Source organism: Colwellia sp. BRX10-9 (assembly GCF_014077405.1).
GTDB lineage: Bacteria > Pseudomonadota > Gammaproteobacteria > Enterobacterales > Alteromonadaceae > Colwellia_A.
In genome coordinates this window covers 1-57,671 of the sequence record NZ_JACGVV010000003.1, presented here as the reverse complement: position 1 = coordinate 57,671, position 57,671 = coordinate 1, and the positions used below count along the sequence as shown (strand labels likewise).

Here is a 57,671-nt window from a genome sequence, read left to right as displayed (position 1 = left end):
AAAAGCGCTAACCCGTTTTGGGGCACTGCCAACACTCATTGAATGGGACAGCGATTTGCCCGAGTGGTCAGTACTGGTTGCTGAAGCTAAAAAAGCGCGTGATATTGCCCATGCGGTATTAGTGAGAAAGAGCACATGAGTGAACAACCTGAAACTGAGCTAAGCATTAATGAACCAGGTAGAAATGAACCCAATAAAAGTCTCCAGCAAACATTGCTAGACGTTATTTGGCATGAAGGTTCAACCGTTTTAGAACAATGTGGTTTTGACGCTAAAGGTATTACTGTTTATCGACGAAACCTACTGGCTAACGCTCAACGAGCATTGACGATTAGTTTTCCAACAGTATTTGAATTGTTAGATAGTGATATTGGCGAAGACCTAGTTTATCAATTTTTAAGGAGATCGCCACCAGACCAAGGCGACTGGGCTCTATGGGGAGAAAATTTTTCTCACTTTTTAGAAACAACAAAAATAGCTATGATTTATCCTTATATTTCTGATTGTTCTGCTCTAGATTGGCACATTCATTGTGCATTAAATGGTCGTGATCAGACCTTGGTACAAACGTCATTGCAAGTGCTTGGTGAAAGTGAACCTAAGGATATTTTTATTGAATTTAATCAGAATGTGCGCGTGTTGAAAACAGCATTTCCATTAGAAGATATTTTTTATGCACACCATCATGAAGATGAACTTCAACGAAAAATGGCAATGAATAATGCAAAGCAAGCACTATTAGTAAAACCTTTAGAACAATTTGTGATGGTTTACCGTCCTGAATATCAGCCAAAAGTAACAACATTAACTATAAATGAAGGTCTTTTTATCAATGACTTACTGGCTGGTAAATCATTAGAACAAGCCCTTAATGCAGTAAATCATGACAACGAATTTTCATTTGAACAATGGCTGATTAGTGCTATTGAACGTAACTTAATTTATTATTTTAAAGAGAAATAACCATGGATACTTTACAAAATCTATTATTACAAACCAGCCTTTTTTATCGTAATGTTGCCAGTAAAATTAGTATGTTAGAACCCGTCGCATTGTTAGCTGCGCGTTTTTATGTTGCTTGGGCCTTTTTCGCCTCTGGACTAACGAAGCTCAGAGATTGGGAGAGTACACTGATGTTATTTGAATATGAATATCAAGTACCTGTACTACCGTTTGAATTAGCCGCTTATTTAGGTACGGGTGCAGAAATTATTTTACCCTTGTTATTAATGGCTGGATTAGCGAGTCGATTTTCTGCTTTAGGTTTGTTTTTTGTTAATATTGTTGCTGTGATAAGTTTAGAAGATATTGCGCCAGTCGCCTATGCTGAACATGTATTATGGGGAGTATTACTCGCATTGGTTGTTATCTTTAATGGTGGACGCTTTGCATTAGACCGACTTGTTGAAAAACAGTTATTCAATGGCAAAGTTTCAACAGTCTCATAGGTAATTTATTTAGCTATAATCATCAATGATAAGTAATACAGGGAAATATTTGTAATGACTATACCTATTCCTCATCGCCCGAGCGGTTTCCTTCTTGGTGATGCAGCGGCACTCATTACTCTTGATGCTTTTATTGATATTCAATGCCCACATTCTCGCACTATCTGGCCAACGTTACTGGCAGTGTCTAAACATTATAAAGATAAGCCTGTCAGTCTTAGAGTGCATTTAATCACCCTTAGCAATCACCGACAGGCTTGGGATATGAGTTTAGGGCTATTTGCGTTAGCACAGGGTGACGCCAGTAAATTTTATGATTTCACAACATTTATATTTGAACGACAAGCACAATTTTATAATGATAAGTTTTTACATAAGTCTCACTATGATTTAATTCAATTGATAGCCGATTTTTCTGAAGAGCATGCCAGTGTAGACCGCGAAAAATTTATTAACAGCATGAATAATAACGATACTTACATCCAGGCTCGTACTCCTATTCGTTATGCTGCCACCAAGGCTGTATGGGCAACACCAACATTATTTATAAATAATGCTGGTAAAGTACCGTTAGATCACCAATCAAGGTTAACCGACTGGCAAGCGGTTATCGACCCACTGTTGCTTACTTAACGTCATCTACGTATAGCACGTAAGTTAACGCCGTTAATTAACACACCGGAGAGAACCGATGAGAAAAAAAGTAGAATTTCCTAGCCAAGGTCAATATCTAGCAGGTTTGTTAGAAACGCCTGATCAAAAAACTCGAGCCTATGTACTTTTTGCCCACTGTTTTACTTGTGGTAAAGATATAGCGGCAGCATCACGTATTAGTCGATTTTTGGTGCAACATGGTTTTGCCGTTTTTCGTTTTGACTTCACTGGCTTAGGAAATAGTGACGGTGATTTTGCCAATACTAATTTTTCATCCAATACTGAAGATTTACTGTCAGCCGCTCACTTCCTTGAACAAAATTATCAAGCTCCTCAACTTTTAATAGGTCATAGTCTTGGTGGCGCGGCTGTTTTAGCTATGGCTTCACAACTTCCAAAAGTTAAAGCCGTAGTAACGATTGGTGCCCCATATGAGGCAAGCCATGTTATACATAACTTTGATGCACACCTTGATAAAATTGAACAAAGCGGTTCGGCGAAAGTGAGTTTAGGTTCTCGTGAATTTACAATTAAGAAGCAATTTTTGGATGATTTACGTAATCAAACGACAGAACATATACAACACTTGAATAAAGCTTTATTGGTCTTACACTCTCCGATTGACTTAACCGTAGATATCGCAGATGCAGAGAAAATCTACAAAGCGGCAAAACACCCTAAAAGTTTTGTTAGCCTAGATACCGCTGATCACCTTTTATCCAAATCAATTGATAGTGAATATGTTGCTCAAACAATTTCAGGGTGGGCGAGTCGTTATCTTCCCGCGCCTGAAATCTCGACTGTTAACATTACAAAGGGACATGTTTTGGTTGCTGAGCTTGATCACAAATTTCAGCAGGAAGTTTTTAGTGATAGCCATCACTGGTATGCGGATGAACCGACTCAGTCAGGCGGGAAGAATTCAGGTCCAGATCCTTATGAACATTTACTTGCTGCTCTAGGTACTTGCACGGCAATGACCATCCGTATGTATGCCGACCACAAAAAAATTCCGCTTCAGCACGTTGAAGTTTCTTTATCCCACGAGCGTAATTATTTAAATGATGCAGACAAAGCGTCAGAGCATGATGAAAAGATAGAATCATTACTTCGCAAAGTTCAGTTGTTTGGGCCGTTAAGTGATAATGAAAAAAAACGATTAATGGAAATAGCTGACCGTTGTCCTGTGCATCGAACATTGCACAATAATCCGCAAATATTAACGGTATTGATTGATGGTTAGGCTAATGTATCTAAGTTTATGTATCTAAGTTTATCTACCTAAGATTAATGCCATTAAATGGTCACACCGATGACTCATAACTTGTTACCCAGTAATTAGTCATGAGTCAGGCACCAAAAGCTAAAGGTGTTATCTTGTGTCTCTTCAGGCTGACTTATTTGATTGGTGTTATATTTACCAATAAAAAAATCATAAGGTATATAGCAATAGCCTTTGTCGCCAAATTCTTCACCCCATGAATTTCTAACAATAAAGTGCTGCGCGGCATCATTATATCCAACCGCTAGTAAGGCATGACCACCGAGCCTAATTTCATTTTGGGAAGGCATAGTAAAAATACCACTCGCCGGTGTTAAATAAAAACTTCTCGGTACCATCATGCCAAAAATAACAGGAAAGCCTTTCGACAAAGACATTTTTAGGTCTAGCAAACCGTTATCTAGGGTTAATTTGCAATAACGGTTGATTATATGTTTTTTTGCTTGTGTGAGTGCCTGCATCGAGGGGCTTTGTGAAATAGCAGCATGTAATTCGGTTTCATTGTCTTTTAGTGCTTTTGCTATCGCTGCTGTAATTTCTGCAACGCTGCCTGTCCTAATAATATTTTTAATGCTTTTGGGTAATGTTGTTTCAGGATAAGGCCAAGAGACTTCTGAACAAATGCCGTTTTTAAACAAAGATTTAATTCCGTTACGAATAAAAACAGGGGCATTTAAATCAACTTTACCTTCTATTACGCGCTCATTGTAGTAAATGAACATTTGTGAAGCATCGATATTACTGATGTTCTCATTAATAAAAGGCTGATTATCTTTGACTAAATAAAGTTCAGCCGCTACTGCAATAGCACAGGCTGAACATGAATTAAGTAAGCCTTGGTTAATTATCTCAGAGGTAAGACTCTTGCGTAAATCTACCATAGGGAGAATATCTTCAGCCATTTGCTCTTTTAATTTAATTGGGCAAGTTATATGGCTGTACTGGGGCGATTTGTCACCGTGATGCAGACAAAATTGGTGATCACGATGATCATGGATATCAGGTTGTATGGTTCTTTTATGCAAGGCTTCCATGTCTTTTTTAACTTTATAAACAATAACAATGACTAAAGATACAATATTTGTTTTGTTAGGTCGATAAAAGTGTACAAACTTTGTCTCTTTATACAAAAGAGATTAAAGGAAGCGAAAAATAATTTTAGTTGTTAATATATCGTTTAATTAAATTTAATAAGACTTGTCTCTTTCATGCTTTCAACTATCTACTTGATCAATATGCCGTATTCTTCAATTACTCGGCCTTCTCTAGCACTGGGGCTTATTGAAAATTATATTAATAAATATGGTCACCAAGTAGAAACAATATATGGCAATGTTGAATTCTCGACCAAAATTGGCCTTGAACTTTATGATCAAATAGACAACTCTTTTTTTGAACATCTCATTGGCGAATGGACATTTTCTCGTGGTGCTTTTCCGGACAAAAAACGTGATGACGACGGTTTCTTTGGGCTATTCACTGATTTGACCGACATCATAAAACAGCAACTTTTATCCACTAGAAATAAAGCGGAACAATATATTGCTGAATTAGCTGATCGCATCCTAGCAGACTCACCCAAAGTCGTAGCCTGTACTTCTACCTTCCAACAAAATTGTGCCTCTTTGGCGTTACTACGCATGATCAAAGAAAAAAATAGCAATGTAGTAACAATGATGGGAGGGGCAAATTGTGAAAGTATTATGGGGCAAACCATCAGTGAGTCTTTTCCGTGGGTTGATTACGTTTTTTCAGGTGAGTGTGACGACGTTATCGGTAAGTTCATTGATAAGCTGATGCGTAATGAATTTATTGGCACGCATAACTTACCGCATGGTTTTATTTGCCAAAAAAATAATGACTTATTGCTCTCACAAAACAAGGTGTCAACCAAGCCACCACGTGGTTATATTGAAGATATGGCTCAGGTAGGTATCCCCATTTACGACAGCTATTTTAGTACGTTAAATCATTTAGATTTAACGGCAAGTATTCATCCGGGGTTGTTAGCTGAAACCTCGAGAGGATGCTGGTGGGGAGCCAAAAAGCATTGCACCTTTTGTGGCTTAAACGGTGTTAGCATGACGCATCGCTCAAAGTCTTCGTCAGCAGTATTAGCTGAATTTGAGGAGCTTCATCAAAAATACAACATTAATAAATTAGAAATTGTTGATAATATTTTACCGATGGAATACATGAAAACAGTGCTACCTGCATTAAGTAAGGAACAAAAATATAATATTTTTTATGAAACAAAGTCTAACCTGAAAAAAGAGCATGTCGCTCAACTAGCTGATGCTGGGGTAAAATGGATACAACCTGGCTTTGAAAGTTTGCACGACGATTTTTTAAAGCTCGTTGCTAAAGGTGCTACAGGTATTCAAAATGTTTCTGCACTTAAATGGAGCTTAAATTTTGGTGTGAGGGTTTCATGGAATTTGTTATGTGGAGCGCCAAATGAAAAAGACCATTGGTATGATGAAATGGCAAAAATACTGCCGCTTATTATGCACTTACAACCACCTTATCATGAACTGATTAAAATACGCTATCCGCGCTTTAGCCCTTATTTTAAAGACCCTAAAAAGTACGGCCTAACGCTTGAACCATTACAAAGTTATCAATATATTTATCCTTTAACAGAGAATGAACTTGCTAATATCGCCTATTTTTTTGATGAGAAATCAACAAAAAATCAAGCTGTTTTTAGTTTAACTGTTGGTAATGTTCACAATGTAGCGGGTCATAAGTTACTACAAGAGCAAGTTACGCTATGGTCACAGCAGTGGAGTGGTAGCTCAGTACCCTTACTTTATATGAGCGACCAAGGCGAAAATATTGTTGTTATTGACACCCGTAAAGTGGCTACTAACGTTACCCATCAATTATCAGGTTTAACAGCATGTATTTACAGATTATGTGAAGAGCCAGTGTCAAAAAGTCGTTTGATCAGTAAGTTAGCCGAGTTAGCACTCCCTAATGATGACATCAACGTGAATAAAGCATTAGCAATACTGATAAAAAATAAATTGTTGCTATCATTAAGTCACTGTTATTTAGCACTTGCATTAAAAGGGAAAACGCCAAAATTACCCGATGTAAAAGATTATCCTTCAGGATATTTGAATTTAGATAAAGCAGCAAAGGCGGTTGCCATCGTGTGAGTGGATATAAAAAACAGTTACCAAATTATGTGAAAAATAATCAAATAAATACTTTTCTTACCACAAAGAATAATAACGAACCTTGATATTAAGTACTCGTTTTTTGTTGAACGGGTGCTACCCGACAAACATCTTCCATCACTAAAGCGACATAGCGATAAGTCTGAAAAGCACTTAGTTCCATCAATTTATATTGCTCTTGCGTTAATGGTAAAGCGTTTATCGTATCGATAATATCTTGCTTATGATGTGAATCAACTTTGGCATGATGCATTAAACTGTTAAAGCCTGCTGCCGGTAGACCTGAAGTTTCAATTAATGTTTCAACATATTCTACGGTAGGGTGGTTCACCTCTAAACAGGCCAAGTATCCCATAAAGGCAATCGGGTCAGCATGGCGGATCCAGTAATATTGTGAACCAATTAAGGCGGCTAAATTGGTTGAAGGTATTTTATTGATAACAGACTCTCTGGGCACCCCAAGTACTTCTAAGTCTTCTAAGCACCACTCGTCGTGATTAAGCTCTTCAGGAATATGTTGTTCCATGTAAGCAATAAGGGGTTTTGATATAGGGTCTTCAGGTCGTAATTTAGCGCAACGAATAACTTCTTTCATCAACTCTGTAGATGTCGTTGATATTTTATAATTTACGATGGCTTGTTCTATACAAACATCAGGGTAACAAGCAAGTTGAGTAAAAGTACTATTTACAGCCCCTGCTCGCATTTTCATTAACAAAAGGTTTGTATTTAAACGTTGATAATGAGTTAACGTATTCTTTTTTTCCATTAAACAATAACGCCAACAGGCTTATCATTGCCTTTGTTCGCACTTTTATGAATAGACTCTAATTGTGCAACTTCTTCTTTTGATAAACTATCGATGGCTTTTAGATGTTCATCACTTAGCTCTGCTTTGTTCACTACTCCAGCGTCATGTAGATGATCTGCGTTACTTTTATTATTAGACATATTTTTATCCTTAGATTAGAGGTATTATTTACCTTACTTTATACCAGTACATTGAAATAAAGCTGCAATAGCATAGTAATTAATTGAATTTCTTGTCAAGTGATAATTTTAATTATAACTTGTTGATGTCAAACTTTATATTTAAGCTACATACCAGCTTCCTTGAATCATTATTTATAAAAAGAAGAAACAAATGCGCTGCTTAATTCAATTACTTTCCCTCATCATATTATGTGCTACGTCGCTACACAGCTATGCAGAAAACTCGAAGTATAGTTTTGATCACTTCTCTCGCGACCAAGGGTTATCACAAGCATCAGTGCAAGCTCTTTATCACGATAAACAAGGCTTTATTTGGGCTGGTACTACTGATGGTCTTAATCGCTTTGATGGTTATCAATTTAAAGTGTACCGCAGCAATAGCGATAAACTTGATAGTTTATCTAATAATAATGTTTTATCGATTACCCAAGACAGCAATGAAAATTTATGGTTTGGAACGGTAAACGGTTTAAATAGGTTTAATAAAAGTACCGAGTTATTTACTACGTTTCTACATGACAACAAACAAAATAATAGTTTGAGTAACAATATTGTTCAAACATTAACTGCCGATAAGTTTGGTAGCGTATGGGTAGGCACCAAAAATGGATTAAATAAATTTAATGGCGAAAGTTTTGTTCTATTCTCCCACCAGAGTGAAGAAAATAATGCTTTACGTAACAATATTCAAGCTATTCTCGAAGATAGCAACAATGATTTATGGTTGGGTACTCAAGGTGGACTTAGTTTTTTTGATGTGAAAGCTAAGACGCTGAACGCTGTGAAAGTAGAGTTGAAAGAGCAAAGTATCACCAGCCTTTTCGAATATGACGATAATACATTATGGTTGGGCACTGAAAATGGTTTGTATTTATACCACAAGAAAAGTGGTTTGCTTAGTGATCACAACACATTAATTAATGAACTTGCTAGTAGCCATATTACCTCATTTTTATTACAGAATAATAAAGACTTATGGATAACGACTAGGAATAAGGGGCTTTATCGCTATAACCTCATCAGCAAAAGTATTGAGCACCTGCAATCAGACAAGAAAAACCCTGATAGCTTAATCGACAATGATATCAGAGCCATTATTAATGATAATGCAAATAACCTATGGATAGGTACATATATCAATGGTATTGATAAATATGACGTATCTAGAGAACAATTTAACCATACAGTACAAGATGTTACAAAAAATAATAACTTACAAGGTGGTGCTTTTTTTCACTTTTTGGAACACTCTACCGATAAATTATTAATTTCAACCTATCAATCAGGGTTAAATGAATATGACAAAACGACAGGCGAATATCATCAATATTTACATGATCCGACCAATAATAATAGCATAGGATCGAATACGGTTACTTGGTTAATCAATGATGAAAAACAAGGTGTTTGGGTGGGTACCGTTGGTGGCGGTTTAAATCTTTTTGATGTTAAAACAAAAGTTTTTACGCGCTTTATGCATAATCCTGATGATCCAAACAGTATTAGCCATAATAAAATACTACCTATTTTTCAAGAGAATGAGCATACTTTATGGATAGGTACTTGGGGGGGCGGTCTCAATAAATTTGATACGCGCACTAAAAAGTTTACTCGCTTTATGCACGATCCTAACAATATAAATTCTTTGTCAGGAAATAATATATGGGCGATACATAAAGACGATAAAGGCTTTCTTTGGCTCGGCACCATGTTTAGTGGCTTGAATAAGTTTGATCCTAAAACGAATACTTTTACGCACTTTAAGCACGACCCCAAAAATGACAATAGCCTTAGTAATCAATTTGTTGATGCAATTCATCAAACGAGTGACGGTATTTTATGGTTGGGGACTTCAAATGGTTTAAATAAATTTGACCCATTAACAGAAAAGTTCACCCATTATAAAGAAAAACATGGTCTTGCCAGTTCTACTATTTATGGCATCTTAGAAGATGAACAAGGTCACTTATGGTTGAGTACGACTAATGGCTTGTCACACTTTAATCCAGAAACAGAAAATTTTAAAAACTATGATGTTACCGATGGACTTCAATCAAAGGAGTTTGCCACACTTTCATATTATAAAAGCAAATCGGGTGAGTTGTTTTTTGGTGGTGTTAATGGTTATAACCATTTTTATCCACAAGATATTAAAGACGACACCAGATTACCCAACATTGTCCTAACCAATTTTTTGGTACATAACGAAACGGTTAAAGTGGGCTCATATGAAGAAAGTGGCAATAAAACTGAACAGCCATTTATGCTTGATGCCGTCATCAATGAATTAACACAACTAACGTTAACTCACCTTGAAAAACTGATCACTTTTGAATTTTCAGCTCTCCACTTTTCTGAGCCAATGAGTAATAAATATGCTTACACACTTGAAGGCTTTGATGAAAAATGGGTTTATACCGATGCAAAAAATCGCCGAGCCACTTACACCAATTTACCCGCAGGCGATTATGTCTTTCGGGTAAAAGCCAGTAATGGTGACGGCTACTGGAACGAACAAGGGAAGTCATTAAACGTTACGGTATTACCAGCGCCATGGCTTTCTTGGTGGGCGTTTACTTTTTATTTTATTGTCGGTATTGGCGCGCTAATCTCTTATATATATCGTTTGAATTACCAACGTTTAAAAGAGCAAGCCATTAATTTACGTTTAACCCGTGTTGATAAATTAAAAGATGAATTTTTAGCTAATACTTCCCATGAATTACGTACTCCTTTAAACGGTATTATTGGTTTAGCCGAGTCATTAATTGACGGTGTTGCTGGGCAGTTGCCGGAAAAAGCGAATCATGACCTATCCATGGTGGTGGCGAGTGGTCGACGGTTATCAAACTTAGTGAATGATATCTTAGATTTTTCAAAATTAAAAAATCATGGTTTACAAATACAGACCTCTGCAATTGATATTAACAGTATGGTTGATGTGGTCTTTACTTTATCTCGAGCCACATTAAAAACAAAAGACATTGAACTAATTAATAATATTGCTAAAGATTTCCCTGCGGTCAAAGCTGATGAGGACCGTTTGCAGCAAATTCTTTTTAATTTAGTTGGCAATGCCATTAAGTTTACCCCATCAGGTACAGTGACTATTTCTGCGCAATTAGTGGGCAATAGCCGTACTGATGAACAGCAATTTGTTTGTATTGATATCAGTGATACTGGGATTGGGATTGCAACAGAAAATTTGGCGACTATTTTTAAATCATTTGAACAAGTTACGGGTAACGAGACGCGTGCCGCAAGTGGCACAGGTTTAGGCTTAGCGGTTTCTAAACAGCTTGTTGAGTTACATGGCGGTACTATAACGGTAAGCTCGACACAGAATAAAGGCAGCATATTTAGCTTCACGCTTCCGATTTACGATATAAGTGATAGTGAATTAAGTGAACTTATCGCCGTGGGGGATGTAAACCATGAGCAAACTAAGCAACAGTTATCACGATTACAGGCCCTAGATGACACTATTGACTACTTTCCTGTTGATATTTTATCACCGAAAAATAGTACGACCAATAAGGAGAATAATGATTTTCGAGTATTAATCGTTGATGACGATCCGATTAACCGTCAAGTCTTAAATAACTATTTATTGCCACTGGATTATCAGCTTTTTCAAGCCCACGGTGGTGAGCAAGCTTTAGCGCTTATTGAACAAGCGAGTGAAGGCTTGTTGGCGGGGGAACGTCCGTTTGATTTAATTTTACTTGATATTATGATGCCAAAAATTTCAGGTTATGAAGTCTGTCGAAAACTTCGAGAAAAATATTCAGTTAATGAGTTACCGGTGATCTTTTTAACGGCTAAAAATCAAGTCGTTGACTTAGTTGAAAGTTTTTCTGCTGGCGGTAATGATTATTTAACTAAACCTATCTCAAAATACGAACTATTATCGCGTGTTGAAACGCATTTAACCTTGCTAGATATTAACCGCAGTTTAGAGACGAAAGTCGCTGAGCGTACCGTTGAACTCGAATATGCGATGCAAGCAAAAGGTGAGTTTTTGGCTAAAATGAGTCATGAAATTCGCACACCGATGAATGCTATTATCGGTTTAGGTTATTTAACGCTGAAAACGGATTTAAATCCCCATCAAAAAGACTTAATTAGCAAAACCCAAGACGCTTCTCAAGCGCTTTTAGGGCTAATTAACGATATTCTAGATTTCTCCAAAATTGAAGCCGGTAAAATGTCAGTAGAGTCGGTAACAATGAATATGGGTGGCTTAATTAAGAAAACCAATAATATTTGTGCGTTGCGTGCTCATGCTAAAGATTTAGAGCTTATTGTTAAAGTACATAGTGATGTGCCAAAGCATATCAAGTCTGATCCGGTTCGCCTGCAGCAAATTTTAGTTAACTTAGTGAGTAATGCTATTAAGTTTACCGAACAAGGACATATCCTTATTGAAGTCGGTCTGGCTAAACAGTCATTAATGGCTGATGATAGTAATCAGCTTACGCTTGAATTTAGTGTGAGTGATACGGGTATCGGTCTCGAACAATCAACAATGAATAACCTCTTTCAGTCGTTCACCCAAGCAGACAGTTCAATTACCCGAAAATTTGGTGGCACAGGTTTAGGCTTATCCATTTGTAAAGAGTTAAGTGGTTTGATGGGTGGTGAGATTTGGGTTGAGAGTACGTTAGGAAAAGGCAGTAAATTTAGCTTTAATATTGTCTGTGAAAAAAGCGATTTACCGGGCAATGAGCTGATAAATATTGACGCTATTAAAGGACTTAATATTTTAGTGGTGGATGATAATGAGCTTTGCTTGAATGTTATTACTGAGTTGTTACAAGAGTTTCATTGTGAAATTACCGCCGTAGCCAGCGCAGAAACAGCATTAGCATTGTTAGCAACGGCAAAAAGTAATCATAAATCTTATGACTTGGTTATTACTGATTGGCGTATGCCCAAAATGGACGGTATTGCTTTTGCTAAAGCGATACAAGATGATAAAAATCAATATAACGTTCGAGCGGTGTTAATGGTGACGGCATTTGATAAAAGTGATGCCATGCCGTTAGCACATTCATCGGGTATTGATGGCTTCTTAGAGAAACCTGTTAATGCCAGCTTGCTATTAGAGGCGATGATGGATGTATTGAAAATTTCCCCTGATGAAGACTTTTACAGCATAAAAAATGCAAGTTTAATGGATTTTTCAACAACCGACATATTATTAGTTGAAGATAATGAGTTAAACCAACAGGTTGTTTTAGGGTTTTTAGAAGATACCCAAGCGAATGTTGATGTTGCAGAAAATGGCCTTGTCGCTTTAGAGAAATTAGCCAATAAAAGTTATGACTTAGTTTTGATGGACATTCAAATGCCTGAAATGGATGGGGTAACGGCCACACAAGAAATTAGAAAACAAGCCCAATTTAAAAAGCTGCCTATTATTGCCATGACAGCTCACGCGATGCCAGATGAGCTCAATAAATGTTTGGCAGCCGGTATGAATGAATATTTTACTAAACCGATTGACCCTAACGCGTTATTTAGTTTAATGGCAAAATACTTAAGTGATAAAATTAATGCCGTGGTAAACAAATCTGTCGATATTAAAGAGCAAAATATTGATATTACTGAGTTGATTTCGGATAACCCCGAAAAAACATTAATGGATCGCATTGCACAACTGAGTTGCTTAAACAGTAAGAAAGCCTTGCAGGCGATGGGTGGCAGACAGCATATTTATCAAAAACTCGTTATCGACTTTCATAAAAGTACCCTAAAAATTCCTCAAAAAATAGAGCAAGCTTACCAAGATAAAGACGTTGAAAGTTTATATCGCATGGTTCATTCTTTGAAATCTAATGCCGCTTACATTGGTGCCTTCTGTTTAGCTGAGTTATCAGCAGAGCTAGAAGGAAAAATAAAAGAGCAACCTGAGAACTGTTTATCACTCATGAGACAACTGATAACAGAACACCAGAAGATATTATCAGCCTTAGCGACCTTGACTAATAGCAATACAGATTTATTAAGTGATGAGCCTAAAAAGGCCATTAACAAAGAGTTACTACTCGTACTGTTAAATTCTATTGTCGACTTACTTAAAAAAGAAGATGCAGAAGTCGAAGACTTATTACCACAGTTACTCGAATATACCCGAGGAAGTGATCTCGTTGAACTTGTTGATAATATTGTCGAATTAGTTGAAGATATCGAATACGCTAGCGCATTAAACCGTATCGAAGCATTAAGGAATAAACTTGTCTATTAGTCGACTCAAGGGCAAGTGAGTATTAGTGGGTCAAGTTTGGCTTGATTATTATCTGTTTTAAAAGAAAAAAGTTGATAGCGGAAAATGAAAACTTTAGAGCAAATCATTTTAATTGTTGATGACGATAAAGCAAACCGTAAAATGCTAAAAGAGTTGTTGCAGGAACAAGCAAAAATTATTTTTGCGAAAAATGGTAAACAAGCCAGAGAACTTGCTAGAAAACATCTTCCTGATCTTATCTTATTAGATGTGATTATGCCTGATATTTCTGGTTTTGAGGTCATCGATTCTTTGAAAAATGATCCTAAGACAATCAATATATCGGTCATTTTTATCACAGGTTTAGCTAATGATGATGATGAAGAGCGTGGTTTTAATTTAGGCGGCTGTGATTATATTTATAAGCCCTTTAAACCCAACATTGTTATTGCTCGCGTGATGATGCATTTAGAATTAATTCGTCAACGTAAAATGTTAGATGAAATTGCTCATATTGACGCCTTAACAGGGGTTAATAACCGGCGTAAGATGGATCTTGTTTTAAAAGATGAAGTTGCAGCAAATAAATATGAGCATACCAATTTACTCGTGGCAATTCTCGATATAGATTACTTTAAACAATATAATGATGGCTACGGTCATGGCGCTGGCGATGTTGCTTTAAGGCAAGTTGGACAGGCGCTTCGTGAAATCTGTGTAAGACCACGAGACTTTATCGCACGCTATGGTGGTGAAGAATTTGTGCTCATCTTACCTGATTGTGATAAAGCGGGCGCTGAAATTATGCTCAGTAATATTGCTCAAGCGATCAAAGATAAAAAAATCAAACATCAATATTCTAGTGTGTCGCCACAATTAACAGTCAGTGTTGGTGCTGTGGTGGTTAAGTCGTCTCAGTCTGTTGTTGTCGCTAATGTTATGAAAAAAGCGGACAGTTTACTCTATCAGGCGAAAAAAAATGGCCGTAATCAATACTGTCTTGCTGAGCTGAGCTGAGCTGAACGAACTAGGCAAATTGTTTATCAACAGCGCCGGATGTTAGTTAATTTTTAGCCAAGTGATAAAACACCCATGGCGTTATAATTTAATCACTGTCTTGCTGAGCTGAACGAGCTAGGCAAATTGTTTATCAACAGCGCCGGATGTTAGTTGATTTTTAGCGCAAGTGATAAAACACCCATGGCGTTATAATTTAATCACTGTCTTGCTGAGCTGAGCTGAACGAGCTAGGCAAATTATTTATCAACAGCGCCAAATTTTTGTTAACTTTTGGCGCAAGAGATAAAAAACATTTGGCATTATCATTTAATCACTGGCTAATCTTTTGCCTTTTCAGAAATAGTGACAGATACTTCTATTAACTGTTTCTTTCGTATTAATTTAAAAGGTAATACGGTGCCAGGTTGAGTTTCAGCCACAATATCTTGTGCTTGTATAAATGAACTAATGGCGACATTATTAATCTGGTAAACGATATCACCCGGTTGTAAGCCAGCTCTAAAGGCAGGGCTGTTCTTTTCAACGCCAGCAATAGTAAAACCTTTAAAGTTGTTTGGTAGCGAGTTGATACTTACGCCTAAGTAGCCACGTATGACCCGACCATTAGCAATTATTTTTCTCATCACTTTATGGGCGAGTGAATAAGGAACGGCGAAAAATATTCCCTGAATATTCCTTTCTGTATCAATGAACTTTCTTGAATTAATACCTACCAGCTCGCCATTAGTATTGATAAGCGCGCCGCCGGAATTACCATCATTAATGGCCGCGTCCATCTGTAATAATTCTAAATAATTAATGACACTTAAACCGCTACGACCTGTGGCACTTATCACGCCTTGAGTCACTGTTTGTCCTAAATTTAGTGGATTACCTATCGCTAAAACCACATCACCAGCAAGTGATTGTAAATCAGCTCTTTGTGGAATAACCGGTAGGTTCGCTGTGTCTACTTTAAGGACGGCTAAATCAGTATAAGTATCATAACCAATAAGTTCTGCAGGAAAACGTTGGCCATTTTGCAGATCAACATTAATTAAATCAGCATTTTGTACGACGTGAAAATTAGTTAATATATATCCGTTAGAATCCATAATAACCCCTGAACCTAAGCGGGTAGATCTTCTCGCTTTTGCACCATAGACAGGGCTAGTGCTTATATCTTCTGAATAGATGTTAACAACAGCAGGACTGGCGGTACTTACTGCTTTTGCATAAGATAATGGTTGTTGTTGTGGTTGATTGTTTTGTAGTACTTGCAAAGTGTTGTTGCGTAACTCTGGCACTAATAGAAGTAAAGTGACAGCTAACATCACGCCATAACTGGCTGGACGAACAATGTATTTTATTAGGTTTATTATGTTCAAAATTAATTTTTATGATGAGTGTTTAATATCGCTAGCATAGCATAGGTCTGCTTTAATCTTATAGTTTGAAAAATAAAAAAGGCTCATAAAGAGCCTTTAGATAAGTCCATTATCACCCTTGCGGTGTTAGCGGATCATTAAAAATAATGTGCTATTACCCCTGACAATATTGAGCGCAAAAACCCCTTTGTTATCATTTAAGTAACTGCGTAATTCACCTATAGACTTTATACGCGTGCGGTTTATTCCGCTGATCACGTCACCTCTTTGTAAACCAATAGCGGCGGCGGGACTTTCTTCTTCGACTGACTTAATATCAATACCTTGATCATTCGTACTATTTTCAAGTTCAGCGCCATCTAACATTCTGTGAATGCTTGCGGCCTCTACTTTTGCTGTTTCTTGTTTTTTAAGCGTAACGTCATAAGTCTTTTCTGAGCCGTCTTTTTTGATGACCGTTAATTCAACAGACTTGCCTGCGCCAATCGAGCCAATCTTTCCTCGAATGGCGGCAAACGTTTTCACCACTTTTCCGTTCACTTTGGTAATAACATCACCGGACTCAATACCGGCATCGGCAGCAGCAGAATCAGCAACGACTTGCTCGATAAAGCCACCTTGGCTCGACTCGAGTTCTAGTGCCTTGGCGATTTCACCATTGACACTTCGGCCTAACACGCCAAGTACACCGCGGCGAACTTCGCCAAACTCAATCAATTGTCTAACAATGTTATCGACCATATTACTGGGTATGGCAAAGCCAATACCCACATTGCCACCATTAGGGCCTAATATCGCCGTATTAATGCCAACAAGTTTACCGTGTAAGTTAATGAGTGCGCCACCTGAATTACCGCTGTTAATAGCAGCATCAGTTTGAATAAAGTCTTCGTAATTCTGCGCGTTTAATCCGCTACGTCCTAAAGCACTTATAATACCTGAAGTGACGGTTTGACCTAAACCAAAAGGGCTACCAATGGCAACAGCAAAGTCTCCAACTCGTATATCATCTGAGTCAGCTAATTTTACTTCAATTAAATCTTCAGCGTCTATTTGTAGTAAAGCGATATCACTACTGGCATCGGAGCCAATTCTCTTGGCGGTGATTTGACGACCGTCTTTTAACGTTATTTGAATTTCATCAGCTTCATTGATGACATGATTATTAGTAACTATGTAGCCTTGTGCAGCATCAATAATGACCCCTGAGCCTAAACCTCGAAATTCACGTTTTCTTGCTTGGTTTTGTTGAGGATTACCAAAGAAAAACTTTAAAGCATCTGGTACTTTAGATTTATCTTCGTGGGTACCGGTAACCGAAATTAGCACGACACCCGGAGTAACCTTCTCTAGCATCGGCGCTAAACTTGGCAACTGTTGACCACTAACGGAAAAAGGTAAATTGGCTTGGACGGGCAAACTTGCCACGGCAATAGAGCCGGAAAGAAGAATACTTGTTGCTAAAACAGACAGTTTTTTCATAAAAGAGACAACCTTCTTATAAACATAAATGATTAATGTAATTTTATACTTAACTAAAGACCTATGCTGTGTGCGTTAGTTCCAAAGAACATTAGCCTACATTTGTAACACTTTGTTTCTTGTCGGCAAAAAGTCCACTCGCTTGACCTGAGTAGTCAAGTGGTGGTTCTGTGCTTGTTTCTTCACTCTTACGTTCGGCTCGGCTGTGACGTAATGATACGGTTTGTGCAAGTTGTTCTTGTGTTTCTTTTGAGAAAAAAGGCATGCCATCAACGTCTGAAGGTGTTGCTTGTTTTAATAACTGCGTACTTTTTTCCATTTGCAACATGGCTGTTTGGCAAGTGCTATTCATTTTGTCCAAAAGTATTGTTGAATCATCTAAATGTTCTGCAACATCGAGTTTATATTGCGCTAAAGCGGCTTCACTATTACTAACGCGTTCACTAAGTTTCTGGTTGTCTTGGACTGATGCAGATAAAAAACGACTAGCAACAAAACCTATTGCCGCACCAACTAATAAAAGAAAAATTGCTAAAACTATATCCATAGTGTCAAACCCTCGTTATATTCAATAAAATTAGTAAAAATATAGGAACTTATTTTGTATAATAGCGCTTCTGTTCGCGCTTACCTAATGAATATGATTGCGAATTTGTTAATTTCAAGAAAATATTTCATTAGTCCTGTAAAGACTTTGTGAAACAAAATATAAGTGGCCAATAAATGATCAAGCTTTCACCTCTAGATAAGTATAATGAAGATTTAACTCGTGATGATTTTTTACATGACGATGCGCAGGAAAATGCGGTAAAAAACTTACAGCGTCTCTATGAAGATCTTCAAAATAAACCCTTACCCGTTGAAGGATTTAAGAAGGTGCTTAATCGCTGGAAGCGCATTGTTGCCTCATCTGAAACCAAAACCATACAAGGACTTTATTTTTGGGGTGGCGTTGGTCGAGGGAAAACTTATTTAGTTGATACATTTTATGATTGTTTGCCTTTTGAAAATAAAATGCGTGTTCACTTTCATCGCTTTATGCACCGTGTTCATCAAGAATTAAAAACATTAACCGGGCAAGCTGACCCATTGAAAATAATTGCCAAACGTTTTGCTGATGAAACCTGTATTATTTGTTTTGATGAATTTTTTGTTTCCGACATTACCGATGCAATGATCCTTGGCGCTTTGTTTGAAGAATTATTTGCACATAATGTTACTTTAGTGGCAACGTCAAATATTATACCTGACGGTCTGTACCGAAATGGTTTGCAACGCGAACGTTTTTTACCAGCTATTAAACTCATCAATAAACATTGTGATGTGGTAAATGTCGATAGCGGTATTGATTACCGTTTGCGAACCCTAGAGCAAGCCGAGATTTACCATGCTCCACTTGATGCAGAGGCAAGTGAAAACCTGGCGCAATATTTTATTCAATTGTCGGTCAAACCAGGTAAGAAAGATGTTGACGTTAAAATAAATAATCGCTCATTATCGGCGATTGAAGAGTCAGACGGTATTGTGCACTTTGACTTTTCGGTGTTGTGTGAATCCGCACGTAGTCAAACTGACTATATGGAGATAAGTCGTTTGTATCACACGGTATTATTAGCAAATGTTAAACAAATGAGTGTCGATCGTGAAGATGCGGCCCGTCGATTTATTGCCTTGGTTGATGAATTTTATGAACGTAATGTAAAATTAATTATTTCTGCTGAAGTCGAAATGGAAAATTTATACAGCCACGGCGGTTTGGAATTTGAGTTCAAACGTTGTTTAAGTCGTTTACAAGAAATGCAGTCACATGATTATTTAGCAAGTAAGCACTTACCTTAGTGAGATAGTAAAACTTACTTAAAGATAATTATAAAAATGCCGATTTAACGATCGGCATTTTTTTATGCCAACTTTAGCGTTATTACGCTAACTAGCTATATGTTGTGTTATTTATTGATCTTGATCGCAATATGTAGTGCTTTGGCTTTTGTCATTTATTTTTATAGGTAATATACACCAAAAATAAAATGATAAAGGAATGCTGATGACAAACGCTTTTTCACCAGGCTTAGCGACAAGTATTAAATTACAAGCCGCTTCAGTTGATATTTGGGATAAAAAATACCGCTTAAAAGACAAACATGGCCACCCGCAAGAGAATACTATTTCAGAAACATTTCATCGAGTTGCCTTAGCGCTCGCGGATATAGAAAATAAAGATAAGAAAAAGTGGTACGAGAAATTTGTTTGGGCGATGGAATGTGGCGCCTATCCTGCGGGACGAATAATATCAAATGCAGGTGCCAAAAAATTTAAGCCCGCCACATCAACAATAAACTGCACGGTTTCAGGCACTATCGACGATTCAATGACGGGTATATTAACTGCGGTGCACCAAGCAGGCCTAACGTTAAAGGCGGGGTGTGGTATTGGTTATGAATTCTCAACTTTAAGACCTAGTGGTGCCTTTGTTGCTGGCGCCGGTGCCACAACTTCAGGTCCACTGTCGTTCATGGATATCTTCGATAAAATGTGTTTTACCATTAGTTCTGCCGGCGGGCGGCGTGGTGCGCAAATGGGGGTTTTTGATATCTCTCACCCTGATGTTAAACGTTTTATTTTAGCGAAGCGCGAGGATGGTCGGTTACGGCAATTTAATTTATCACTACTGATCAGTGATGAATTTATTGCTGCTGTAAAAAATCAACAAGACTGGTTACTCAATTTTCCTATTTCTCACCAAGAGTTACTTGCCGATGATATCGCTATCACCGATCGGGATAAAATACTCTTCAAAGAGAATTATTTTGATAACGCTTATATTAAAAAACATAATTATGTATTGAATCATGAAGGTAAAATCGCCTGTAAAATTTATAGCACGATACCAGCTGTTAGGCTGTGGGATATGATAATGAGCAATACATTTGACTATGCTGAACCAGGTTTTTTACTCATTGACCATGCTAACGAAATGAATAACAACTGGTTTTGTGAAAAACTACGTGCAAGTAATCCCTGCGGCGAACAAATATTACCGCCCAACGGTGCTTGTCTGCTGGGTTCAGTAAATTTAGTTAAATTTGTTGAGCAACCTTTCACTTCTAGTGCGAAATTTAATTGGGATAAATACCGCGAAGTTATTAAAGTTTTTACCCGCATGCTCGACAACGTAGTAGAAATTAATGGCTTACCACTGCCTGAACAACAGCAAGAAATTCAAAGTAAGCGCCGTCATGGTATGGGGTACTTAGGATTAGGCTCAGCTCTGACATTATTAAAAATACCTTATAATAGTCCTGAAGCCCTGGCTTTTACTGACAAAGTATCAAAAGTTTTAGCGATAACGGGGTGGCAAGAAGCGTTAAATTTAGCAAAAGAAAAAGGTCCTGCGCCGATACTTGCACAAACGTTCGTGGTAACTCAGCAAATGCTAGTAAAACGCCCCGAAATGATAAAAGACGGCATAAAAGTGGCGGATAAAATAAAAGGTTCAGTTCTGCACGCAAAATACAGTCGTTATATGCAGCGTATCGCTGAAGAAAATCCTGAACTTGTCGAAGCGTTAGCTGAGGTTGGCGCCCGTTTTACACATCATTCTTCAATAGCACCCACAGGCACTTTAGCGCTCAGTCTAGGTAATAATGTATCTAATGGTATTGAACCAAGCTTTGCACATGAATATCACCGCAATATTATTCGTCAAGGTAAGAAATCAAAAGAATCCGTCGCTGTTTCAAGTTATGAACTGCTGGCATATCGTCATTTTATCAATAAAGATGCTTTGGCATATAGCGAAGATGACAATAAAAAGCTGCCTAACTATTTTGTATCTGCCGATGCCATCGCTCCTAAAGAACATGTTGATATTCAGTCTGCGGCACAATACTGGATAGACTCGTCTATTTCAAAAACAATTAATGTTCCAACTGATATCGATTATGAAAACTTCAAAGATATCTATTTGTATGCATACGACCAGGGCTTGAAAGGCTGTACGACTTTTCGTTTTAACCCAGAAGTCCATCAAGGCGTATTAGTAAAAGACGAAGAACTCGCTAATGTAACGTATCAGTTTACCTTAGCCGATGGCACTGAGATTTTAGCGAAAGGTAATGAAGAGGTGGTTTACGACGGCGAAACGCATACGGCTGCAAATCTTCATGACGCTTTAAAAGAAGGTTACTACGGTAAGCTCTAAAAGCCCTGGCAAAAAATAACGAGGAAACTAATAATGAGAGAAATTAATCAAGCGATCACTGCGGTTAAGGTGTTAGTTGCTGATCAGCTGCCTGTTAAAGAAAAAATAAAAGGCATCGCGGATAAACTCACCGAAAGTACAAAACGTCCTGAAATGTTAATTGGTTCTACTTATAAAATAAAACCGCCAGTATCAGACCATGCTCTTTATATTACTATTAATGATATTTTGCTCAATCAAGAAAGTGACCAAGAAACTCGCCGTCCTTTCGAAATTTTTGTCAATTCAAAAAATATGGAGTTTTATTCTTGGGTAGTGGCGCTAACACGGGTTATTTCAGCGGTATTTCGCAAGGGAGGTGACTGCACCTTTTTAGTCGAAGAGCTAAAAGCAGTATTTGACCCCAAAGGTGGCTATTACCAAAGAGGCACAGGTATATTTATGCCATCGGTGGTCGCTGATATTGGCCATGTTATTGAAACACATTTAAAGGCATTAGATATGTTGCCAAAAAGTGAAAGAGATAACCACCAACAAGCCTACATTGAGGAAAAGCGCCAAACAATAAAAGCTAAAGAGGGAAGTGAGCTATTAGCTTTTCCAACCACAGCAAGCCAATGTGTAAAATGTTATCAAAAGTCGGTAATCTCATTAGACAATTGCCCTACTTGCTTAAATTGCGGCGATTCAAAATGTGGTTAGTTACTAGCTAGCGATTGTATTCGTGATAAAAGTTTAAAAAAAGTGCAATTGATTGTGATTTATAGGTGATCTTAGTAGATAACTTCTGTATAATCCGCGCTCCCTGCGTTACAAATGCCTACTGTTTTTGACTTTTGTGAAAAGTAGTGGCGATGGACTCGATACTCGAAGGGGTAGAGCGTGGTCTTTTTAACCGGTGATGCTAATTCTTAGCATTCATCATTTAAAGTAACATAATAAATATTGGGTTTTTTAATGAAAACTTTTGTAGCAAAACCAGAAAGCGTACAACGCGAATGGTTCTTAGTGGACGCCGAAGATAAGACTTTAGGACGTATCGCTACTGAAATTGCAACCCGTTTACGCGGCAAGCATAAAGCAGAATATACTCCTCACGTAGATACTGGCGATTACATCGTTGTTATTAACGCTGAGAAAGTGAAAGTAACTGGTAATAAAGCGAAAGGTAAAATTTACTACTCGCATACAGAATTCCCAGGCGGTCTTAAGCAAATTAGTTTTGAAAAACTAATTGAAAAAGCTCCAGAGCGTGTTTTAGAATTCGCAGTTAAAGGTATGTTACCTAAAGGTCCTTTAGGTCGTGAAATGTTCCGTAAGCTTAAAGTTTACGCGGGCACTGAACATAAGCATACTGCACAACAACCACAACTTTTGGAGCTTTAAGCAATGGCTGATAATCAATATTACGGTACTGGTCGTCGCAAGAGCTCAACTGCTCGTGTGTTCATGAAAGCTGGTAACGGTGCAATTACAATTAACAAGCGTGACATTTCTGTATACTTTGGTCGTGAAACGGCTCGTATGGTTGTTCGTCAACCATTAGAATTAGTTGAAATGTTAGAAAAGTTTGACTTTAACATCACTGTTGTTGGTGGTGGTATTTCTGGTCAAGCTGGCGCAATTCGTCACGGTATTACTCGTGCATTAATGGAGTTCGATGAAACTTTACGTGGTTCTCTACGTGTAGCTGGTTTCGTAACTCGTGATGCTCGTAAAGTTGAACGTAAGAAAGTTGGTTTACACAAGGCTCGTAAAAAGCCACAATTTTCAAAACGTTAATATTTACCTTATACGTTTTCAAAAAACCGACTTTATGTCGGTTTTTTTATATCTGTCATTTAGAAAAATGAGCATCCGCAGTAAGGTAACTTCGTGGGCTGTTTATTATAAAAGCGACCTTAGGCGATAATAAATAATACAGTGCGAGTTCCAATAAAATGGTAAACTTTAAAGTATCAGTAATAAAAATAATATGCGGGAAAATAGTCGTATTATTGAGCTGTTTACTGAGCACTTTTTCGATGGTTAGCAATTACACTCAACTATATAAGCATTAAAATAATTTATCGGATAGCGAAAGAGAAACTATTCTTTTCTGCGCTTTTTTTGAATAATAATCTTTCGTATTTAGCTGTGTGTTTAAAGTGACAAAGTCAGTGAAATTAAGATATATAACTGATGTTTCGCTTATTTTTACTTGTAAAAAAGTGCTTATTTCTTTATTATCAGAAAAATTTTTTGTCGCAAGTTTGGGCAAACAATTGGAAAGTATTTCCTCTCGCAACTCACTGTAGCTGTGAGAATAATAATTCGAATTTGTTTGAAACAATGTTATTTGGAGATTTTGAATGAGCAATGCGCCCGTGAATAACGGCCGTCGACGCTTTTTAACTGCTGCTACTTCGGTAGTAGGTGGTGTTGGTGTTGTCGGTTTGGCTGTGCCTTTCATTGGTTCTTGGAACCCTAGTGCTAGAGCGAAAGCTGCAGGTGCTCCGGTTGAAGTCAATGTTAGTAAAATAGAACCAGGTCAATTAATCCGCGCTGAATGGCGAGGAAAACCTGTGTATGTGGTCCGTAGAACTGAAGAAATATTATCAACTTTAGCGGCGCATGACGATCAATTGAAAGACCCAGGTTCAGAAGAGCCTCAACAACCTACTTATGCAGCCAATGCATATCGTTCAATAAAGCCTGAGTTTATGGTTGCTTTAGGCGTGTGTACTCACTTAGGTTGTGCTCCTACTCACCACCAAGGCGATTTTGAAGAGTTTGTTGAAGGTGTAAAAGACGGTTTCTTTTGTCCTTGTCACGGTTCTAAATTCGATATGGCTGGTCGTGTTTTTCAAAGCGTTCCTGCACCAACAAACTTGGTGGTTCCTGAGCATTCATTCCCAACAGCAGACACCTTATTAATTGGTGTTAGCGCAGGAGAAGCATAATGTTAGCTAATTTAATGGCGTGGATTGACAAACGTTTACCGTTAACCGACGCGGTAAACAAGCATGCTGGTCAATACCCTGCACCTAAAAACTTTAATTTTTGGTATGTCTTTGGTGTTTTAGCGAGTGTCGTACTCGTCAATCAATTGTTAACGGGTGTTTGGTTAACAATGAGTTATGAGCCATCAGGTGAAGGTGCATTCGCTTCTGTAGAATACATCATGCGTGATGTTGATTACGGCTGGTTACTTCGCTATATGCATTCTACAGGCGCGTCAGCGTTCTTTGTTGTTGTTTATATGCATATGTTCCGTGGCATGATGTACGGTTCATACCAAAAGCCTCGTGAGTTACTTTGGATCTTCGGTATGTTGATCTTTTTAGTGCTTATGGCTGAAGCTTTCATGGGTTACTTATTACCTTGGGGTAATATGTCTTATTGGGGCGCGCAGGTTATTATTTCTCTGTTTGGTGCTATTCCAATTATAGGTGATGACTTAACACTCTGGATACGTGGTGACTACGTTATATCAGGTGCTACCTTAAACCGTTTCTTTGCTTTACACGTTATTGCAATGCCACTGGTTTTAGTTGTATTAGTTTTCTTACATATTCTTGCACTTCATGAAGTGGGTTCGAACAACCCTGAAGGCACAGATATTAAAAAACCTAAAGGTAGTGTGCCATTAGAAGAGCACAGTAAATTTACTTTCCATGAGCAATATACTAAAAAATACGATATCGTCGATGCGATCCCGTTCCACCCTTATTACACGGTTAAAGATTTAGTGGCGATCGTTATCTTCTTAATCATTTTCTCTTGGGTAATGTTTTTCAACCCTGAAGGCGGTGGCTACTTTATGGAAGCGCCGAATTTTGAACCTGCAAATGGTTTGAAAACACCAGAGCATATTGCACCGGTTTGGTATTTTGGTCCTTTCTATACCATCTTACGTGTTATCCCTGATAAGTTATTAGGGGCAGTTGGTATGTTTTCTGCGATCATTGTCTTATTCTTATTACCTTGGTTTGACCGTGGTACAGTGAAATCTATTAAATTCCGTTGTACTGCTCATACGGTTAACTTAGCGCAATTTGTTATTTGTTTTATTGCTTTGGGTATTTTAGGTACATTGCCATCAACACCGGTCTATAACTTAATTGGTACTATCGCTACGTTTGGTTATTTTGGTTTCTTTCTTGCCTTATGGGTATACAGTAAGAACGAAAAAACTAAGCCAGTTCCAGAGAGGGTTTCAGGATAATGAATAAATTTATTAGAGCTTTTACTTTTGGAATTTTTGCGCTTGTGCCTATGCTTACACTTGCTGCTAGCAGTGGTGTTCATTTAGACAAAGCCGGTAATGATTTAAGTGACAAAGAGTCACTTAAACGTGGTTTTCAATCTTACATTAATTATTGTTTAGGTTGTCACCAGTTACAGTACCAAAGATACAACCGTACTTTTGAGGATTTAGGTATTAGTGAAGCCGATGGTATTGCTAATTATATGTATACGGGTGAAAAAGTCGGTGATCATATTACTAATACTATGCCAGCAAAAGATGCGGCTAAATGGTTTGGTAATACACCACCTGATTTAACGCTAATGGCGCGTTTAAAACCAGGGCCTGATTATATTTATACCTACTTGCGTTCTTTCTACGTTGATCCTGAGCGTCCCTTTGGCGTTAATAACACGGTATTAAAAAATGCGGGTATGCCGCATGTTTTACAGGGTTTACAAGGTGTTCGTACGATGGACGAAAATGGTAAACTCAGTGAAGCAACGGGTGGTTCTATGACCGTTGAAGAGTACGATGCCTTTGCTCGTGATTTAGCCAATTTCTTAGAGTACACCGGTGAGCCAAGCAAGCTTAAGCGTGAAGCTATGGGATATTGGGTAATAGGTTTCTTATTTATTTTCCTTATTTTTGCTTACTTACTTAAAGTTGAATATTGGAAGGATGTACACTAACAATTATTGTTAATGTACAGCGTTTTATTTATGGGGGGCTTTGGCCCCCTTTGTTAGTTTTTTATTACAGATTTTTGGAGGCATTATGGCCGTAGCAGCAAACAAGCGTTCAGTGATGAATTTATATTCTCATGCTGATGATATGTATAGTCATCAAACACGCATCGTACTCGCTGAAAAAGGTGTTGGCGTTGATATTCACTTAGTTGATTTGGCTAACTTACCAGAAGATTTACTCGACTTAAATCCCTATGGCACAGTACCGACGTTAATTGATCGTGAATTAGCACTATACGAAGCATCAATTATTATTGAATACTTAGATGAGCGTTTTCCTCATCCACCATTAATGCCAGTTTATCCGGTATCACGTGGTCGTAGCCGTTTGATGATGCATCGCGTAGAACAAGATTGGTACAGTCTAGCAAAAATAATTATGAGTGGCCCAGCAGACGCTGCAAGCAAAGCTCGTCAAGAACTTAAAGAAAGTTTGTTAAGTGTAGCGCCAATTTTAAATGAAGCGCCTTACTTTATGAGTGAAGAATTTAGTTTAGTTGACTGTTACTTAGCACCACTATTATGGCGTTTACCTGCTTTAGGTATTGAACTTGATGGTGAAGGCTCTAAAGAATTTAAAGGTTACATGCTGAAGTTATTTGAACGTGAGTCATTTCAAGCATCGTTAACTGAAGAAGAACGTGAAATACGTTTAGGTATGTTTTAACCTTGATATCTCCAGAGATGACCTCTAACAAGCCTTATATAGTGAGAGCTTTTTATCAGTGGATTTCTGATAACGACCTTACACCATATATTGCTGTAGATACGAGTGTCTATGGTGTGTTAGTTCCAACAGCTTATGTGACTGATGGGCAAATTGTGCTCAACGTTTCAATGTCAGCTGTTGGCTCTATTTCTCTTGCTGATCATGCCATTGAAGTTAGCGCACGTTTTGGTGGTAAGCTTGAACAGCTGGTCGTGCCTTACGGTGCTATAAGTGCTATTTATGCAAAAGAGAATGGTGCAGGGACATCGCTTGCGATTGAACACCCTGAACCAGAACTTGATAAAGAAATAAGTCCAGTAAAGCCAGTAGGTTTATCTAGTGTCTCTTCAGATAAGAGCAGCACTGTAAAAACCAAGTCTGAAACGGGTTCAGCGAAAGGTAAGCCTAGCTTAAAAGTGATCAAGTAATTACTAAAGACACCATAATTTTTGTTGGTATATTAGCGGTTATGCTGAAACTGTTTTAAATTTATTTCAGTCGTTATTATGGCAAGCAGCAAATAATAAAAAAGCTTCACAAGTATTAACTTGTGAAGCTTTTTTTATGAGCGCGATGGTAAGTAACTTATCGTTAAATGTATTCAAATATTTTGAATACACGATTGACGCCGCTAACATTACGGGCTATCTCTACGGCTTCATTAGCTTGTGCTTGTGTTATTAAGCCCATTAAAAATACTTCGCCATTTTCAGTAACCACTTTAATATTAGTCGCATCGATGTTGTCACTGCCAAAAAGAGCCGCTTTAACCTTAGATGTTAACCAAACATCATTACTTCTGGTCGTAATAGAAGTGGTATTACTGATACGAATTTGATTATGTAGCTGAACAATTTGTTTAACTTCATTAATCGATTTTATCGCCAGATCGCGTAAATAGGTATTGGGCACTTGCCCGATAACTAAGACACTACCGTTAACACTGATCACTTGTAGATTAGTGTTGTCTTCGAGGGCTTGATGTTTGCCAAGCTTAGCATTGGCCTCAAATTCAATTTTTTGGTCGTCCAACTGTGTACCAATACTACGCTCATCGGTAGCAGCAGATGCTCCACCGACAATAGTAACAACAGCAGCAGCAACACACCCTTGCAAAAGTACAATACTTGCTAGGGTTATTAATAATTTTTTTCGCATCATATTAATTGGCATCTTGAGGAAATAAAGTCGTGTCAATAATATCGCATAAGCAATGTATTACCACTAAATGTACTTCTTGAATTCTAGCCGTACGTGAAGAAGGTACACGTATTTCTACATCGTTTTCGCCCAGTAAACCTGCAATATCACCACCATCACCGCCGGTTAATGCGATAATAGGAATGTCGCGAGATACTGCTGCTTCAATCGCTTTTATGACATTGCGAGAATTACCACTGGTTGAAATAGCGAGTAAAACGTCACCATTATTACCTAATGCTCGCACTTGTTTAGAAAATATTTCATCAAAGGAATAATCATTCCCGATAGAAGTAATCGTCGACGTGTCGGTTGTTAAGGCTATTGCCGGCAAAGGTGGTCGTTCAGTTTCATAGCGGTTTAATAACTCGGCTGAAAAGTGCTGTGCATCACCGGCTGAACCGCCGTTACCACAGGCAAGTATTTTATTACCAGCCAATAAGCTTTGCACCATTATCATACCAGCATGCTCAATAGGGCCTGCTAGTAATTCACTGGCGGCAATTTTGGTTTGGATACTTTCGGTAAAGTTGCTTTTGATCCGTTCTAACATAAATGAAATTAGCTCCGTTTATTGACTCTAAAAGGCGTTTTTTAGCCAGGTAATATCGAGATTGTTTATATTACCTTGTAAAGCAATAACATCAAATCGACAAGAAGTATTATATTCGTTTAAACCACATTGTTGCAGATAAATTGCAGCTGTTTTCCTAATTTTTTGCTGTTTTTTCGTTGATATTGCTGAAATAGCACCACCAAACGACATCGAAGCACGATATTTTACTTCGACAAAGACATAAGTGTCAGCATCTTTGACGATTATATCAATTTCACCTAACCGGCAGGTGTAGTTTTTTTCTTCAATAATTAAGCCTTGTGCCACCAAAAAATCTCCCGCGTACCTTTCGGTAATATCGCCAGTTTTTTTAGTCGTAACTGGCTTAGTCCATGGCAATTTCAGCGACCTCGCCATCTTGATATATGCCCCACAATAAGCTTCGCGTTAGGGTGTTATTACTGTTTAATTTTAATATACCGGTTTGACCATAATGACGAACATAGGGTTTTTGTTTCATTAGCGGCAGTTTATCGACTAAATATAGGCTGTCATAACCCATGGCAAAGATGCGTTGTAAAGAGTCAGTGCGACTTGGCCAAAGCGTTTTACTCAAATCAGCTAATTGAGCATTTTGTTGTTGGCTACTTAATAGCCAAGGCATTTCGGTAAATATAAGGTTACGAAGATCATTATGCTTACTTGAATCTTGTTTACTGCTATGACTGCGAGAGCTAGCATAAACCGGGATAATAGTAGCAAAAGGACTGGTATTAACATCAATGTACGGTTTTAGTAATTTTGTTTGTGCCGGTGAACCCACTAAGTAAAACATATCGATGTCACGGCGATTTCTTGGCTCTGAATCGATACTCTGTTTTACTCTTATTTTCAAATCCTTGATACGGGCTTGGCTACTATCAACCTCTAAGCTAGCTTTGAGTTGCTCTTGCATCATTTTGCCTTTTTCGAAATAAACAACTTCAGGAGCATAGCCGTTAATCAGTTGCCATTGTTTGCTAAAGGCTCGGGCAATTCTTTTACTGGCGGTATCTCGGTGGCTGAGTATGACTGGTGAGCGATAATTTTTTCGACTCAATGTTGTTGCTGCTTGGTAAGCTTCGTCTTCTGGACGCATCGACAGAATGAATTGCTCTGCGCTCCGTTGCTGAACTTTTGGGGTGTTAAGCAATAAGCTAGGTAGCAAAATTTCACCTTGGGCAAGGAACTTATCAACATTATTTTTAAGCAAAGGACCAATAATAAAATGACTATCTAAGGCGATTAGCTGTTCATTTAATAAGGTCCAGTCAAGTGTATCAGCATCGATAAAGGTTAAGTTTTTATTGGGAATATTACTATAAGCGGCTAGGATCCCTTGCTGGGCAGCTTTCCCTGCAGACGCTTGTTTACCGGAAAGGGGTAAAATAATAGCAATATTTTCAATAAGTGCTTGTGGGCTTTGTTCTGTTCTTCTTAATGTTTCAATAATCGCTTGTGCGGGGTGCGCAGAAAAATCACCTTGCCACTGACTTAAGTAAGCATCAAAGCGGTTAATATCACCGCCAAATTTATGCGCGTAAGTTAATAGTTGTTGCCAACCTTTAATATAAGGCGGGTCAAGCTCTGCTAATTGGCTGACTTGCCAAGTAGACAGTAAACTTAATGCTTGCCATAGCCCATAAATATCATCAACGTCTGTATTTGAACTGCTGGAAAACCAATGCAATTTAGCGTTGACCGCACTAATTTCTAATGCTCTACGCTGCTGTATATCAGCCAGTAAGAAGTAGTAGTTTTCGCGATGAATAGCGTTATTATCGGTTGAAATTTTATTAGCAACTTCAAGCTGCTTAAAGGCTAATTCAACCTCATTTAGCTTAAGTAAACTTTCTGCACTTACCAATGCTAGACGGTAATTGTCTTGTGAATTGTCAGTCAATGTTGTGAGTTGCTCAGATAACCATAGTGCTTGATTATAACTCTCCTCACCAATCAGTAATTCACTAGCATCAATAAGTGTGGCGATTGCTGTTTTTACTTCTTGTGTTTGTGCAGCCGACAGCAACTGTTGTGAGGTTATTTTATTATTGGCACTCGCTAATGGTTGATTTCGAGAGTCGATTGCGCCTTTATTGGCGGCAATATTTTTGGAAGTACCGCAACTTGTCAATAATGTCGTTGTTAATAGAACGACAGAAAAGAGTGTAGTAATTCGATAAAAAGTGCTTTTTTTAGAAAACAAAAAATTAGTTTGGCTCACCAGCGATAAATCCGTACTTTATTAGTTAGCTTTATAATAAACTTCATCTTCATCAGTCTCAACTTAAGTATTCATTATGTCGTCAGTATTTGTAGAATCAGGCACGCTTTACATCGTCGCCACACCCATCGGAAATTTAACCGACATCAGTCAACGCGCACTTGATGTGTTAACTCATGTGGATATTATTGCCTGTGAAGATACTCGCCATACTCAAAGATTATTATCTGCTTATTCTATCAAAAACAAAACATTATCATTACATGACCATAATGAACGCCAACGTCAAGACTATGTAGCAACACTTTTACAAGAAGGCAAAAGCATTGCACTGGTTTCAGATGCCGGAACTCCCTTAATCAGTGATCCTGGTTTTCATTTGGTTCGCCATTGCCGACAACTTAATTTACCTGTTTCTCCTATTCCGGGTGCTTGTGCAGCAATTGCTGCTCTATCTGTCGCGGGTTTACCCACAGATCGCTTTTCATTTGAAGGTTTTCTTCCTTCAAAATCAGGTGCTAGACAATCAACGTTAGCAAACTTATTAGAAGAACCGCGCACTATGGTGTTCTATGATGCGCCACGTAGAGCAATTGATACCGTTGAAGATATTGTCAAAGTATTGGGTGGAGACCGTCAGGTGGTTATTTCTCGTGAGTTAACAAAAACGTTCGAGACCGTCCACTCAGATACTGCTGAAAACTTACTAGCTTGGTTAAAAGAAGATCCAAATCAGTTAAAAGGTGAAATGGTTTTAATCATAGAAGGCAAAAAAATTGATGCGAACGCTATTCCAGCAAAGGCTATTGCTACGCTGAAATTACTGTTAGCGGAAATGAAGCCAAAGACAGCCTGTGCGATCACCGCTGAAATATACGGAGTAAAAAAGAACGCTTTGTATGAAATAGCCCTTGAAATGAAGTAATTTACGCTTTATTTATTAGTGGTCAGTAACTAAATATATTATCAATTGGCTATCGGTAAAAATTAAGGTAAAATGCGCGCCGAGTTGACCAGACAATCGCTGCTTTATTCTTGTATCAGATGTGTAAACTGAAGATATAGGTATGAGGGGGAGGAAAGTCCGGGCTCCAATGAGCAGGGTGCCAGGTAACGCCTGGGCGGCGTGAGCCGACGACAAGTGCAGCAGAGAGAAGACCGCCGATGGTTGTTTCTAGGAACTTCACAGGTAAGGCTGAAAGGGTGCGGTAAGAGCGCACCGGATTGCTGGTAACAGTAATTGCAGGGTAAACTCCACCCGGAGCAAGACCAAATAGGGTTTCATATGGCGTGGCTCGCGTTGAAACCGGGTAGGTTGCTTGAGCCTTAGAGCGATTTAAGGCCTAGACGAATGATTGTCACTCTTTTTCGAAAGAGATACAAAACCCGGCTTATGTGGTCAACTCAACTATTCTAGTGACCGCTTGATTATTTTAATAATAATCAAGCGGTTTTCTAAAATCCTTTCATATCAATCTATACAATCCCAAATAATGTTATAGCGTTAGCTATAGGAGACTGAACGGCTTTCTATGCTGTTTAATTGACGCATTATCTTAGTCTTCGAAATACATAAATACCTAAAAATAAGCTAGTAATTGAACGTGTTGAAGTAACCTGTCTTTTTTGATTGTAATGTCATTGGTTGCCGGCTTAATTTTTGTTAATCTTATTCTTGCCTCTCACCGCTTGCTATAAATAGTATGGAGGCTAGAGTAAACAACATTAAGGTAATAGTTAACATGCCCAACCAAGCCATTTTGCGATGACCGACAAACGTAAAGAGCGGAAAGTACCTTCCGGAAGAATTGCTCGTCTCGCTAAGTTGGGCGGTTTGGCCTCAGCGGTTGCCGGTAATATTGTTAAAGGTGCGACAAAACAAATGCTCAGTGGACAACGTCCATCATTAACTGAGTCCTTACGTAATATTGACAACGCTATATCTATCACCAAGCGTTTAGCACATATGCGCGGCGCGGCGATGAAACTTGGTCAACTACTCTCCATGGATGCCGGTGAATTACTGCCTATCGAATGGGAACCTATTCTTTCAAGATTGCGCCAAGAAGCTGACCCTATGCCTAAGGCGCAACTACTGAAAACCTTGGCTGCGTCTTGGTCAAAAGACTGGCATCAACAATTTAGTTATTTTTCATTTACCCCCATCGCATCGGCAAGTATTGGTCAGGTTCATCGGGCAACACTAAAGGATGGTCGTCAGTTGGCGATTAAGGTCCAGTACCCGGGTGTTAGAGAAAGCATTGACAGTGATATTGATAACGTCATGAATTTATTAAAACTCAGTGGCGTTTTACCTAAACATATTGATTTGACTAGCGTGCTCGCTGAAGCAAAAGCACAGCTTAAAGCTGAAGCTAATTATTTGCAGGAGGCGGAATTTCTTAACACTTATCGTGAAAATCTGGGTAACGATCCTCGCTTTATTGTGCCCTTTGTTGTTGACGAGCTAACGGACAAAAATATACTGACGATGGAATATATCGAAGGTTCTCCCATCACTGATATTAGTAACATGAGTGCTGGTATTGTTGATTTAGTCTGTAGCCAATTAATGGATTTAACTTACCAAGAGCTATTTACGCATAAACTTATGCAAAGTGATCCCAACTTTGCTAATTTCTTGTATCAGAGCGATACACAAAAAATAGTGTTACTTGATTTTGGCGCTTGCCGGCAGCTCTCTCAACATACCTCAGTACATTATCTTGCTATGGCTGATGCAATGCAGCGTCAAGATAATAATGACATGCGTTCAGCCTTGTATTCGCTTGGTTTAGTTGACAATAACATGAGTGATACCGCGATAGATATTGTGCTAAAGACGTGTTTTGAAGCTAGTTATTGTTTACAAAGTAATACGGGCTACAACTTAAAAAAACAACAACTGATTAAGCGAATTAGAGAGGTTAGTATGCCATTAATTACCGATAAAACAGCGATAGCATCTCCGATATTTGAAGTTGCATTAGTCAATCGTAAAATTACCGGTATGATACTGCTAGCCAATAAGTTGGGGGCAACACTCGATTTTAAAAGCACACTTGCTCCTTATTTACTGGAAAGCGCAAAGCAATTAAACGATGAAACCTAACACAATCGATTTTCAAAACAGCAACTGCTGTTTTAGTCTTTTAAAAGTAAACTTTAGTAACCGCCTGAGCTATTTTTAAATCACTCAGCGGCTTTCTAAAGTTCTCTATTATTCAATGTTATTGATGATTTTATGGTTTACGACATACCTGCTGTTTGATTTGCCTTTTTGGTTAATAACTCGATCACTTTATTTCGTTCAGATAAAACGATTAACAGTGCTAAATCATTAGCTGACAGTTGATTAACAATCTGTTGCGCACCTTGATAAGGACCCTCTGAAAAATAGATGTTATCGGCAGACATACCACTTTCAATCGCTACTTTAGCTATTAAATTTGATATTTCGCCAAGCTCTCTTCCTCTTAAGTACTCGACAGTTTCGGCCGCAACCAATATATCAGGTTTCATTTTTAAGGCTGATTTTGTCATTTTAATAATATCGTCATTGCTGCGATCACCTGCATGACTAAGCATCAAAAACTTTCGTGATGCTGGTATATTGGCCATGGTCAGTGCCATGGCATTCATACCATGAACATTGTGGGCAAAATCCATAATAACCGAAGCGCCATTGAGTTTAAATTGGTTACCGCGGCCCGGATTATCGTCAACATTACTTGAAAAATTTTGCAAGGCAAGACCAATCACTGCGCTATCTATGTGTAAGCTCTTAGCTAAAGCGGTCGCCCCTAAGGCATTTTGAACATTATGTCGGGCAGCGCCGTTTAATGTCATAGGTATATCGTTAACGGCAACGATCATCGATTCAAGGCGCTCGCCAGTGCTGGTATTTTGCGTACAATAAAAAATTGCGCCGTCACGGATGAAACAAATAGCACCACCAATGGCTTTATGCTGTTGAAGTACTGGATTATTTTCATTTAATGAAAACCAACATTTATTAACGGTTAATGTTGGTGCAAGTGCTGTTAAATACGGATCATCAGCGTTGAGCACTAATACACCGCTAGTTAGCGCTTTTGCTACAACCGCTTTGGTTTGTGCAAGCCCTGCTACGGTATTGATACCATATTGCCCTAAATGGTCTTCAGCTATGTTGGTAATTAATGCGGCATCAACGTGATCTATGGGTAGGCCACGGCGCAATATTCCGCCGCGCGCGACTTCTAGAATGGCTGTTTCGGTTTCTGGATGTCGAAGTAACATTCGTGCACCACCGGGTCCTGAATAATCACCATAATCTATTATTTTTTCGCCAACACGAATAAAGTCAGTCGAGGTGACACCGCAACATTTATTAGACTGCTTAATAATTTCAGACATGATACGCACGGTGGTTGATTTTCCGTTAGTGCCAGTGACCAATGCAATAGGAATTGATTGGTAGTGTTGCCAATTGAGCTGCGTTGGATCTGGTAATGATGTCACTGGCCAGCGTTGACAGCTTTTACCGTAACCTAACGAAAACTCATCATCATCAACTAAATAATCGACATGATTATTTATGGCTAAATCTATTAAGTTAAGTAGAGCAGGGTTAGCCTCTTCGGCAATCATTTGTTTAAGACGAGTGACGGTTTTATCCATTTCTTGTTGATGAGTGTCACTTATACTGCCGGTTAAAATTTTGCTACACGCAAAATCCCATGCGGCTTCGTTGACATCGCAAGATGCATACAAGGCATCCATTGGCGCACTTATCGCAAGGCTTATGCCGTCTTCAAAAATACGATAACACGTAGATTCATCTTGCCAATCGACTGCTGCCAATAACTGATTAACGTAAATTAACCACTGATCAACGACTGTTTGCTTATCGATGCCTGAGACAAAAGCATCAATAATCGCGCCGGGTTTATTCCATAATAAGCTTTTGCCAGTAAGCCGTCGCTGGTCATCTAATGTTAAGGTTATAAGGTTATTCATGGCATACCAATTTGATTAAATTTATTCCCAACGCAGCGCTGTTAGGAAAGTGAGAAGAAGGTAAAGCTGTATCAATATAATTGTTCACTTTGAGACAGTTTTGTTAGGTCATTATTTGTATGACAAGCTCGATGATGATTTCAAAAACTAATACGCAGCTTTATTGGTTTAACAATAGGCTGCGTTAGTTTATGCCGCTAATTTATGCCGCTAGGTTATGTTGGTAACACATCACCTAGCGAGGTTAAGCTTATTCATCTTAAGTTAATGGCAAATAACTGCATTAACTTGGTTTTAATCACTTTCTTCTTCTATGGTTGAAACAATGCGAACGCCTCGATCATCCTTAACTAACTTCATGCCTGACTCTAGTATAAAGGGATCAGGTTCATCGGTGTTTAACATCGAAACAACGGTATGCACGGGTTTTGTTAATGTTTCTGCTGGATTATCTTCACTACCGTTAAAATTAATGATTTGCTTCCAACAACGGGTAATCGCATCACCAAAGACAATCACTAAATCATCTTTATTTGCCATCGACAAGGCTTTTTCAGTAGCTGTGACCTCGTCAGGTATCATCAAGATATTGTCTTCGCTGATACCTTGTGCTTTTAACGTTGCAGCTAACATTTGCGGCACTTCATCACTACCACGTCCACGAAGATTGTCATCGGCGCGACAGATATATAAATCAAAATGTCCAGCGGCTGCTTTGGCGATGTTTTCAATATCTTCATCACGGCGATCTCCCGGTGCGGCTAATACCGCAATACGCTTACCATTAACGTCTAATTTAGTCGCTAATTCGCTCATATGGCGAACACCATCGGCGTTGTGAGCATAATCTAAAATAACTCTAAAAGGATGTTCATCAAAGACGTTCATTCGCCCCGGTGCTTGATAGAAGGTGGTGTTAAACGTTCTTAATCCTTGTTGAATTGCATCAAGTGGTTTATCTAGAGAATAGGCGAGGGCAGCGGCAAACATCGCATTTTGTACGTTATGAGTGGCTTTACCTTCCAGTGTAGCAGGAATTAAATGTGTCCAAAGTAATGGGATATGCGCACCGTTATCAAAGATGGTGATCATTTCACCATTGATGCCCTTTTCAAGCACCACGGCACGTCCACCCGCGCGAATATGCTCTCTAACTAAACCATGTCCTGAATTCATAGTCACATAACATAAATGTTTTGCTTGAGTATGGTCGGCCATTTTTAAACAAAGTGGGTCGTCGGCATTAAGTATAACCGCGTCTTTGGCTACTTCAACGACAATACGTTTAATTTCAGCAAGTTGTTCTAGGGTATCAACACCTTTTAAGCCTAAATGATCGGGTTGAACATTAATGCAGGCGGCAACATTACTTTCTCTATAACCTAAACCTGAGCGAACGATGCCACCACGGGCAGTTTCAAGAACAGCAATATCAACCGAAGGATCTCTTAAGACAATTTGTGATGCAACGGGTCCGGTCATATCGCCTTTTACTGATAACAGACCATCAACGTACACACCATCAGTTGATGTCATACCTACAACATGTCCTGCTGTTTTTAAAATGTGCGAAAGCATTCGTGAAGTTGTTGTTTTACCGTTGGTACCTGTAATGCCGGCAATAGGGATACAAGTGGGTGTATTAGGTGGAAAGAGCATATCAATAACTTTGCCAGCAACATCACGAGGTTTGCCATGGCTTGGTGCAACATGCATACGAAAACCTGGCGCAGCATTGACTTCAACGATACCGCCGCCGATATCTTTATATGATTGAGTAATGTCAGAGGTCAGAAAATCAACACCGCCAACGTCAAGACCAACGGCTTTTATCGCTCGTTCAGCCATCACTTTATTGTCAGGGTGAACTACATCAGTCATGTCTATCGCGGTGCCGCCCGTTGATAAATTAGCGGTTGAACGTAAATAGAAAATTTCGCCTTCAGGTAATATGGTATCAACGCTATAGCCAGCTTCTTCAACTAAACGGGTTGCTTGTGAGTCCATTTCGAGTTGAGTGAGTACTTTTTCATGGCCAACACCCCGACGTGGGTCTTCATTTACAATATCGATTAATTGCATAATGGTGTGTTTATTGTCACCAACAACATGACCCGGTACGCGTTTTGCGACAGCAACAAGTTCGCCATTAACAACAAGCATTCGATGATCTAAACCGGTTAAAAATGACTCAACTAAAACAGCTCTACTGGTGCCTTGTTCGCGGGCAAAATCAAATGCTGTATTAATTTGCTCATCAGTGGTTAAATCGATAGAGACGCCACGGCCATGGTTAGCATTTAATGGTTTAAGTACAACCGGTAAGCCAATACGTTTTGCTGCTTTTATGGCATCTTTGGCAGAATAAACCATTTGTTGTCTAGGCACAGGTAAACCGAGATCATTTAATAAATTGTGGGTGTCTTCTTTATCACAAGATATTTCAACAGCAATATGATTCGTTTGGCTAGTAATGGTGGCTTGAATGCGCTGTTGGTATTTACCATGGCCAAATTGTACTAAGCTGTACTGATTTAACCGTAGCCATGGGATATGACGTTCTTCGGCTGCCGTTATTAAAGATTGAGTACTTGGACCAAATTCTTTGCGCTGTGCATAACGAATAAAGTTTGATAGCTCTTCTGCAAAATCGAAATCGGCTTCTAATTTTGTTTGTAGTTGTGCTTGAATATTTACTGGCATCACTGAGATAAGCAGGTTTCTGGCAAGTTCAGCAGCAGCTAATCCAACATCTCGTTGTTTGTACTGAAAGACCATGTCATATTGACCAACTTCGCCATTGCCTCTGGTTTTGCCAAAAGTAACTTCAGTACCGGCCATGCATTGCAGTTCTAAGGTTGCATGTTCCCATATGTGAGCTATCCAGGTACCTTCATCTTCTTGCAAGCGCCTAATAAAACCGCCAGATTCGCCGTATGAACAGCCATGCTCTTTTAAACCGGGTAAGGCTTCAATTAAGCCATCAATGAATTCTTTACCTAATTTTACCGAAGGGTATTGCTCTAATATGCCAACATCAACAGCGTGTCGAATAACAGGAAAATGGGCGTAAACATTAGGGCCAACATAAACATTACTTGTTAATATTTTCATTATATGTCCAAAAATCAGGTGATTAGAATTATTATTATGTGTACCTACAAGTTGAACCTTTTGTCGAAAACAGGGTGCAACAAAATATAATATGACAATTATTGGGAGGAATAAATCACGGTGATACTGAACTGACTATGTGCACAGGTTCTATTGATGTGCATATGTTGAGTTACAAACCGAGAAGTTTCAACGCATTACACTTAAGATCTTTATAAGATCGAATAGAAGTAAAAAATTGCCATAAAAAAATAATGGTATAACAAAAAGATACCATGGTTTTACTAATAGACAAGACAATTTTTTTCTAAACTTGCTAATGATAAAATGCGCAAGGAAAGTCAGCCAAAAAGTTATGGTGAATAGCGTCGTAGAAAGGTGTTTTTTTATTCGGGTTCAATGAAAAAGAAGCGGCGTTTGTGAGCCTTTTAAAGAGATTTGCCCATAAATAATGCGTTTATTTATGGGCAAATTTTAGCTTAGCTTATTGGTATCTAAAGAGACTAAACGGCTTTAGGTGATGCGACTCGAGTATTTAAACAATAAGTATCACCGTGACTAAGCATATGAAGTTTTAACCCTATCAAGGTAATGGAATCTCCTGTACGAGCTTCAGCCATTGAACTGTGCTGCAAATCAGAAGGGTCAACTACCGTAATACTTCCGTGTCCAACTACTTCTAGTAACCCGTCTGGCGCAATAAAGGCCGCGGTATTTTCACAAATTCCTAGTCCTGAAGCAAAAGGATTATATGAAACAGCAGAAAGTAGACGTCCTAAACGATTACGTTGACTAAAGTGTTGATCTAAAAGTACTTTACTTATTAAACCTAAGCCAGGAGCAAAAGTTACACCTTGCTCATTAGGTAATGCACCGGTAGAGCCACCTGCAATCATATGCTCAGGCATAATAGCGGCACCTGCAGATGTTCCTGCAACATGCACACCTTCAGAGTTTAATTTTCTTATACTCTGTGCAACCGAAGTACCGCCTAATATAGTCGACAAGCGTAATTGATTACCACCGGTAATAAAAATACCTGTTGCGTTTTCAAGTGCGGCTAAATAATCTTCGCGCTCAGCATCTTCTCTGCTATTTATCGGTAAAGATATCGCATTTTTGACATTAAGATTACGAAAAATAACTTCATAATTTGGCCCAGTCTCAGCAAGCTGTGACGCGGTTGGAATAATCACTATATTGGCATTTTCATCGCCACATAATTCTACAAAACGTTGTAGAATTATTGGGTCATCAACACGCTCTTCTGCCCCCCCGATTGGAATTATAAATCCCCTTTGCTGACCTTCAGCAATTTTTGCTGGACACATACCTACCTCTACTCAAAAGTTCCACTTACTACTGTTGTGTTGTCACGTTTATGCCAACGACCTTTTATCATCACGTCAGTAATTTCAAATTTGTTGTTAAGTACGAGCATATCGGCATCGTTATTACGTACTATTTTTCCTTTACTGTGTAAACGTAACAACGTAGCCACGTTGCTAGTAAACATCGGTAAAATACTTTCAAGCGCAATATTCTTTCTTAATGTTGCTTGTAATGTTTCCAGTAATGTACTGGCTCGGCCAAAGTCCATGTGTTGTAATTCGCCTTGTTGATCAAAACAAGGTAAACAACCACCACCGTCTGAACTGACGGTTATTTTGTCCAAGGGTAAACCTCTTTGTACGGCAATTTCTATCGCATCGCATGCCTCTAAACCAGGCTCTGCTGTGCCTTCAGGAAAAGCGGTAATATCGATATAACAGCCGTGCGCTAATAATTTGCAACTGTCTTCAAATAATGGCTTATTTCGATTAACGTGCGTCGGATTAAAGACACGGGCAGGAATTTCTGTTTCACTAATCGCTCGCTCAATTAATTCAAGACGCCGTTCACCATCACCGAGATGAAAATGAATAATACCGGCTTTGCCTGTCAATAACCCCGCAACATGTGCTTCACTAGCTAGTTTTATTACTTCTTCAAAAGTTGGTTGGCTTGAACGATGATCGCTAATAGCAAACTCACCAATACCAATAACCGGCTCTAAAAAAGTAATATCTGCTTTTGCGCTACCAATTAACGTTGTTAACGGATAATGATAACCACCGGTCCAACAATATGCCGACATGCCTTCTTCACGGAGTCCGTAAACTTTGCTTATTAGGTTGGCAATACTCCGAGTGGTGTCATCTGTACCTAAAAGTCCAACTACAGTTGTCACACCCACTTGGGTAAATTCTGAAAGAGAAACTGGGGGAACTTGTGTTGAAAAACCTGCTTCACCACCACCACCGGTAATATGAGCATGACTGTCGATAAAACCTGGCACTAGGTATGCGCCATTAAAATCGATAACTTCAACCGGCCAGTTATCAGGGATATTATGGTGGGCATGATCAGATACATCAAAAATATCAGCGATTTTTCCACCAGCAATCAGCACATCTTTAATACCCATAGGAGCAGGGTTATAAAGGTTCACGTTTTTTAATAATGAAATCATAGGTTTACGGTAAGGCTTTATAAATGACGGGCAAGTATAGACTATTCTATACCTAGTCCTAAGGGTTGCAACTATAACATAGCTATAATTTCTCAGCCAACTACATTTGTAAACGAAAGGTTTAAATACTGTTTTACTAAGTAGTTAAATCTATAGTGCATTGATAAGGTTCACGAAAGTGATAGTAATCCCTCGCCTAAACTAACGGTAGCTTTAACGTTTTAATCGTTTGATAAATGTATGGGGGATTTACGTGAAAAAGGTCTGAACTTAATATAAATAGCTAGCCCCTAACACGCGGTTAGAGGCACTATTATTGCTAACAAAAAAGTGTTAACTAGGTATAGCTTTAGCTAAAAGTTTGGTACTTTTATGCGTGGTAGTGTTTAACGCAAAAGCGTTTAAGGACGAGTTTGCCCTTGACCGGCAACACGGTATTTAAAAATGGTTAGCTGCTCTAAACCAACGGGTCCACGTGCATGTACTTTACCGGTCGCAATACCAATTTCAGCGCCCATACCAAACTCACCACCATCAGCAAACTGAGTTGAGGCGTTATGCATCACCACGGCAGAATCGACCGAGCGCATAAACGTTTCCGCGATTTCCGCATTTTCAGTGATAATAGCATCGGTATGTTTAGAGGAATGCTCTTCAATAAAATCAAGCGCTTCATCTAATCCAGATACTACTTTAACCGATAAAATCGCATCAAGGTATTCAGTATCCCAATCGGCTTCAGTTGCAACATTAATACGGGGATCGCAGGCTTGAGCCGCAACATCGCCACGAATTTCACAACCCGCTAAGGTGTCTACGAGTTGTGGTAAAAATTCTTTTGCTATTGCTTGGTCTAACACTAAACTTTCAGTTGCACCACAAACACCGGTTCTGCGTAATTTTGCATTTTTAATGATACTGAGTGCTTTGGTCAAGTCAGCGTCTTTATCAACATAAATATGGTTATTGCCATCTAAGTGTAACAAGGTTGGTACTTGAGCTTCGTTTCTGACTAGCTCAACTAAACCTCGGCCACCACGAGGAATAACTAAATCAACATAATCGGCACAGCGCAGTAAAGCGGCAACGGCAGATCGGTCATCGGTGTCAACCAGTTGTATACAGTTAGCCGGTAAGCCAGCCGCACGTAAACCCGTTGCCATACACTCAACAATAATACGTGTGGAATTTAAGCTTTCAGAGCCGCCACGTAAAATTACCGTATTACCTGACTTAAGACATAACGCGCCAGCATCTGCGCCAACATTAGGACGTGATTCATAAATCATCCCAATAACACCAATAGGTGTTGCTACACGGGTTATTTTAAGACCATTGGGACGGTCAAATTCAGCTAATACTCGACCGACAGGATCGGCTAGCTTGGCAATGTCTTCTAGCGCGACAGCCATACCTTCAACTCTTTCAGGGTTAAGCTCTAATCGGTCTACAAAAGAATCGGCTTTACCGGCTTTTTTAACGCTTAAAACATCGAGTGCGTTTGCTTTTAGCAGTGCGTCCATATTTTCACGAAGCGCATTTGCGGCAATAGTTAATGCTTTGTTTTTTTGTTCTGTCGTTGCACAGGCAAGTACTTTGGCCGCGGCTTTTGCTTGCTTACCAAGCGTGGTGATCATTGTTTCTATATCAGTATTCTTAGAGGTATTTGACATTAATTTTTATCCTTTTACTTGTTCATTTAACGCTAAACTGTTTGATCAACTTTTTTACTTGAATGATATTAACTTTTATTTTTATCGCTGATATTAATATCAAAAGCAATAATAAAAGTTCAGTTTAAAGAATTTAGGGTTTTCATCAAAAATGTTTGAGTGCGTCATTGCTGACTAGACTAAAGTTAGCGCAAGGCTACCGCACGTTGATAAGCCGATAAAACAGTTGAGTCAAATAGAGACGCTAACTGTTCATCTTGCATAAGCGCACTTAATCCTGCCGCTGTTGTACCATTTTTACTGGTTACTGAGTTTCGCAAAGTCTCGGCATCTTCTTTACTCGTTAAGGCCAACTCCATCGAACCACTGAGTGTATTCAATACCAACTCTCTTGCAGTTTGCGGCGAAAAGCCGAGTTTAATTGCCGACTCTATCCAACAACGTGCTATTTCAAAGGCATAACCAGGACCACTTCCAGCGACTGCTGTTACTCGGTCTAGCTCGTCTTCGCTGGTTGTTATGTGTGTATAACCAACGGCATTGGTTAACGCTACAGCGTTTTCAATTTGAGCAGCACTACAACGAGAGTTTGCGAAAAGTCCGCTAACGCCTCTACCAATTTTTGCGGGTAGATTTGGCATAACGCGAACAATAGCTTGTTCGCCAATCAGTTGCTCTATTGAAGAAACCGAGTAGCCAGCAGCGATAGAAATAATGCAACCCGAATCAGCAAGATGACGACGATAGCTTGGTAATATTTTTTCAATAAGCTGTGGTTTAATCGCAATAACAATGATGTCGAAACGTTGACCAGCTAGCTCTTCAATGGCTTGTCTGACGATAACATTCTGCGGTGCTTTTACTAATGAGGGATTAATAATAGTGATGGTGTGATTTGTAGAAGTTGCCCAACGAGTCAATAAAGAACCGCCCATTTTACCACAACCAATCATAAGTAATGACATGAAACTCCTGTTGTTTTTTAGCTTACATTGAATGAAATACAGATCGTTTTGCAGGTGTTCAGTACGAACTTTTTAAAATCCGATAATATATTTTTCAAAACGTTGAGTTTGAGTTCAATTGAAAAATTATCTTTTTTAGTATATGATATCTGCACTCATTTGTCGATTGCCGTCAAATTCTAACGTTTTTACCAACGTTTCAGCAATTTTTTATCTATTACTTTTAACGCGGTCAACCGCAGATAAATTTATGTTATCAGTAATAAGCAATAATTCTAATACGACAATAAAATATCACGAAAATAGCTGCAATTTGTTGATTCAATTTTGTGAATGATTCAACGCTACTATTTATTTTAATTAACCAGAGCACGGAGTAATTTTGCCCTCATTTGAACAACAAAAAACTGATAAATCTTCTCGAAACAAGCCACGTATCGTTATTAAAGTGGGTTCGAGTCTCTTAGCAAATGTTAAAAATTTAACACCTAGTTTTGCTTTTATGCATGGTCTACTAAGTGACATATCTTTGTTACGCGAGCAAGGCTACGAAGTTGTATTGACCTCTTCTGGTTCAGTAGCATTAGGTCTAAATACGGTTGGTTGCACTATTGAAAATGCTAGTGTGCAAGATAAGCAAGCGGCTGCCGCTTGTGGACAACCCATCTTAATGCATGCCTACAAGCAAATTGCACTTGAGTACGGTTTTGATATAGCACAGGTTTTAGTTACCTTAGATGATTTAGAAAATAGACGTCGCTTTCTCAATATTAAAAATACCGTTCATCGCCTGATAAAACAAGGCGTAATGCCTATCGTCAACGAAAATGATACGGTGACTACAGAAGAAATTCGTGTCGGAGATAATGACAGACTTGCTGCTAAAGTCGCACAAATGATTGGCGCAGAGTATTTGTTTATTCTTACCTGTATCGATGGCGTGTATGACCGAGACCCTTCAGAAGAAGGCGCAATTTTTGTCGATTCTATCGAAGATGTTAGTAGTTATATGGAAGCGGCAAGCGGCACCAGCTCTTTAGGTACCGGTGGCATGCTAACTAAACTACAAGCGGCCAATATGGCGCAAAATGCTGGTTGTACAACCATTATTTCGAGAGGGACGATGGAAGCGCCTGTTACCGGAATATTGCAAGGTGATCGCAGACACACTAAGTGTATTGCTCACTCATCACCTTCATCTGCATGGAACATCTGGCTAACTGACCGTTTACAAATGGCCGGTAGTTTAGTGATAAAACAAGAAGTTGCTGATGCATTATTTGGCGGTGACGAAGGATTTACCTGTCACGATGTTGTTTCAATACATGGCAACTTCGAGCGCGCAGATGTGCTTCACGTCTACGACGAAAAAGGTGAAGAAATAGCACGTGGTTTGTGTAACTTCTCATCGGATGAAACAGCCATTATTGCTAGTCGTCCAGACGAAACAGTGCAAAATATCCTTGGGTATAGCGCTTCACAACGATTGATCAATAGTGAAAACTTGGTCGTCTTAAGTGAACATCATCTTTCTTGGGATGAACCTGTTCAAGATGATTAATTGATTAAATGACCTCTGCAGCAATGCAGAGGTTTTTTTTTATCACTTAAATACACTCGTCATTCTTACCTATTAAGTATTAGCCTCAGCTAACCGACTCAACTATGATTTTCTGTAAAACCTGCTTTTATCAATTAGTGGGCGATTAACTGCCTGACTACATCGAGTTACACCCGCATATAATAACTTAACGATGTTGATCTAATCGCTAAGTTAATTCGTATATAATTTTTTTGAATCTTCGAATTATATCTATGAAACGTTCCTTATACTGGGTGACTAACGATCTTCGTCTCAATGACAACATTGCACTTAACTTAGCCAGCCAAAGCGAACAATTACTTTGTGTTTATGTCGTTGATAAAAAGTGGTTCGAGCCAAAGAACTATCAATCTAAACCTTTGGGTGATAAACGCTGGCACTTTTTACAGGGGTGTTTGAGTGATTTTAATCAAAGTTTATTAGCATTAGATCAACAACTTTACATTGTTTACGGGGACACATTATCGAGTTTAACCGCGCTCTGTGAAAAATATGATATTACCGATGTTATTACCACACGTCTTCCTGGCACATATGAAAACAGTTTGATCGATGAGCTCGGTCGGCGTTTGCCCGAAGCGGATATTCATCAGGTCGATCAATTTACGTTATTCCCACATCACGTTTTACCCTTTGAACTTGAGCAACTCCCAATAAGTTATTCTAAGTTTAGAAAGGTGATGGCTGATATTAGCATCGCTGATGTTACACCCAGCACTCAATCTTTGCCCAGTATGTTTGCTAATATGCCTTCACCAACAATTTTTAGGCCATCGTGGTTACCTAACACACCTTATCAAAGGGCAAAGTGTGGTTATAATTTTGAGGGCGGTGAAACTGCCGGTTTAAAGCAGCTTAGTCGTTACTTTTCATCGGCTTTACCGGCTGATTATAAACAGGTTAGAAATAATTTAGACGGCTGGGATAATAGCAGTAAGTTATCGGCTTGGTTAAATTATGGTTGTATCTCTGCGCGGCAAGTAAACCGCTCCATTACTGATTTTGAAGAGCAGCAAGGGGAAAATAGTTCAACACAATGTCTATATTTAGAATTATTATGGCGAGAATACTTCCAGTGGTTACATTTTAAAGTAGGTGCAAAAACCTACCAATTTAAAGGTTTGGCTGAACATCCACCCTTAACTTCATTTTATCCTGAGCGTTTTAATAAATGGTGCTTAGGTCAAACTCCTTATCCGCTTGTTAATGCCTGTATGAATGAATTAATGACCACAGGTTATATAAGTAATCGAGCCCGTCAAATTGTAGCCAGTTGTTTGGTTAACGAACTCAGTGTTGATTGGCGATTTGGCGCGGCTTGGTTTGAAGAGCAGCTAATAGATTATGATGCTGGAGTTAATTGGGGTAATTGGCAGTATATTGCGGGTGTCGGCGTTGACCCTAGAGGTGGCAGACATTTCAATATTGAAAAGCAAACAGCACTTTATGACCCTGATGGGGTTTATCAGGCTAAGTGGCTTACCCGAGATGATTATTCGAGTAAGCCACTGGATTCTGTCGACGCTTCTGATTGGCCGGTGCAACCGCTAAATGACTAAGACACTTATTGAAGAAAAACCGATGAATACAGCGGTAAATGTTGTTTGGCTGAAACGTGATTTACGCCTCAGTGATCATCAACCTTTAGTGCAAGCGATTAAATCGGGTCAAACCTTGCTTTACTACGTCTTTGAACCGCTACTTATAAATGATCCTCATTATGATGAGCGGCATTGGCGTTTTGTTTGGCAATCTATTGCTGATATGAATAGTCAGCTAGCCGCTTTTAATTCACGTGTATATTTGTATTTTGGTGATGCAATAGCGGGCTTAATTGAAATCAATAACGTCTTTAAAATAAGCGGGTTGTTTAGCCACGAAGAAGTGGGTTTATTATCGACCTTTGAGAGAGATAAATCGGTACAACAGTGGTGCCAAGCACAAGATATAGTTTGGAGTGAGAGTCAATTTGGTGCAGTAAGTCGTGGCAAAAAAAATAGAATTGATTGGGACAAACACTGGCGCCAAGTGATGAAAGCCCCGCTGGAACAAGCCAAATTATCGGATGATGTTCTAGCGAGTTGCACATTAATAGATAAGCTATTTGTCTGCAGTTTTCCAATATCATGGTCAATAACGGATGACTTTATGCTTAAAGGTGGTGAGCTTTGGGCGCAAAGAACCCTGCAATCCTTCTTAAAGGGTCGTGGTAAGGGGTATCATTTTGATATATCTAAACCGCAAGCAAGTCGTAAAAGTTGCTCTCGGTTGTCACCTTATCTAGCCTGGGGCAATATAAGTTTAAGAGAGTTCTATCAAACTATTTTGATAACAAGATCAGAGCGGGGTTGGAAACGACCAATAGACGCGCTGGCTTCTCGGCTACATTGGCATTGTCACTTTATTCAAAAATTTGAAAGTGAACATCAAATGCAATGGCGACCCGTGAATAAAGCCTATAATGACTTAATGTATCCAGATATTCATTGTGGACTGAGTGTTGAAGAACGACTAGATAAATGGAAAACTGCGCAAACAGGTTATCCATTAATTGACGCTTGTATGCGTTGTTTAGAGCAAACTGGCTATATAAATTTTCGTATGCGGGCGATGCTAGTGAGTTTTTTATGCCATCATTTACTGGTGGATTGGCGATTAGGCGTTACCCATTTAGCACAATTATTTCTTGATTTTGAACCTGGCATTCATTACCCACAATTTCAAATGCAGTCTGGTGTTACTGGTACTAATATCATAAGGGTTTATAACCCGGTTAAGCAATCATTAGAGAAAGATAGTCATGGTGAATTCCTGAGAAAATGGTTACCTGAATTAGTTGAGTTACCCAATGAAGTTATTCATACACCCTGGTTATTGTCACCCATGGAACAACAGCTTTATCAATGCCAATTAGGTGATGATTATCCATCTCCTATGGTTGATATTAACGAAACAGGCAAGATTGCTCGCGATTTACTGTGGGGCTTTCGTCAACGATTTACCACTAAAAAAGAAGGGCAACGTATTGTAGCTAAACATGTTAGAGGTAATAAAAAAATATCCAAAGCTAAAAAACCTCAACAGTTAAAAATTGCAGAAAGTGATTAAGTTATCATGCATAAAAAATTAACGTTACCCGAGAAAAATTGCCAGACTTGTAAAAAGAATTTCTTTTGGCGTAAAAAATGGCAAGCGTGTTGGGAAGATGTCCGCTATTGCTCTGAGCGTTGCCGACGTAGTAAAAATGCCAGCATCAGCTAAAATAATTATGTATAGATCAATTCAAAGTTAAATGTAAAGTAAGGTAAATTAATGAAGGCGAAACATCTTAGGCTAATATTAGGCGATCAACTTAATGTTATGCACAGCTGGTTTGAACGGGTCGATAGCGATGTGGTATATGTCATCGCAGAGCTTTATCAAGAAGCTAATTATACTAAGCACCACAGTCAGAAGATAACAGCGTTTTTTGCTGCTATGGATAATTTTGCTCAAACTCTGGAGAGTAAAGGGCATCAGGTTTGCTATTTAACCTTAGATGAAACAGCAAAATATCAAGATTTACCTGCTTTGATCGCCACATTAGTGACCACTTATGCCAGTGAAGATTTTAGTTTTATGCGTCCTGATGAATATCGATTGCGCGCGCAATTAAGCGAGATGTCAGCTCAATTATCGGTACCTGTCTATGAAGTTGACAGTGAACACTTTTTATTACCCTTTGATGAACTCGCTGATCATTTTAAAGCCGCTACCCACGTAAGAATGGAAAATTTTTATCGTTTTATGCGCAAGCGCTTTGCTATTTTAATGAATGGCGCCAAGCCTGAAGGTGATGCTTGGAATTTTGATGCGAATAATCGTCAATCCTTTAAAAAAACCGATCTTAAATTTATTCCTAAACCACTGGTCTTTGACAACCCAGCAAGTGATTATTTACAACGGATAAAACATCATAAGATTGACACGATAGGGCGTGAATCTGAGCATGTTGCTTATCCTATTAATCGCCAACAATCGCTAGAATTATTAACGTTCTTTTGCGAACATCAGTTAGAAAACTTTGGTAATTTTCAAGATGCGATGACTGTAGCCTCACCTTATGCTTGGAGTTTGTACCACTCGCGGCTGAGTTTTTCATTGAACTGTAAAATGCTTAATCCGCTTGAGGTCATTGAAACCGCTCTGGCTGCCTATCAAGCATCAGCAGGTAAGATAACCTTAGCGCAAATCGAAGGTTTTGTTAGGCAAATATTAGGCTGGCGAGAATATGTTAGAGGTATGTATTGGGCTAATATGCCTAATTATGCCGAGCAGAATTTTTTAGAGGCAAAGCGTGATTTACCCGCTTTCTTCTGGAATGCTAATACTAAAATGCAGTGCTTAAGAAGTGCTATCTCGCAATCACTCAAACATGCCTATGCTCATCATATTCAACGATTGATGATCACCGGAAACTTTGCTTTACTGGCTGGCATAACGCCTAGCCAAGTCGATGATTGGTATTTAGGTATCTACATTGACGCGATTGAATGGGTAGAATTACCGAATACCCGCAGCATGGCACTTTTTGCTGACGGTGGTTGGATAGCTACAAAACCTTATGCGGCTAGTGGTAATTATGTCAATAAAATGAGTGATTATTGCAAAGGTTGCCATTACAACGTTAAAGAAAAAGTGGGCGCTAATGCCTGCCCATTAAACAGTTTGTATTGGAATTTTATTGATCAAAATTATGATAAGTTTGCTGGCAATCATAGAATGAGTTTCCCTATTCGTAACTGGGATAAAATGGAGCCTGCGAAAAAAATTGAAATTAGAGAGCACGCAACACAGTTATTGAATAATCTAGATGATTTATAGGCTCATGAGTTAGCGCTGGCTAGATAGGCAGACCTTCAGTTAATGGATAAAAGTTAGGCGCTAATGGTCTTTATTTATCAGTGGCGCGTATAACGATTATGTTTATTTACTACCTTTAGGATCCTTTTATGCAATTTTCTATGGATGAAGAGTCAAGAATTATAGAAATGGCTTGGGAAGATAGAACACCATTTGAAGCAATAGAACATCAGTTTAGTTTGCAAGAGCCTGATGTTATTAAGTTTATGCGTAGTCACTTAAAACCTAGAAGTTTTAGATTATGGCGGGAAAGAGTAAGTGGACGCTCAACCAAGCATGTAAAATTAAGAAGTCCTGACGTATCGAGAGGATACTGCCCAACGCAATATAAACAACGTTGATCACAGCTATATAAAAAAATATCAATAAAAAGGGCATCTTATGATGCCCTTTTTCGTTTGATTTGTAAGTAATGACCCATAACGGGTCATACTTTTTAGACAATCAGTTGTTAATCTTCTTCAACTAAGGTCATCAGCGATGTATTACCACCTGATGCCGTCGTATCAATACTAATCGTTTTCTCGGTTAATAGACGCTGGATCAAATTATCGAAATATTCTGAACTGATCACTGGCAATATCGCCCCTTGACGTTCAGCTAATTTTTCACTGATAAAGTGCTTACGATCACAATGACTGTCGACCACAACACCTGACAAGGCAGGGTGCGCTAACATCGTTGATAAGTGGCGTAAACGTGCAACCTGAAAAACACCTTCATCAGCACCCGTTGAGAGGAACTTGTCTCTAAAGGCGATGGCTTCATCATAATACAAATCAGAAACAACACTAACAACGGTATTACCGGTAGCCAACGCCGTTACAATAGATAGTACCCAGAAGTGAAAGCTCACTGTCGCATCGGCAAAACAAATAATATTACCGCGGTTTTCCAAATACAACACATTAGACTCACCCGTTGGTCCTGGTAAGAATGTTGGCTTTTTCAAACGCTTTTCAATATCAATCAACTGCGAACGAGCGCCTTTTAAGGTCAGATTTAAATCGTCGGCTAAATCATCAACAATATCAATATGCGCAATTTTGGCTAACAGCTGACGAACACAAGAAAGACGGGTATTTAACTCAGTTAAGCGCCAGCCTTTTTCTGCTGCATTTGCTTTGTCCATAAACAAAGTTGAGGCTTTATCTGATTCTGCATCACCGTCTAAGGCTTCTACCTGCGAAGGTAGCAAGTTAAATTGTTCGGCATCTGGCGTAGCTTTTTCAATAACTAAACGTGTTAAGTAATTGGGTCCACCTGCTTTTGGTCCCGTACCTGAAAGACCACGACCACCAAAAGGTTGTACGCCAACAATGGCGCCAATCATATTACGGTTAATATAAACATTACCTGCGCGTGACAGCTTAGCTAAATCTAAGGCACGGTGTTCAATACGCGTATGAATACCCATAGTTAAACCAAAACCTGTACCATTAATTTTATCGATAACCGCTTCTATTTCATTGCCTTTAAAACGTACAATGTGCACACAAGGGCCAAAGACTTCTTTTTTAAGGACGCTAATATCTTTAATTTCATAAAGACGAGGCGCAAAAAAGAAATGCTCGTTACCTGCCACTTCAGCTGATATCTCACACTGATATAACAATTGACCATGGGTTTGCATATAGTCACTGTGTGCATTGAGCGCGCTGAGGGCTTTGTCATCAATTACTGGGCCGATATCTGTGCTTAAATATTCTGGGTTACCGACATGCAATTCTGCTAAGGCACCCTTAAGCATAGTAATGACATTATCAGCGATGTCTTCTTGTAAAAATAATACGCGAAGCGCAGAACAACGCTGACCTGCCGATTGAAATCCTGAAGAAATAACATCGTCAACAACCTGCTCAGGCAAGGCTGTTGAGTCAACTATCATACAATTTTGTCCACCGGTTTCAGCGATGAAAGGGACTTGATCGCCACCTCTATCAGCCAACGTTTGTGAAATTATTGTGCCGGTTTCAGTGGAACCTGTAAACATAACAGTTTGAATACGAGCGTCAGGCACAATAACACTGCCCACTTCGCTTCCGCGAGCAATAACCGCTTGAACAACACCTTCAGGTAGTCCAACCGACTCCATTAGTTCAATGGTGCGCAAGGCAATTAAACTTGTTTGTTCAGCAGGTTTTGCTAATACGGTATTACCGGTAGCGATTGCCGCAGCAACTTGCCCTAAAAATATCGCTAATGGAAAATTCCATGGGCTGATACATAGTACAACACCACGAGCTTCTAAGCGTTCATCTTCTTCGAGTTCAATCGCTTGGTTAGCATAATAACGACAAAAATCGACGGCTTCTCTGACTTCATCAATACCATCTTGCGCAATTTTACCCGCTTCTTTAATACATAAGGCGATAAGTTCGTCCATATGGCGTTCAAGAATATCGGCAACGCGACATAACAAATCGGCACGTTCAGATACCGGTGTTTTCGACCACGAAGCAAATGTTGCTTGTGCGGTGTCGATCATTGCCAGCATGTCATCTTTAGTGTGGTGTTGATGGAAACCTATGACTTCACTATGGTTGGCGGGGTTTTTAACCGCTACCGAGCCTGAAGGCACATCATTTTCATTGATGTGATGATCGGCAAACCAGTTATCTAATGACAATTTTAACGGCGCTATAGCATTAATATCGGTTAAGTCTAGCCCTTTAGAATTATCACGGCCCAGACCTTTCGCATCATGATACAAGGCGATAGGTTTAACTATTTGGTGGTTATATTTATCTTTTAAACGCTGGGTTTTTTCAACGGGATCGCCCAATAAAGACTCGACTGGCTGAGACTCATCAACGATAGCATTAACAAAAGAAGAGTTAGCGCCGTTTTCTAATAAACGACGCACTAAGTAAGCTAATAACTCTTCATGATGACCAACAGGAGCGTAAATTCGACATTGAATATTTTCACTTGAGACAATTTGGTCATATAAAGAATCGCCCATGCCATGTAAACATTGAAACTCAAAACCTTCTTTATCATCGCCAGCTAGCTCAACAATGGTTGCCGCTGTGTAAGCATTATGCGTAGCAAACTGTGGATAGATACTATCTCTATATTCCAGTAATTTATTAGCACAGGCGTGGTAAGAAACATCGGTAGAAGACTTACGCGTGAAAACAGGGAAATGCTGAAGACCATCTTTTTGAGCATTCTTAATTTCAGTATCCCAATAAGCGCCTTTAACCAAACGGATCATCATTTTTCGGTTAGCACGTAGGGTTAAATCACGTAACCAATCGACGACAAAAAGCGCACGTTTTTGATAAGCTTGTAAAGCCATGCCAAAACCTGTCCAATCGCCTAACTCGCTATCGCTAAAAACCGCTTCAATAATATCAAGTGATATATCTAAGCGTTCAGACTCTTCGGCATCAACGGTTAAGCCAATGTTATAACTTTTTGCTTGTAAGCAAAGTGCTTTAAGTTTTGGCACAATTTCGGCCATAACGCGGGCTTTGTGGGTAAACTCGTAGCGAGGATGAATGGCTGAAAGCTTAACCGATATACCGGGCACTCGGCGAGGATCATTTTTACCTGAGGCGCGAGCAACAGCGCCGATGGCATCGATTGCAACTTGATAAGATTTAAAGTAACGATCAGCATCCGCCATGGTGCGAGCACCTTCACCGAGCATATCGTAGGAATAGACATAACCTTGCTGTTCTTTAGTGGCAGCACGCGCTGTTGCCGCTTGAATAGTTTCGCCCATTACAAACTGCTTACCCATTATTTTCATGGCGTAGTTCATTGATTTACGAATAACTGGCTCGCCTAAGCGACCAATGACTTTTTTCAATAAACCAAAGCTGTCTTTTTTACGTTTATCGGCATAATTAACCATAGTGCCGGTAATTAATAAGCCCCATGATGAAGCATTAACAAACAGTGAATCACTGCTGCCTAAATGACTGCTCCACTGGCCTTGAGAAATTTTGTCACGAATTAAGGCATCTTGAGTATGTTTGTCTGGCACACGTAATAAGGCTTCTGCCAAACACATCAATACCACACCTTCTTCACTGGAGAGTGAGTACTCTTTTAATAGGGAATCAATTGCGCCATTCCCAGATTGGTCTTCACGAATTTGTAAAACCATTTTGCGAGCTCTTTCCCAAGCTCTACTTCTAGCACTAACATTAACTTCTGCCACAGGTAGAATATGATCTACTGCTATATTTTCATCAATACGATAAAATTCACGGATTTTCTGACGAATTGGGCAGTCTGTGCTAAACGAACCATTAAAAAGCATATACTCTTCCTCAAAATGACTACATAACAGCTTGGTGCTATATAGCGATAGTTACAATAGAATTTGTTTGTTTAATTCTGATTTGCCTAATTATAAATGTCGCTATAGTACAATACCACCATAGAATGTATTTCCTGGTCAAATAAGATATAAAATATACGGTATAATATATATAGTTGCCTAAAAATACTGCTGTTTACGCTAAGTTGCCATGGCATTTACTTAGCATTTACTTGCTATGGTTTAGTCAATATTTAGTGAGTGTTTTGTATTGCTAAGTCATTTCTTAATGCTGAAATTAAACCAACCCCTAACGCTTGCTACCGAGCGGCAAACCGCCTTATATTTGTATCATTTTTATGTAAAAAAAAGCCCAGACATGCTGGGCTTTATCAATATTAACGCTAAATTTTTAAAGGTTATTCACCTTTTGGGTTATAAATCCACAGGGCGTTGTTAACATGCTTACTGGTGTCTTCACCAATTAAAACACGACCATCATCCATCACCGCTAAATTATCAGGGTTGGATATACCATTAACATCGCATTTGTTGCCATTGGCATCGCCATCTGAATTATAAGCGCCACCGACAACGACTGGTTCCATGCGATTAACGTTAAAATCTGTTTGGACACCAAAGCGATATACCGCGCCACAGTAAGCTGATGAATCAAGCTGAATATCACCTTCATTATCAACCATACCTTTTCCAACTGAAGACATAGCAACATACATGTAAGGTACGGCACCACTGGCAACACCATCATAATTAATCACCACACCTTCCATTTTACGAAATTCAGTGGTCGCGCCTTTGGCTTTAGCTGCTCGTAACGTTTCTAAAAATGCGTAACGGTCGTCGCCAGCTCCATTTATTGCCCAATCATCTATTTCTGTTTGAGTGATATAGCTGGTTTCACCTTCAATATAATCAGCTTCAGTAATACCGTTATATGAATTTATCCAGGTTTTTATTTCGGTATTATTACTGCTACCTAACTCAATCCACTGAATATCAAAGCCGGCTTTTGCTGGCGCACTTGTTGCGTCTTGCGTTAATTTAGCGGCATATAAAGTGCCGGCGCTTAAATCGCCTGCGTTAGTGGCAACAAATTTATAAAAGCCTTTATTTGAACCATCATCAGTGGTGTAAACTGTTTTCCAATCAGGCATTACCACCGAATTTTCATGGGCAACACGACCTAAGGTAAAATGCTTTACTGGCGTTGGGCTCGTTGAAGTTGGGTCTGTAATTTCAACTATATAGCCGTAATCATAGGGGTTGGGTAATGTTGAACTTGCTAAATAGGTTTGTAAGTTTTTAACATCTGGGTAGCTAGGATAGCCATCTAAGTAAGCGGTGTTATTCCATTGCTCGGTATTTTCAGCTTCGTAGTTTTCTTCTGACGTTAAAGGGGTATTCCATGGTGATAGCGTACCAAAACAATTAATGATTGTGCCTAATACCGCTGAAAAATCAACGTTAATCGCATCACCTATTGTCCAAGTTCCACTGTCTTCTTTAGATAGTTCTATACGGCTCATTGCACCTGGGCGATCTTCCCATGCGGTGAATAAAAAACCTGTGTCACCACTGGCAGAAGTTGGAACGAAGGCATTAAAATCAGGATCTTGAGATTGCTTAATCTTAGTGGCTTGATCAGCACTAGCAATCGCGCCTAAACCATGAGGTAATTGGTTATTCAAGGTATCACCCGCTTGCCCCAAAACTTGGTAGGTTCCGGCAACGACCCGTACTGCCATTTTTTCTGTATCGGTTGTTGGCACCGATAAACTCTCAGTCATAGGGTCAAGCGTACCCCAGTCAAATCCCGTTACTACGCCAACTTTTGCTGGTGTTTCGTTACCTGACAGATCTGAAGGGTGTTGTACATTAAAGAAAAGTTCATCGTTATCCGTTAAAAACATACCCGTAATTTCTGCACCTACTGGCACGGTTGCTAAGCGGGTTAGTTTTGCTGCAGCTGTCAGGTTTTGCCCATTAGCCCCATCACTCCCGTTAGCGCCATCAGTACCATCAGTACCATCAGTACCAT

At 39.0% G+C, this 57,671-nt stretch carries 44 protein-coding genes and 1 other RNA gene (1 of these 45 running past the window's edge); 27 read left to right on the top strand and 18 right to left on the bottom strand.

Translation table 11 applies throughout. The features are described from left to right. The 5 genes in view from H4J69_RS02830 to H4J69_RS02810 are tightly spaced (at most 58 nt apart) and all read left to right on the top strand, a layout consistent with a single transcriptional unit that may run on beyond the window. Window positions 1–139, top strand: the final stretch of a protein-coding gene (locus H4J69_RS02830) for a DUF692 domain-containing protein (protein WP_259364678.1). It extends 740 nt beyond the left edge of the window; only the last 139 of its 879 coding nucleotides appear in the window; the start codon falls outside the window, past its left edge; it ends in the stop codon at window positions 137–139. Continuing rightward, window positions 136–963 carry a putative DNA-binding domain-containing protein gene (locus H4J69_RS02825; protein ID WP_182230203.1) on the top strand — a complete coding sequence of 276 codons (828 nt, stop codon included), beginning with the start codon at window positions 136–138 and terminating at the stop codon, window positions 961–963. The genes H4J69_RS02830 and H4J69_RS02825 overlap by 4 nt, the downstream gene beginning before the upstream one ends. 2 nt (window positions 964–965) lie before the next feature. Beyond that, complete coding sequence (locus tag H4J69_RS02820; protein ID WP_182221756.1) at window positions 966–1,448, top strand: DoxX family protein; 483 nt, start codon at window positions 966–968, stop codon at window positions 1,446–1,448. 54 nt (window positions 1,449–1,502) lie between these two features. Further along, window positions 1,503–2,081: a thioredoxin domain-containing protein gene (locus tag H4J69_RS02815; RefSeq protein ID WP_182221757.1), complete on the top strand. Its 579-nt coding sequence runs from the start codon at window positions 1,503–1,505 to the stop codon at window positions 2,079–2,081. A 58-nt stretch (window positions 2,082–2,139) separates the two neighbouring features. Next, entirely contained in the window at window positions 2,140–3,345 is a 1,206-nt protein-coding gene (locus tag H4J69_RS02810; RefSeq protein WP_182244032.1) for a bifunctional alpha/beta hydrolase/OsmC family protein, read from the top strand. A gap of 95 nt (window positions 3,346–3,440) precedes the next feature. Here the strand turns inward: H4J69_RS02810 and H4J69_RS02805 are convergent, their stop codons facing one another. Next, window positions 3,441–4,418: a C1 family peptidase gene (locus tag H4J69_RS02805; RefSeq protein WP_182230201.1), complete on the bottom strand. Its 978-nt coding sequence runs from the start codon at window positions 4,416–4,418 to the stop codon at window positions 3,441–3,443. A 174-nt stretch (window positions 4,419–4,592) separates the two neighbouring features. On the opposite strand from H4J69_RS02805, the gene H4J69_RS02800 reads away from it, so the two are divergent. Beyond that, on the top strand, window positions 4,593–6,548 hold the full coding sequence (locus tag H4J69_RS02800) for a RiPP maturation radical SAM C-methyltransferase (RefSeq protein ID WP_182244033.1): 1,956 nt from the start codon (window positions 4,593–4,595) through the stop codon (window positions 6,546–6,548). An 88-nt stretch (window positions 6,549–6,636) separates the two neighbouring features. Here H4J69_RS02800 and H4J69_RS02795 read toward each other — a convergent pair whose 3' ends face one another. Together H4J69_RS02795 and H4J69_RS02790 are read right to left on the bottom strand one after the other, a co-directional pair. Continuing rightward, window positions 6,637–7,338, bottom strand: a complete 702-nt coding sequence (locus H4J69_RS02795) for an iron-containing redox enzyme family protein (RefSeq protein WP_182221761.1) — start codon at window positions 7,336–7,338, stop codon at window positions 6,637–6,639. After that, window positions 7,338–7,520 carry a hypothetical protein gene (locus tag H4J69_RS02790; protein ID WP_182213698.1) on the bottom strand — a complete coding sequence of 61 codons (183 nt, stop codon included), beginning with the start codon at window positions 7,518–7,520 and terminating at the stop codon, window positions 7,338–7,340. The genes H4J69_RS02795 and H4J69_RS02790 overlap by 1 nt, the downstream gene beginning before the upstream one ends. Window positions 7,521–7,713: 193 nt before the next feature. On the opposite strand from H4J69_RS02790, the gene H4J69_RS02785 reads away from it, so the two are divergent. Both H4J69_RS02785 and H4J69_RS02780 read left to right on the top strand, forming a co-directional pair. After that, the gene (locus tag H4J69_RS02785; RefSeq protein WP_182244034.1) at window positions 7,714–13,812 is read left to right on the top strand and encodes a response regulator; all 6,099 of its coding nucleotides are present in this window, start codon (window positions 7,714–7,716) and stop codon (window positions 13,810–13,812) included. 84 nt (window positions 13,813–13,896) lie between these two features. After that, window positions 13,897–14,808 carry a diguanylate cyclase domain-containing protein gene (locus H4J69_RS02780; protein WP_182244035.1) on the top strand — a complete coding sequence of 304 codons (912 nt, stop codon included), beginning with the start codon at window positions 13,897–13,899 and terminating at the stop codon, window positions 14,806–14,808. 320 nt (window positions 14,809–15,128) lie between these two features. Here H4J69_RS02780 and H4J69_RS02775 read toward each other — a convergent pair whose 3' ends face one another. From H4J69_RS02775 to H4J69_RS02765, 3 genes are all read right to left on the bottom strand, one after another. Beyond that, window positions 15,129–16,178: a trypsin-like peptidase domain-containing protein gene (locus H4J69_RS02775; protein WP_220465261.1), complete on the bottom strand. Its 1,050-nt coding sequence runs from the start codon at window positions 16,176–16,178 to the stop codon at window positions 15,129–15,131. A 126-nt stretch (window positions 16,179–16,304) separates the two neighbouring features. After that, window positions 16,305–17,660: a Do family serine endopeptidase gene (locus tag H4J69_RS02770; RefSeq protein WP_182221764.1), complete on the bottom strand. Its 1,356-nt coding sequence runs from the start codon at window positions 17,658–17,660 to the stop codon at window positions 16,305–16,307. A gap of 91 nt (window positions 17,661–17,751) precedes the next feature. Further along, a complete protein-coding gene (locus H4J69_RS02765) occupies window positions 17,752–18,207 on the bottom strand; it encodes a YhcB family protein (protein WP_182213692.1) in 456 nt (151 codons plus the stop codon). Window positions 18,208–18,383: 176 nt separating this feature from the next. Here H4J69_RS02765 and zapE point away from each other — a divergent pair, with 176 nt between their 5' ends. The 10 genes from zapE to H4J69_RS02715 all read left to right on the top strand — a co-directional run bounded on the left by zapE (window position 18,384) and on the right by H4J69_RS02715 (window position 27,975). Continuing rightward, window positions 18,384–19,499 carry a cell division protein ZapE gene (gene zapE / locus H4J69_RS02760; RefSeq protein WP_182213690.1) on the top strand — a complete coding sequence of 372 codons (1,116 nt, stop codon included), beginning with the start codon at window positions 18,384–18,386 and terminating at the stop codon, window positions 19,497–19,499. A 205-nt stretch (window positions 19,500–19,704) separates the two neighbouring features. Then, entirely contained in the window at window positions 19,705–21,861 is a 2,157-nt protein-coding gene (locus H4J69_RS02755; RefSeq protein ID WP_259367700.1) for an adenosylcobalamin-dependent ribonucleoside-diphosphate reductase, read from the top strand. Window positions 21,862–21,894: 33 nt separating this feature from the next. Beyond that, complete coding sequence (locus tag H4J69_RS02750) at window positions 21,895–22,563, top strand: NrdJb (RefSeq protein WP_182244037.1); 669 nt, start codon at window positions 21,895–21,897, stop codon at window positions 22,561–22,563. A gap of 255 nt (window positions 22,564–22,818) precedes the next feature. After that, complete coding sequence (gene rplM, locus H4J69_RS02745; RefSeq protein ID WP_070375783.1) at window positions 22,819–23,247, top strand: 50S ribosomal protein L13; 429 nt, start codon at window positions 22,819–22,821, stop codon at window positions 23,245–23,247. Between the two features lie 3 nt (window positions 23,248–23,250). Further along, window positions 23,251–23,643, top strand: coding sequence for a 30S ribosomal protein S9 (rpsI, locus tag H4J69_RS02740; RefSeq protein ID WP_182169313.1), 393 nt, complete (start codon window positions 23,251–23,253; stop codon window positions 23,641–23,643). Between the two features lie 569 nt (window positions 23,644–24,212). Then, a complete protein-coding gene (gene petA, locus H4J69_RS02735) occupies window positions 24,213–24,803 on the top strand; it encodes a ubiquinol-cytochrome c reductase iron-sulfur subunit (protein WP_070375785.1) in 591 nt (196 codons plus the stop codon). After that, window positions 24,803–26,068, top strand: coding sequence for a cytochrome bc complex cytochrome b subunit (locus H4J69_RS02730; protein WP_146799547.1), 1,266 nt, complete (start codon window positions 24,803–24,805; stop codon window positions 26,066–26,068). Before petA ends, H4J69_RS02730 begins: the two co-directional genes overlap by 1 nt. Next, window positions 26,068–26,781, top strand: coding sequence for a cytochrome c1 (locus tag H4J69_RS02725; RefSeq protein ID WP_182213685.1), 714 nt, complete (start codon window positions 26,068–26,070; stop codon window positions 26,779–26,781). The genes H4J69_RS02730 and H4J69_RS02725 overlap by 1 nt, the downstream gene beginning before the upstream one ends. Window positions 26,782–26,866: 85 nt before the next feature. Further along, window positions 26,867–27,505: a stringent starvation protein SspA gene (gene sspA / locus H4J69_RS02720; protein WP_070375788.1), complete on the top strand. Its 639-nt coding sequence runs from the start codon at window positions 26,867–26,869 to the stop codon at window positions 27,503–27,505. A gap of 17 nt (window positions 27,506–27,522) precedes the next feature. Further along, window positions 27,523–27,975, top strand: coding sequence for a ClpXP protease specificity-enhancing factor (locus H4J69_RS02715; RefSeq protein ID WP_182221806.1), 453 nt, complete (start codon window positions 27,523–27,525; stop codon window positions 27,973–27,975). 163 nt (window positions 27,976–28,138) lie between these two features. Here the strand turns inward: H4J69_RS02715 and dolP are convergent, their stop codons facing one another. Genes dolP through H4J69_RS02695 form a run of 4 tightly spaced genes read right to left on the bottom strand, consistent with a single transcriptional unit; the run spans window position 28,139 to window position 31,566 of the window. Continuing rightward, entirely contained in the window at window positions 28,139–28,705 is a 567-nt protein-coding gene (gene dolP / locus H4J69_RS02710) for a division/outer membrane stress-associated lipid-binding lipoprotein (RefSeq protein ID WP_182213870.1), read from the bottom strand. A 4-nt stretch (window positions 28,706–28,709) separates the two neighbouring features. Next, complete coding sequence (locus H4J69_RS02705; RefSeq protein ID WP_070375790.1) at window positions 28,710–29,300, bottom strand: phosphoheptose isomerase; 591 nt, start codon at window positions 29,298–29,300, stop codon at window positions 28,710–28,712. A 27-nt stretch (window positions 29,301–29,327) separates the two neighbouring features. Then, a complete protein-coding gene (locus H4J69_RS02700) occupies window positions 29,328–29,702 on the bottom strand; it encodes a YraN family protein (protein WP_259366350.1) in 375 nt (124 codons plus the stop codon). Then, window positions 29,689–31,566 (bottom strand): penicillin-binding protein activator, encoded by a 1,878-nt coding sequence (locus H4J69_RS02695; protein ID WP_182221767.1) that lies wholly within the window; start codon window positions 31,564–31,566, stop codon window positions 29,689–29,691. Before H4J69_RS02695 ends, H4J69_RS02700 begins: the two co-directional genes overlap by 14 nt. A 76-nt stretch (window positions 31,567–31,642) precedes the next feature. Here H4J69_RS02695 and rsmI point away from each other — a divergent pair, with 76 nt between their 5' ends. The 3 genes from rsmI to H4J69_RS02680 all read left to right on the top strand — a co-directional run bounded on the left by rsmI (window position 31,643) and on the right by H4J69_RS02680 (window position 34,678). Beyond that, window positions 31,643–32,491 carry a 16S rRNA (cytidine(1402)-2'-O)-methyltransferase gene (gene rsmI, locus H4J69_RS02690; RefSeq protein ID WP_182244038.1) on the top strand — a complete coding sequence of 283 codons (849 nt, stop codon included), beginning with the start codon at window positions 31,643–31,645 and terminating at the stop codon, window positions 32,489–32,491. 80 nt (window positions 32,492–32,571) lie between these two features. Then, window positions 32,572–32,977: RNase P RNA component class A (gene rnpB, locus H4J69_RS02685), an RNA gene on the top strand. 354 nt (window positions 32,978–33,331) lie between these two features. Then, entirely contained in the window at window positions 33,332–34,678 is a 1,347-nt protein-coding gene (locus tag H4J69_RS02680; protein WP_182213676.1) for an AarF/ABC1/UbiB kinase family protein, read from the top strand. Window positions 34,679–34,815: 137 nt separating this feature from the next. Here H4J69_RS02680 and H4J69_RS02675 read toward each other — a convergent pair whose 3' ends face one another. From H4J69_RS02675 to proC, 6 genes are all read right to left on the bottom strand, one after another. Beyond that, window positions 34,816–36,567, bottom strand: a complete 1,752-nt coding sequence (locus H4J69_RS02675; protein WP_220465262.1) for a Mur ligase family protein — start codon at window positions 36,565–36,567, stop codon at window positions 34,816–34,818. A 294-nt stretch (window positions 36,568–36,861) separates the two neighbouring features. Beyond that, a complete protein-coding gene (cphA, locus tag H4J69_RS02670; RefSeq protein ID WP_182213673.1) occupies window positions 36,862–39,681 on the bottom strand; it encodes a cyanophycin synthetase in 2,820 nt (939 codons plus the stop codon). A 503-nt stretch (window positions 39,682–40,184) separates the two neighbouring features. Then, a complete protein-coding gene (locus H4J69_RS02665) occupies window positions 40,185–41,012 on the bottom strand; it encodes a cyanophycinase (RefSeq protein WP_182221773.1) in 828 nt (275 codons plus the stop codon). An 8-nt stretch (window positions 41,013–41,020) separates the two neighbouring features. Next, window positions 41,021–42,193, bottom strand: coding sequence for a beta-aspartyl-peptidase (iadA, locus tag H4J69_RS02660; RefSeq protein WP_182221774.1), 1,173 nt, complete (start codon window positions 42,191–42,193; stop codon window positions 41,021–41,023). Between the two features lie 401 nt (window positions 42,194–42,594). Continuing rightward, entirely contained in the window at window positions 42,595–43,866 is a 1,272-nt protein-coding gene (locus H4J69_RS02655) for a glutamate-5-semialdehyde dehydrogenase (RefSeq protein WP_182213669.1), read from the bottom strand. A 185-nt stretch (window positions 43,867–44,051) separates the two neighbouring features. Continuing rightward, complete coding sequence (gene proC / locus H4J69_RS02650) at window positions 44,052–44,831, bottom strand: pyrroline-5-carboxylate reductase (RefSeq protein ID WP_182244039.1); 780 nt, start codon at window positions 44,829–44,831, stop codon at window positions 44,052–44,054. Window positions 44,832–45,213: 382 nt separating this feature from the next. Between proC and proB the strand changes: the two genes are divergently transcribed. From proB to H4J69_RS02620, 6 genes are all read left to right on the top strand, one after another. Continuing rightward, complete coding sequence (gene proB / locus H4J69_RS02645; RefSeq protein ID WP_182213667.1) at window positions 45,214–46,392, top strand: glutamate 5-kinase; 1,179 nt, start codon at window positions 45,214–45,216, stop codon at window positions 46,390–46,392. Between the two features lie 254 nt (window positions 46,393–46,646). Then, the gene (locus tag H4J69_RS02640; RefSeq protein ID WP_182213665.1) at window positions 46,647–47,993 is read left to right on the top strand and encodes a DASH family cryptochrome; all 1,347 of its coding nucleotides are present in this window, start codon (window positions 46,647–46,649) and stop codon (window positions 47,991–47,993) included. Further along, a complete protein-coding gene (locus H4J69_RS02635; protein WP_259364719.1) occupies window positions 47,986–49,542 on the top strand; it encodes a cryptochrome/deoxyribodipyrimidine photo-lyase family protein in 1,557 nt (518 codons plus the stop codon). Before H4J69_RS02640 ends, H4J69_RS02635 begins: the two co-directional genes overlap by 8 nt. 6 nt (window positions 49,543–49,548) lie before the next feature. Continuing rightward, window positions 49,549–49,695: a DUF2256 domain-containing protein gene (locus H4J69_RS02630; RefSeq protein ID WP_182230194.1), complete on the top strand. Its 147-nt coding sequence runs from the start codon at window positions 49,549–49,551 to the stop codon at window positions 49,693–49,695. Between the two features lie 51 nt (window positions 49,696–49,746). Then, window positions 49,747–51,297 carry a cryptochrome/photolyase family protein gene (locus tag H4J69_RS02625; RefSeq protein WP_182213662.1) on the top strand — a complete coding sequence of 517 codons (1,551 nt, stop codon included), beginning with the start codon at window positions 49,747–49,749 and terminating at the stop codon, window positions 51,295–51,297. Between the two features lie 128 nt (window positions 51,298–51,425). Beyond that, the gene (locus H4J69_RS02620; protein WP_070375800.1) at window positions 51,426–51,677 is read left to right on the top strand and encodes a TIGR03643 family protein; all 252 of its coding nucleotides are present in this window, start codon (window positions 51,426–51,428) and stop codon (window positions 51,675–51,677) included. Window positions 51,678–51,787: 110 nt separating this feature from the next. Here the strand turns inward: H4J69_RS02620 and putA are convergent, their stop codons facing one another. After that, window positions 51,788–55,612 (bottom strand): bifunctional proline dehydrogenase/L-glutamate gamma-semialdehyde dehydrogenase PutA, encoded by a 3,825-nt coding sequence (gene putA / locus H4J69_RS02615; RefSeq protein ID WP_182244040.1) that lies wholly within the window; start codon window positions 55,610–55,612, stop codon window positions 51,788–51,790. A 419-nt stretch (window positions 55,613–56,031) separates the two neighbouring features. After that, on the bottom strand, window positions 56,032–57,671 hold a 1,640-nt coding region (locus H4J69_RS02610; RefSeq protein ID WP_182251919.1), incomplete at its 5' end, for a PhoX family phosphatase.

What these genes read in the sequence shown, in the direction of transcription:
- H4J69_RS02825 (WP_182230203.1), top strand. Translation starts at nt 136, where the DNA reads ATGAGTGAACAACCTGAAACTGAGCTAAGCATTAATGAACCAGGTAGA.
- H4J69_RS02820 (WP_182221756.1), top strand. Translation starts at nt 966, where the DNA reads ATGGATACTTTACAAAATCTATTATTACAAACCAGCCTTTTTTATCGT.
- H4J69_RS02815 (WP_182221757.1), top strand. Translation starts at nt 1,503, where the DNA reads ATGACTATACCTATTCCTCATCGCCCGAGCGGTTTCCTTCTTGGTGAT.
- H4J69_RS02810 (WP_182244032.1), top strand. Translation starts at nt 2,140, where the DNA reads ATGAGAAAAAAAGTAGAATTTCCTAGCCAAGGTCAATATCTAGCAGGT.
- H4J69_RS02805 (WP_182230201.1), bottom strand. Translation starts at nt 4,418, where the DNA reads ATGGAAGCCTTGCATAAAAGAACCATACAACCTGATATCCATGATCAT.
- H4J69_RS02800 (WP_182244033.1), top strand. Translation starts at nt 4,593, where the DNA reads ATGCTTTCAACTATCTACTTGATCAATATGCCGTATTCTTCAATTACT.
- H4J69_RS02795 (WP_182221761.1), bottom strand. Translation starts at nt 7,338, where the DNA reads ATGGAAAAAAAGAATACGTTAACTCATTATCAACGTTTAAATACAAAC.
- H4J69_RS02790 (WP_182213698.1), bottom strand. Translation starts at nt 7,520, where the DNA reads ATGTCTAATAATAAAAGTAACGCAGATCATCTACATGACGCTGGAGTA.
- H4J69_RS02785 (WP_182244034.1), top strand. Translation starts at nt 7,714, where the DNA reads ATGCGCTGCTTAATTCAATTACTTTCCCTCATCATATTATGTGCTACG.
- H4J69_RS02780 (WP_182244035.1), top strand. Translation starts at nt 13,897, where the DNA reads ATGAAAACTTTAGAGCAAATCATTTTAATTGTTGATGACGATAAAGCA.
- H4J69_RS02770 (WP_182221764.1), bottom strand. Translation starts at nt 17,660, where the DNA reads ATGAAAAAACTGTCTGTTTTAGCAACAAGTATTCTTCTTTCCGGCTCT.
- H4J69_RS02765 (WP_182213692.1), bottom strand. Translation starts at nt 18,207, where the DNA reads ATGGATATAGTTTTAGCAATTTTTCTTTTATTAGTTGGTGCGGCAATA.
- zapE (WP_182213690.1), top strand. Translation starts at nt 18,384, where the DNA reads ATGATCAAGCTTTCACCTCTAGATAAGTATAATGAAGATTTAACTCGT.
- H4J69_RS02755 (WP_259367700.1), top strand. Translation starts at nt 19,705, where the DNA reads ATGACAAACGCTTTTTCACCAGGCTTAGCGACAAGTATTAAATTACAA.
- H4J69_RS02750 (WP_182244037.1), top strand. Translation starts at nt 21,895, where the DNA reads ATGAGAGAAATTAATCAAGCGATCACTGCGGTTAAGGTGTTAGTTGCT.
- rplM (WP_070375783.1), top strand. Translation starts at nt 22,819, where the DNA reads ATGAAAACTTTTGTAGCAAAACCAGAAAGCGTACAACGCGAATGGTTC.
- rpsI (WP_182169313.1), top strand. Translation starts at nt 23,251, where the DNA reads ATGGCTGATAATCAATATTACGGTACTGGTCGTCGCAAGAGCTCAACT.
- petA (WP_070375785.1), top strand. Translation starts at nt 24,213, where the DNA reads ATGAGCAATGCGCCCGTGAATAACGGCCGTCGACGCTTTTTAACTGCT.
- H4J69_RS02730 (WP_146799547.1), top strand. Translation starts at nt 24,803, where the DNA reads ATGTTAGCTAATTTAATGGCGTGGATTGACAAACGTTTACCGTTAACC.
- H4J69_RS02725 (WP_182213685.1), top strand. Translation starts at nt 26,068, where the DNA reads ATGAATAAATTTATTAGAGCTTTTACTTTTGGAATTTTTGCGCTTGTG.
- sspA (WP_070375788.1), top strand. Translation starts at nt 26,867, where the DNA reads ATGGCCGTAGCAGCAAACAAGCGTTCAGTGATGAATTTATATTCTCAT.
- H4J69_RS02715 (WP_182221806.1), top strand. Translation starts at nt 27,523, where the DNA reads ATGACCTCTAACAAGCCTTATATAGTGAGAGCTTTTTATCAGTGGATT.
- dolP (WP_182213870.1), bottom strand. Translation starts at nt 28,705, where the DNA reads ATGCGAAAAAAATTATTAATAACCCTAGCAAGTATTGTACTTTTGCAA.
- H4J69_RS02705 (WP_070375790.1), bottom strand. Translation starts at nt 29,300, where the DNA reads ATGTTAGAACGGATCAAAAGCAACTTTACCGAAAGTATCCAAACCAAA.
- rsmI (WP_182244038.1), top strand. Translation starts at nt 31,643, where the DNA reads ATGTCGTCAGTATTTGTAGAATCAGGCACGCTTTACATCGTCGCCACA.
- H4J69_RS02680 (WP_182213676.1), top strand. Translation starts at nt 33,332, where the DNA reads ATGACCGACAAACGTAAAGAGCGGAAAGTACCTTCCGGAAGAATTGCT.
- H4J69_RS02675 (WP_220465262.1), bottom strand. Translation starts at nt 36,567, where the DNA reads ATGAATAACCTTATAACCTTAACATTAGATGACCAGCGACGGCTTACT.
- cphA (WP_182213673.1), bottom strand. Translation starts at nt 39,681, where the DNA reads ATGAAAATATTAACAAGTAATGTTTATGTTGGCCCTAATGTTTACGCC.
- H4J69_RS02665 (WP_182221773.1), bottom strand. Translation starts at nt 41,012, where the DNA reads ATGTGTCCAGCAAAAATTGCTGAAGGTCAGCAAAGGGGATTTATAATT.
- iadA (WP_182221774.1), bottom strand. Translation starts at nt 42,193, where the DNA reads ATGATTTCATTATTAAAAAACGTGAACCTTTATAACCCTGCTCCTATG.
- H4J69_RS02655 (WP_182213669.1), bottom strand. Translation starts at nt 43,866, where the DNA reads ATGTCAAATACCTCTAAGAATACTGATATAGAAACAATGATCACCACG.
- proC (WP_182244039.1), bottom strand. Translation starts at nt 44,831, where the DNA reads ATGTCATTACTTATGATTGGTTGTGGTAAAATGGGCGGTTCTTTATTG.
- H4J69_RS02640 (WP_182213665.1), top strand. Translation starts at nt 46,647, where the DNA reads ATGAAACGTTCCTTATACTGGGTGACTAACGATCTTCGTCTCAATGAC.
- H4J69_RS02635 (WP_259364719.1), top strand. Translation starts at nt 47,986, where the DNA reads ATGACTAAGACACTTATTGAAGAAAAACCGATGAATACAGCGGTAAAT.
- H4J69_RS02630 (WP_182230194.1), top strand. Translation starts at nt 49,549, where the DNA reads ATGCATAAAAAATTAACGTTACCCGAGAAAAATTGCCAGACTTGTAAA.
- H4J69_RS02625 (WP_182213662.1), top strand. Translation starts at nt 49,747, where the DNA reads ATGAAGGCGAAACATCTTAGGCTAATATTAGGCGATCAACTTAATGTT.
- H4J69_RS02620 (WP_070375800.1), top strand. Translation starts at nt 51,426, where the DNA reads ATGCAATTTTCTATGGATGAAGAGTCAAGAATTATAGAAATGGCTTGG.
- putA (WP_182244040.1), bottom strand. Translation starts at nt 55,612, where the DNA reads ATGCTTTTTAATGGTTCGTTTAGCACAGACTGCCCAATTCGTCAGAAA.